The sequence below is a fragment of the Pseudomonas sp. MYb541 genome, from assembly GCF_037479595.1.
In the GTDB taxonomy this organism is placed as follows: Bacteria; Pseudomonadota; Gammaproteobacteria; order Pseudomonadales; family Pseudomonadaceae; genus Aquipseudomonas; species Aquipseudomonas canadensis.
Genome location: NZ_JBBGYS010000039.1, coordinates 1 through 57671, shown reverse-complemented (window position 1 = coordinate 57671; position 57671 = coordinate 1). Strand labels below are relative to the sequence as shown.

Genomic DNA, 57671 nt, shown 5'->3' with positions numbered 1-57671 from the left:
CATGGCCCCAGCCTGTGCCGAAATTGGCAGTACCCAACGCCAGTTCAGATACCTGCAGGCCGCTGCGGCGGCCAAAGACTTTATTGCGCATACAAAGACTCCTGAGGCAGTGATTTTCTTACATGTTTAGAAACATGTATTTAATATGATCGCGATAATTTATTCGGTCAAGGGCCTTTTTACTGCTGACGTTTTCTGACAGGGGGCTCTGCTAAGCTGCGGCACTTTTCCTTTTTTGGCGGGGCTTCCCGTGTCGCGTACCACTCGTCTATTGACGTTGCTCCATGCCTTGCGGGGCAAGAAACGCCCGGTGACTGCTGCCGTGCTGGCAGCACAGTTGGAGGTATCCGAGCGCACGCTTTACCGCGATATCGCCGAACTGACTGCATTAGGTGCGCCGATTTTCGGCGAGGCCGGGGTTGGGTATGTGTTGCGCAGCGGGTTGTTTCTGCCGCCCTTGATGCTGAACGCCGAGGAAACCGAAGCCATTGTGCTTGGCTTGCGCTACGTGGATCAGCGCGGTGATGACGTGCTCAGTCGCGCCGCCGCCAACGCCCTGGCAAAAATCGCCGACGTGCTCGACCCAGCCGCTCAGGAAGCCCTGCGCAACCCTACGTTGCTGCCCGGTCCGCCGGGTTTCGGTTACCCGGAGAACCGTGTGCCGTTGAACGTGTTTCGCGAGGCCATTCGTAACCAGGCCAAGTTGCATATCGAGTACGCGGACGCCAGCCAGACCCAGAGCGAACGCCTGATCTGGCCCCTGGCCCTGGGGTTCCTGAATGAAGTGCGGGTGATCGTCGCTTGGTGTGAGCTGCGTGGCGCGTATCGCACCTTTCGTACCGACCGCGTGGCGAGTGCCGAAGCCCATGGCGAGCGTTATCCGGGGCGGCGCAGTGACTGGCTGCGCGGCTGGCGCAAGCTGATGGAGCAGAATGAATCCGGGCCATTCACTCCTGACAAAAACTGACACAACCCTGGCTTAGCATGGCGTCATAAATCACCAAGAAAGGAGCTGTGCCATGTCTATTCCTGAGTTGGCACCGGCCATCGTGGCCTATCTCGAAGCCGCCAATGCCCGTGACACTTCGGCTGTCGCCCACTGTTTTGCCGATGACGCCAATGTGTTCGACGAGGGGCAGCATCAAGTCGGTACCGCCGCCATCGCGCGCTGGATGGAAGACACCGCGCGCCGCTACCAGCCGCGGGTCGAAGTGCTCAAGGTGCAACACCGCACGGGTAAGGTGCTGGTCAGCAATGTGGTGTCCGGCAATTTTCCCGGAAGCCCCTTGGAGTTGCGCTACACCTTTCGCTTGAACGAGCAGGGCAAGATTTCACGGCTGGATATTTCCCTGTAGGTCATACTGGCGAGCATGACTTTCGACTCGCCCCTCGCTGCCTACCAACACGCCATCGCTCAACAAGGCTTCGTGGCCGACGACGCCCAGCGCCGCGCGGTGGAAGCCTTGCAAGCCTGCCATGAAGCCTTGCACCAAGGTTGTGCGCCCAGCATGGGCGTCTATTTGTGGGGGCCGGTGGGTCGTGGCAAAACCTGGCTGATGGATCAGTTCTATCAAAGCCTGCAAGTGCCTGCGCGCCGCCAGCATTTTCATCACTTCATGGGCTGGGTGCATCAACGCCTGTTTCAACTGACCGGCACGCAGGATCCTTTGCAGGCGCTTGCTCGGGAATTGAGCCGTGACGTGCGGGTGCTGTGCTTTGACGAGCTATTCGTCAATGACATTGGTGACGCAATCATCCTGGGGCGTTTGTTTCAGGTGATGTTCGAGGAAGACGTGGTGATGGTCTGCACCTCCAACCAACCGCCAGACCAGCTGTATGCCGAGGGTTTCAACCGCGAGCGGTTCCTACCGGGGATTGCGGCGATACAACAGCATATGCAAGTGATTGCGGTGGATGGGGGAGAGGACCACCGTTTGCATCCGGGTATCGGTATCCAACGCTATTGGGTCAATCAGCCCTCCGCGTTGGCCGGTGTGTTCAAGCAATTGGCCGAAGGCCAGCCGGTCCGCAGTGGGCCTGTCGCAGTGGGGCATCGCTCCATTGTCGCGGTGCAATCCAGTGATACCGTGCTGTGGTGTCGTTATGCGGATCTGTGCGAGCAACCCTTGGCAGCCATGGATTTCATGCTGATCTGCGATCGCTTCAAGGCGATCCTGCTGGGCGAAGTGCCTAACCTCAGCGCACAAAAGCGCCCCGGCCGGATTGCCCGGGGCACCGAAGACGGCGCACAGCGCGTGGCGGCGGGTGATCGCGAATTGCCCCAATTGTCGGTGCACGATGACAGCGTGCGGCGGTTTATCGCGCTGGTGGACGAGTGCTACGACCGTAAGGTGCCGCTGTTCATCGAGGCGCAGGTCCCGCTCGAATGCCTCTATACCGAGGGTTACCTGGAGTTCCCCTTCCGTCGTACTTTGAGCCGCCTGCAAGAAATGCAATTGCAGCGTTTTTCCTGAGGCGTGTGCGACGAACCCCCTGGAATGGGCCGTTCCGCCTTTTTTAGCGGCATGATTTCAGCGTTTTCAAACGCCTATTGGTAGTTAATCTCCTTCAGTTGGCGGTGCTTCCACGCTTACAATCATGCCCTTAGAGGGAACCGAATCCCTTGTTGCCGTTATCGAGGAAGGAAATGGACACCCCTGACATCCTGGTGCTGCAAGCCAGCTACACCAATGCCGTGCATGCCGAAGCCATTGCGCTGTTACTCAATCATTACGCCAAGGATCCCATGGGGGGCGGGCACAGCCTGGACCCGGATTTGCTGGCGCAGTTGCCAGCAGAATTGGCCAAGCGTGCGCATGCGTTCAGCGTATTGGCGTTTGTGAACGGAGAGCCGGCCGGGCTGGTGAATTGTTTTGAAGGATTTTCCACATTTGCCTGCCGTCCGCTGGTCAACGTCCACGACGTGGTGGTGAAGGATACGTTTCGGGGGCTGGGGCTCAGCCAGAAAATGTTGCAGAAAGTCGAGGAGATTGCCCGTCAGCGCGGCTGCTGCAAAATCACCCTGGAGGTGCTGGAAGGCAATGCGGTGGCTCAGTCGGCCTATCGCAAGTTCGGTTTTGATGATTCGATATTTGATCCAGCCCACGGACGCATGTTGTTCTGGAGCAAATCGCTTTAATAAACAACAGGCAAAAAAAGGGCGCCATTAATTAAATGGCGCCAAGTTCACCTTAGCCATAGGAGCAGGATGGTAAAGGGCAGTGCGGTTAAATCAGTTGAATCAAGTGTTCGGTTGTTGCTCGGCGGTGGATTGACCGGCCGCCTCTTTCTTCACGTTCTTCCCGTCAGCCTGCGCGGTTTGTTCAGCCGTGCCGTGAGTCTTTTGCTGCATGAACGTGAAGTTGTTGTAGAACTCCTTCGAACGCTCGGAACCGCCTTCGGCAAAGGCTGCGGCGGAGGTCAGGGTCATCAGGCTGGCAAGCACCAGAGTGGAGAGTTTCATGGCAATATTCCCATTAAGAGTGATCGGTATCCGTTCTGTCCTTGATCAGATTCATGGGGCGAGTTTGGCGTGAGTTTATTAAGTAGGAATTAACGCGAAAAAATCCCGAAGTTAACAATTTCGTTAACTTCGGGTTAAAAAGCCTTACAGCTTCCAGTCCAATGCCAGCGTGATCGAACGCGGGTCGCCCCAATACACGCCATTATAGAAACCGACGCGTTCGTAATATTTTTTATCAAATAGATTGTTGACGTTAAGTGATGCCGAAACATGTTCGTCGAACTGGTAGCGCGACATCAGGTTGACCACGGTGTAGGCCTGCTGGGTGATCTTGGTCGGAGTGGTGATGAGGTCACCGTCCTGATTACGGCCACCCGTTGGACGCCCGGCGAATGCGTAGAACTCGCTTTGCCAATTGACTGCGCCTCCCACCGTCAACCCACGCCACTCACCGGGCAAGCGATAGGCTGTCGACATCTTCAGCAGGTTCATCGGCTGGTCGGTGTTGTTTCGTTGCTTATCGCCGTTGAGCGAGTGGGTGTAGGTGTAGCCTGCGGTAAGGTTCCAGTCGGGCATCACTTCGCCTGACACCTCGACCTCAAAGCCCTGCACCTTGTTGCCTTTGCCACCGGATTTGTAGAACTGCTCGCGGGTGACCGGGTCGGGTGGGGCGGCATTGTCGAGTTCGGCGACGTTATCCTGGGTGCTCCAGAAGTACGCGGCGGCCAAGTTCAATCGCTCGTTCAGCAGGCTGCCCTTGAGGCCGATTTCATAGTTGCTGCCCACCACCGGTTCCAGGTATTTCTTGCTGGCGTCGCGTTCGTCCTGCGGGTTGAAAATATCGGTGTAGCTGGCGTACACCGTGTATTGCTGCGTCAGGTCGTAGAGTAGCCCGGCGTAGGGCGTCCACATGTCGTTGTGGGTCTGGCGGGTTTTGGGTTGGGGGATGCGCTGGTAATTGGCGTCGTAGTCAACAGGGGTACTTTCGATTTCCCAGCTGCCATACCGGCTGCCCAATATCGCGTGCAGCTTGTCGGTCAGGCTCAGTCGAGTGGCCAGGTACCCGGCTTTTTGTTGTTTGCTTGAGTGTGGACCCTTGAGCCCGGTGGTCCGGTCCGGGAACTTGACGATACCGCCCATGTGTTGCCAGTCAGGGATGGTTTCGTAGCCTTCGGGTGTGCTGTAACGCTGGTAGGGCGATGAATCCCTCTGCTCCGACTCCCCATACCCGACCATCAATTCATGCTCGCGGCCCAGCAGTGTGTAGGCCCCAGCGAGGTTGAAGTCCACGGCATCCATCTTTGATGTGCCGACCATCTGGTTGGTCCAGGCGGTCATGCCGCTGCCGTCCGGATTCGGGAAGCCCGCGCCGCCGTAATAGACCTTGCCGTCGGTGTCGCTCTGCCGGTGTGTATAGGCTGCTTTCAGGCGCCAGTTCTCGGACAGTTTGTGGTCAAGGGAGGCAAAGGTGGTCTTGTCCTTGAGCGGCCAGGAACTCCAGTCGGTGGCCATATTGGCGGAGCGCGACAAGCGAGCCTTGCCGCCATCGCTGTTCCAATAGGGCAGTGTGCCCCATGAGGTGCCCTGCACATGTTTGTTCTGATAATCGAAGCCCACGGCTACCACGGTATCGTCTGTCAGATCGGCCTCGAGAATGCCGTAGCCGACTTCCCTTTGCAGGGCGTAATTATCGCGAAAGGATTGGCTGTCGCGGTAAGCCATCACCGTGCGTCCGCGCAGGCGTCCGTCAAATGCCAGCGGGCCGCCCACATCCAGATAGCTGTAGTAGTTGTCATGGCTGGCACCGCTCACGCCGGCCTTGGCTTGCCACTGTGACGTCGGGCGCTTGCGGATCATGTTGACCGTGGCCGAGGGATCGCCCGCACCCGTGGTCAGGCCGGTCGCACCGCGTACTACTTCGATACGGTCGTAGATGATGGTGTCGGAGTCGGACTTCATGCGCCCAAAGGTATTGAGCATGCCATCCACCTGGAAATTGTTGATGGAGTAGCCGCGCGACGAGTAGCCGGCGCGGTCCGAATCCAGGTGTTGGACCGTCACCCCGGTGGTCTGGCGCAGAGCATCGGTGAGTGTATTGAGATTGAAATCATCCATCTGCTGGCGAGTGATCACCGAGATCGATTGCGGGGTGTCTTTGACCGACAGGTTCAGCCGGGTGGCGGTGCTCATGGAGCTGGTGGTGTAGGCCCCGGTGTGCTCGGTGGTGGCACCCAGGCCTTCGGCGGTGATGCTGGTGGCGCCGAGTTCGAGGGCTTTGTTTTCGGGGTCGGTTTCAGCCAGAAGATCCGGGCTTACGACCACGCTGAAGAGGCCGAGGGTGAACGTCATGGAACGGGTGAAGGGCGCGAACATCGCGGAAGACTCCTTGTCGTCTTTGCAGCCTTCTCAGTAAGAGAAGGCCTTGGCTCAAAGACGAAAGGAGGCGAGGAACTTTAGGGCTAAACGAGAATGATTGTTATCTTTCTGTTACAAGGGCTCTTGAAGTACCACTTCGGTGGTGTTCTTTTTCGGTTTGATCAGGCTGAAGTCGATCAGGCCTTTCTGTTGACGCTCGTAGGGGTTGCCGATCATCAAGGGGCGAGGCTTGAAGCTGTCGCTGACCAGGCTCTTGCTACGGTCCCACTCATCAAAACTCAGGCCCGCCAGGTCGGCCCAGGTGTGGATCAGTTGGGAGCTGCTGTACGGGCGCTGCAGGTCGCCGGCAAAACTCCAATCGTGGGTTTCGCGCCATTTGGGGGAGGCGTAGGCCATGAACGGGATGGTGTACATCGGCGCCGTCGGCTTGCCTTCGTTGCGTCCCAAGGTGCTGTGGCCGGCGGAGTCGAAGACGTCTTCGCCATGGTCCGACAGGTACAACAGGAAACCATTGGGGTCGGTCTTGGCGTAGTCCTTGATCAGGCTAGACACCACAAAGTCGTTGTACAGCACGGCATTGTCGTAGCTGTTGTAGGTCGGCAACTGCGCATCGCTGACGCCTTCAGGTACGCCTTGGCGATCAGTGAATTTGTCGAAGGTCGGCGGATAGCGGTACTGGTAGCTCATGTGAGTGCCCAAGAGGTGCACCACGATGAACTTGCGTTCGGTGGGGTCAGCCAGCGCCTTGGAGAAGGGGGCGAGTACGTCACCGTCGTACTGGCGTGCGTTCTGGTTGCGGTTGTTGTTCAGGTACACCTGCTCGTCGGCCTGTTCGGAAAAGGTCGTGAGCATGGTGTTGCGTTTGGTCATGGTCTGCTGGTTGGTGATCCAGTAGGTCTTGTAGCCGGCCTGCTTCATCACGCTGACAATCGACGGGGTCTTGAGGTACAGATCCGGATTTTCTTCGTCGGCGAAGGTCAGCACCTGTTGCAACGCTTCGATGGTGTAGGGGCGCGGAGTGATGACGTTGTCGAACACAGCCAGTTGGTCGCGCAGCTTGTCCAGTTCCGGCGTGGTGTTGCGCGGGTAGCCGTAGAGGCTCATACGCTGGCGGTTGGTGGATTCGCCGATCACCAAGACCAATGTAGATGGCTGGCCGGCCATGCTGTCCTTGAGGTTGTTCAGGGGCGGGATCTGGCTGGCACTGGTCAGCATGCCTTGCATGTTGTCCAGTTGTTCGGTGTAGCGGCGATAGGCAACAATCATCTGCCATGGCACAGCAGGCTCGATGCGGGTTTCGAAACGATCGATGGCCTGTTCCATGTTGTCGCTGGTGGCGATCTGCTTGACCAGCGGATAACCCACCACAGCCAGCACGATGGCCGCCGCAGCCAGCATCGACTGACCGCGAGGCAGATAGACCGGGCGCAAACGGGTCCAGAGGAATACAGCGAAGGCGGTGTGAGCGATGAACGCCAGCACGATCCACCAGGCAAAATACTGGGTGGCGTATTCACCGGCTTCCGAGATGTTCGACTCGAACATGATGAAGATGACGCTTTGGGAAAATTCCTGCTGGTAGATGAAGAAATAACCCAGGCTGGCCATGGAACACGCCCACAACACGACGCCGATCAGCGCGGCGAGCAGGCGTGTACGGCGCGGGAACAGCAACATGGGCGCCAGCCACAGGGCGCTCATGAAGAAGGCTTGGCGAAAGCCACTGAAACCGGAGGTCCCGGTCAGTTGGATCAGCAGTTGGGTAATACCCGAGAAGTACCAGAAGAACAGAAACAGCCAACCAAGACCGGCCCAATCAAAGCCTTTCGCAGACGTAGTGCTGCGTTTGAACATCGCCATCCAGCGCTCCAACCCGATAATTTTTCAGTTGACGCGCAGAGGTGCACGCAACAGAGGCCGCCCTTGCATGGGGCGGCCCTTCGGGCGGGAGTATCGGGAGGTGCATGTGAAAACTTTGTGAGATTTTCGTAGCCGTTATCTTACAAAGTGATGACCGGGCTTAGCAGAGGGCAGGCTGGGCGCTGGAAGGCTGGTCCAACTGAGCCTGGATGATATGCGAACGCAGGCGCAGGACTTCCTGCTGCAACTGTTCGCGTTCGTCTTTCAACTGGCGCAACTCGTCGCGTCGGATGGAGACGTAGAGGGTCTGTGGAGGACGGGTCATCTGTGCAGTGCTCATTGCTTACCTCGCAAATAGCCGGTGTGTCGCGGTGTGCCAGAACGCTTGAGTCGAGGTTCTCGGCAGCAGTCAGGGTAATTCTGAATTCTTTTTGCGAGCAATGGAACTTTTTTATTTTTGATGGTCGTGTGACTTTTTGTACCGTGATGCTCAATTGATGGCTACTTTTTTGTCATGAAACTACAGGGATCCGCTCTGGACTAACCCTCATTAGCCTCATTGCGCTATAAACTATGCACACATTTTTTTAGTAGTTAGGAGCATCAGCACATGCAACTGGGGATTATCGGACTAGGCCGCATGGGCGGGAATATTGCACGGCGCCTGATGCTCAATGGGCATACCACCGTTGTTTACGACCGTAACGAAGCCTTTGTAAAAGGCCTGAGCGAAGAGGGCGCCACCGGCGTTGCCGACCTCAAGGCCCTGGTGGCCGGGCTGCAAAAGCCGCGCACCGTGTGGGTGATGCTGCCAGCCGGCGCACCGACCGAAGACACCATCAATGAATTGAGCACGCTGCTGGAAGACGGTGACGCAATCATCGACGGCGGCAACACCAACTATAAGGACGACGTCCGCCGGGCCAAGGCCCTGGCGGAAAAAGGCCTGCACTATGTCGATGTCGGCACCTCCGGCGGTGTCTGGGGCTTGGAGCGTGGCTACTGCATGATGATCGGTGGCGACGCCGAGACCGTGCAGCGCCTCGACCCGATCTTCAAGAGCCTGGCCCCGGGCCTGGGCAACATCCCGCGTACCAAGGACCGTTCAGACAGCGCTGACCCGCGCGCCGAGCAGGGCTATATCCATGCCGGTCCTGCGGGTTCCGGGCACTTCGTCAAGATGATCCACAATGGCATCGAGTACGGGATGATGCAGGCGTTTGCCGAAGGTTTTGACATCCTCAAGACCAAGAACTCGGAGAACCTGCCGGAAGACCAGCGCTTCGACCTGAATGTGGCCGATATCGCAGAAGTCTGGCGCCGTGGCAGCGTGGTTTCGTCCTGGCTGCTCGACCTGACCGCGGATGCCCTGGCGACCGATCCGAAACTCGATGGTTACTCGGGTTCCGTGGCCGACAGTGGCGAAGGCCGCTGGACCATCGAAGCCGCCATGGAACAAGCCGTGCCGGTGCCAGTACTGTCTACCTCGCTGTTCGCACGCTTCCGCTCGCGCCAGCAAAGCACCTACGGCGACAAAATGCTCTCAGCCATGCGCTTCGGCTTCGGCGGCCACGTGGAGACTTCCAAAAAATGACCGCCAACGGCAAGAAACCCAAGGCCGAACCTGCTCCGCCCACCACACTGTTTCTGTTTGGTGCCCATGGTGATCTTGTCAAGCGCCTGCTCATGCCGGCGCTGTACAACCTCAGCCGGGATGGCCTTCTGGGCGATGGCCTGCGCATTGTCGGCGTTGATCACAACGCCATCAGTGATGCCGACTTCGCCAAGAAACTCGAAGACTTCATCCGCACCGAAGCGGCGAGCAAGGTCAAGGGCAATGGCGAAAACGCCCTGGACCCGCAGTTGTGGGCGCAATTGGCCAAAGGCATCAGCTACGTCGAGGGCGACTTCCTCGACGACAGCACCTATGCGGACATCGGCAAGAAAATCGCCGACAGTGGCACCGGCAACGCCGTGTTCTACCTGGCCACTGCGCCGCGCTTCTTCAGTGACGTAGTGCAGCGCCTGGGCAGTGCCGGCCTGCTGACGGAAACCGACGACAGCTTCCGTCGTGTGGTCATCGAGAAGCCCTTCGGCTCAGACCTGGCTACCGCCGAGGCGCTGAACGCCAGCCTGCTCAAGGTGATGAGCGAGAAGCAGATCTATCGCATCGACCATTACCTGGGCAAGGAAACGGTACAGAACATCCTGATCAGCCGTTTCTCCAACGTGCTGTTCGAAGCCTTCTGGAACAATCATTACATCGACCACGTGCAAATCACCGCCGCTGAAACCGTCGGCGTTGAAACCCGTGGCAACTTCTTCGAGAAGACCGGCACCCTGCGCGACATGGTGCCCAATCACCTGTTCCAGTTGCTGGCGATGGTGGCGATGGAGCCGCCCGCTGCCTTTGGCGCCGATGCCGTACGCGGTGAAAAGGCCAAGGTTATTGGTGCGGTGCGCCCCTGGTCCCTCGAAGATGCGCGGGCCAACTCGGTACGCGGGCAGTACACCGCCGGTGAAATCGGCGGCAAGCAACTGCCGGGTTATCGCGAAGAAGCCAACGTAGCGCCCGACAGCAGCACCGAAACCTTCGTCGCCCTCAAGGTGATGATCGACAACTGGCGCTGGGTCGGTGTGCCGTTCTACCTGCGCACCGGCAAGCGCATGAGTGTGCGTGACACCGAAATCGTCATCTGCTTCAAGCCTGCCCCTTACGCGCAATTTCGCGATACCGAAGTGGATGAGCTAAAGCCCACCTACCTGAAAATCCAGATCCAGCCTAATGAAGGCATGTGGTTTGACCTGTTGGCGAAAAAGCCTGGTCCGACCCTGGATATGGCCAATATCCAGTTGGGTTTTGCCTACAAGGACTTCTTCGAAATGCAGCCATCGACGGGGTATGAAACCCTGATCTACGACTGCATGACCGGCGACCAGACCTTGTTCCAGCGTGCGGACAACATCGAGAACGGCTGGCGTGCGGTGCAGCCATTCCTGGATGCATGGAAGGAAGACGACGGGATCCAGGCCTATAAGGCCGGTGAAGATGGTCCGGCTGCCGCCGACGCCTTGCTGGCCCGTGACGGCCGTACCTGGCATAGCCTCGGATGAGTGACGCGGCGATTCATCCCGTCCGTTTTATTCTCAGTGATGTGGACGGCACCTTGCTGCATCCGGATCACAGGCTTAGCCCACGCACCATCGATGCTGTTCGTGCATTGCGTGAGGCGGAGGTGTTTTTCAGCCTGGCCAGTGGGCGGCCGCCCAAGGCCATGCTGCATCTGATCGAGACATTTGGTATTGATGTCCCGGTGGCAGGCTTTAATGGCGGCACCTTGATCAACCCGGACGGCAGCATTCTGGTTGCCCATCATCTGCCGGCTGAAGCGGCGCTGGTCACGCTGGCGCTGTTTTCAGCAGAGCCGGATGTGGAAGTCTGGGTGTTTGCCGACGGTGACTGGCTGCGCCGCGACCCGCCAGGGCCGATGATGAAGCGCGAAGCCGATGGCTTGGGCTATGGGCCGATTGTGGTAGAGAGTTTCGAACCCTACCTGGACCGTGTGGACAAAATCGTCGCGGCCAGCAACAACACGCAATTGCTGGTGGAGCTGGAAGCGCAGCTGCAGCCCAAGGTGCAGGGGCTGGCTCAGGTATCGCGTTCGCAACCGGTTTACCTGGACGTGACGGCGATGCTGGCCAACAAGGGCGAGGCCTTGCAGACCTTGGCGGCGCACCTTGGCGTTCCGATGGAGCAGACGGCGGCTATCGGTGATGGCGGCAATGACCCGGCCATGTTTCATGTCGCCGGGTTGTCGATTGCCATGGGCCAGGCGGAAGAAACCGTCAAGCGCCAGGCCAGCGTGGTAACGGGCAGTAATGTCGATGACGGCGCGGCAGAAGCAATCGAGCGGTTTATTCTGGCCGCTCAATAAGCGTTACGCGGACTAACACTGAACTTGCGCTTATCTAAACCGATAAGCGCAAGTTACAGTGCCGGATTACTTCGGCATCGCCCAGGATTGCAACTGGTAGCCACTTTTATCGAGTTCGGCGCGGGCCTGCAACAGCAGGTCTTCCAGTTGTGCCGGGTCGGTATAGGCGCTCGAAGACAGTTGTTTGCTGCCGATACGGTTGTTGGTGCGGTCGATGACGCTCAGGCTGAGGGCGCCATTGCCGTCATGCCAGGCCACGCACTGAAAGGGCTGGAAGGCACGGTCTGCGATCAAAAGAGCTTCGTTGATGCGGAGCGGGGCGTTCATGTGGGGTTCTCTCTCATTGCCCATTCAAGTGAGTGCCGGCGGTTGGGCTGACCGTGCGGCGGGTTACTTGTACTGATGCACGATGGCGGGGTACGGGTCACATGTTAGAGCAACTATTTTCGATGTTTAGTGATTAATGTCATGTAAGCGGCTGTTTTGAAAGCTGAATGAAAGTTTCGGTGTCGCGTAACTTTTTTTGCGTAAACACGCACAAATGGCTTTTTGCCGAGATTTATAGCGAAACGGTACAAGGACGGCGTCAAGACCTTGCTAGTGTTAGCGCCAGACGTCACAAACCGTTGTTTCTAAATAACTTTAACAATTTTGACGCCAAGGAATAGTCATGGTCGTTACACCTGTGCAGCGCCGCTTGCTCGTGGTCGACCCCTGTGGCGACTGCCATGGGCTATTGCCTGGTTTGCGCACCGCCGGGTGGGAGGTGGACAGCTGTACGCTGGAGGCCGTGGGCGACCGATCCTGCGATGTCGGGCTGCTGCGCCTGCAGCCCTACCACCTGGAGCGTCCGGAAGCGGTCAAGGAACTGATCGGCCGCAGCGGCACTGAATGGATCGCCGTACTCAGCCAGGACGTGCTCCGCCTGCAGAACGTGGGTGACTTCGTCTGCGAATGGTTTTTCGATTTCCATACCTTGCCCTTCGATGTGGCCCGTGTGCAGGTCACCCTAGGCCGCGCGTTCGGCATGGCACGCCTGCGGGGCAAGGGCCATATGCCGGTGGATGAGCCCGAGCACGAGTTGCTGGGGGACAGTCGACCGATCCGCGAACTGCGCAAGTTATTGTCCAAGCTTGCACCCACTGAATCTCCGGTGTTGATCCGCGGCGACAGCGGTACCGGCAAAGAATTGGTGGCCAAGACCCTGCATCGTCAATCCCAGCGTCACGCCAAGCCGTTTGTGGCGATCAATTGCGGGGCGATTCCTGAACACTTGATCCAATCCGAATTGTTCGGGCATGAAAAGGGCGCATTTACCGGCGCCCATCAGCGTAAGGTCGGGCGTATCGAGGCCGCCAACGGTGGCACGTTGTTCCTCGATGAAATCGGCGATTTACCGATGGAATTGCAGGCCAATCTGCTGCGGTTTCTGCAGGAGAAACAAATTGAACGCGTCGGCGGCAGCCAACCGATTCCCGTGGATGTGCGGGTATTGGCGGCCACTCACGTCGACCTGGAGGCAGCGGTAGAGAAGGGCGCCTTTCGCGAAGATCTGTACTACCGCCTCAATGTCCTGCAAGTGGTCACGGCGCCGTTGCGTGATCGCCATGGCGACGTGGCGATGCTGGCCAATCACTTCTCACGTTTCTACAGCCAGGAGACCGGCCGCCGCCCGCGCAGCTTCAGCGACGATGCGCTGGTGGCAATGGGTGAACACGCCTGGCCGGGTAACGTCCGCGAGCTGGCCAACCGCGTCCGTCGCGGCCTGGTGCTGGCCGAAGGGCGCCAGATAGAAGCCGTTGATCTGGGATTGCACGGCCAACAGGCAATTTCGCCGCCGATGGCTACACTGGAAGACTATAAACACCGCGCCGAGCGCCAGGCGCTGTGCGACGTGCTCAACCGGCACAGCGACAACCTGAGTGTTGCCGCGCGTGTCCTAGGGGTTTCCCGGCCCACGTTCTACCGGTTGCTGCACAAACACCAGATCCGCTAGGGCGGGTAAACCGAAAAGCCCCGCAACGACCCTTATCGTTGCGGGGCTTTTCCTTTTGGCTGCCGGCGATGGGGCCCTCAAACACACCACTAGAAGTAGTACGGGAATTTCAGGCTAAACGTAAAGTCCGGCGCATCATCCGTCATCCCGATCGCCAGGTTCGGCACAATCGTCAGATTATCCGACGCCGCAATCGTCATGCCCACGTTGAAGTAACCGGCGTTGGCATCGCTGGACACCACTGACTGCCAGTCCCCGCCATTGGGCTTGAGCTTGCTTTTACGCTGGATCAGGTCGGAGACCGAAAACGACATACTCATCTTCTCGTTCAGCGCAAAGGCCACGCCGACACCCAGTTGGAAGCTGTCACCCAGGCTGACTTTGCCGCCGACTTTCTGGTTGACGTCACTGCTGATGTCGTCGAACGACTCTTCGAAGTTGTGGGTGTAGGAGAACGAGCCAAACAGCACGGCGGGGTCGAAGGTCTTGACCAGCGAGATCCCCGGCGTGATCGACCAGACTCCATTACCCGTCGGCAGGTTTTCAGGCACGTACAGGTTGTCGTTGGCGGTTGAGCGCACCAGCTTGATGCCGAACGGTTCTTTGCCCGTCGGCGCCTTGACGCGCACCGACACCACAGCATCCGGCAGGGTGGGGGTTTCGTCGAGGAACTTGTAGGCCACACCGAAGTTGACGTCGCCGATGGTCGGGTCGCGGCTCACCGACTCTTCCGAGGTGGCGTTGGCGTTGTTACCCGCACCGCCGGACTGGTAAGTCGATTCGCGGTACACCACCGGCACGTTCACGTCGAACTGCCAGCGGTTGTCGACGTTGTAGCGACCGGTCAGGTCAAGCGTCCAGTTATCCGCCTTGATTCGATCCAGGTTGATATTGCCGAGGAAGATCGAGTCCAGCGCCAGGAAGCCGTTGAGCGTGAGCTGGCGTGCATCGTAGCGCGCGTAGGTAATACCGGTTTCAAAGCTGAACTTGCCGTTGCCAAAGAAACCGCTGGCTTCGTTGTAGAGGTTGCTCACGCTCTGCGCCGGCGCCGAATCATCCTTCAGCGACTGGCCGTAAGAACTGCCGCCGCCGCCCGCACCACCGGATGCCGCTGCCGCGCCAGTACCGGCGACGGTGGCGCCGCTGGCTTTCTGGAAGTCCGCTGGGGATTTGGCCAGGCGTTTCGGTGGTGGGGCCGCCGGTTGATCTTCCACCTGACGCACCCGTTGCTCCAATACGGCCAAGGCTTTTTGCTGCACTTCGTACCGCTGCTTGAGTTCCAGAAGCTCCTGTTTGAGAGTCTCGATATCGGCGTCCGGCGCAGCATACAGAACGGATGCGGGCAAGAGCGTACTTAAACAGACCACCGCACGTAGTGATAACGATCGATGCATGAAATAAGCCGTCCTTTTCTAATGCGTAAGTGTCGAGGGTCAGCGTAGTTCAATAACCGAGAGTGCGTAGGCCTTTGAGTTGATCCAGATTGCAATTCAATGCCGGGTTGTTCAGCCCGTTATTCATCACCACATTGAGTTGCGTCATGTTGCTGACGAAGTTTCTGTCACCCGTCAATACGGTGCCTTGCAGCACCTGGCCGCCGCCAATCTGCTGGAGGCTATTGCCTTGGTTGTGGTTGCCCTGGATCGCCATCTGCAAGCCGCCATTGTTGGCCGACACACTCACCCGGCCTGCGGCGCTGTCACCGGTGACGGTGCCGCCGGCAACCAGCACTTTTCCGGATTGCACAGCGTTGGAGGGCGCGAAGCCGTTCTCGGTGACGTTAATGCCGACATTGTTGTAGGCGGTGTTGCCGTCGCCGGCAGCGCGCACGCTTTGGGTCACGCCTGTGCCGGTGCCCAGGCCGGCGCCTCCGCTGACGTTACCGGTGCCAGTGTTCGGAGGGGTGCCCGTACCTGCCGAACCGGTGGTCTGCACGTAAAATTGAGGGGTGATGGTGGAGGAGTCGACTTGCATGCTGGCCTTGCCGGTAATGGTGTCACCCACGGCATTGGTCCAGGTGCTGCTCATGACAATACCAAAGCTGATAATCCGCCCCGGCATCACATAACGACCGCGCAGCTCGGCCATTTCCGAGTCCTTGAGTTCGATCGGCTTGAATGCCGATGAAGCATAAGCGGGCATTGAGGCTGCCAGACACAAGACCGTCAGCCAACGGGAAGTGTTCATCTTTTGCTCCTGGAGCGTCCTGCCCCTTATTGCGCTTCTTAGAAGAAGTCGCTCTGGATGAAACCGAAGTCCATCAGCTCGGCATCGCCTACGGGCCTGAACTCATTCAACTGGTTCTTGGCGGTCAGCGGCATGGGTGGGTCGAGCAGGGCGTTGGCCTTGTCGTAACCTTCACCCAGCACGGCGAAGACGATGCCATTCCAACCTTTGATGAAGTCGTCATGTGAGTAGCGCTTGTGGCCCAGTACCGGGTCGCCGATATAGACCCAATCTTTGTCCGCGCGCTGAAGTACCACGAAATGCTTGTAGCCACGAATCTCCAGCAACACCACCACAGGGATCTTCACGGTAGCCAGCGTGTCTGGCCCGATCTTGTAGCCCCGGGCACGCATGCCGATGCTTTCGAGGTAGCGCTTCATGTCCAGCATGGAGAAGCCCTGGGTACGTACCAGGTCCTGGTCTGCATTGACCAGCATGCCTTTGATGACGTGGTCTTCGTCGACATCCAGCCAGTAACCCTGGCGCAGAATGGTGGCGAGTGCCGCAGCACCGCAGCTGAAATCGGTTTTCTGTTCCACCAGGTTGGCGAACCGGCGTTCACGGATACTCTCGACCTTCTTGAAGATGACTGCACCGCCAGGCATGGCGGAGATCGCCATGGTGCCTGCCCAGGTCGGGCCGGTGAGCAGCATCAAGAGGGTGAGGGTCGCGAGGCGCATGATCGTCTGACCTGATGGACACTGAAATAAAAAGGGCCTTGTTGCCAAGGCCCCGTTGGATCAGAAGCGCACGCCGCTGCTGCAGACGCTGCAACCTTGGCCTACCGAGAGGCTGTTGCTGGCTTGGTTGCCTGCACCAGATTGCAGGTTCACACCGATGTTGCCGGAGTTGTTGTTGATCGAGTTGTCAGCACTGGCGTTGTTCGAAACGTATTGAGGTTTGCCGCCATGATGGCCGTACCCGGTGGCAGCGGTGTTGAGGTAGTTGTTGGCGAGCGAGTTTTGCTCGGTGTTGGCAGCCGCTGCGATGTTTTTGCCATCAGCGGTGGTGATTGCCAAGTTGTTTTTGCCTTGGTTGCCTTGACCGGCCTGGCCGTTATAACCCACGTTGCCGGAGTTACGATTAACGGAGTTATCCAGGGAGGCGTTGTTTTGCGTGCCTTTGTTGACGAAGTTGTTCAGACCGCTGTTTTGATTCACATCGACTACGGCAAACACGGTCAAGAAGTCGCCTTTAGCGCTGGAGATGGCGCCAGAGTTGTCCGCCTGGTTACCACTGCCGGATTGAATGTTTACGCCGACGTTACCGCTGTTGCTGTTGACCGAGTTATCAGATGAGCTGTTATTTTCGGTTTTGGTATCGTCGAATTTGTTGCCGGCGCTGTTCTGCACATCTGTCACCACGGAGGCAACCACACCGGTTGGTTGAGGCGCAGGGTGCCAGCCACCTGCTTGAGCAGCAGCAGCCATGAGGGCGGCGAGAGCGAAAACCATTGGTTTCAGGGCCATTTGAGGTTTCATGGTGTTTCTCCTTGCTTCTAATTAGTTGGTTAAGTGTTGGTACGGTCTAACTAGTGCTACCAAGCGTTTACTTGATAGTGATGCCCAGGGTGTTAGCCACTCGGTTCCCCACCCCGGCACTCTGGTTCACCTGAATCACTCCTCGGCTGCCGGTGAAGGCCTGGTCGCTTGTCACGACCTGGCGGCTGCCAGTGGTGGGGGTGAGCCCTGAGTCGGTTGCCAGCGTCGTCGTGTTCTGTTGCAACAGGACGCTGTCGTCGATGCTCTGCGGGCCAGGGTTGACGCTGATCCGCACGGCATTGACTAATTGGTTGTTGGCCCCGGCGGACTGGTTGATGCCCAACATGCCGTTGCCATTGCTGAAAGAAGTGCCCTCGATCGCCGCCTTGGCGTTCAGGGAAGGGTCGACCTTGCCGTCCATCCTTTGGATATTGCTGGTGGTGGCCTGGCCGCCGAGCGCGACGGCTCGGTTGTTGGCGGTTTGCTGCTGATTGCCCGCGGCCTGGTTGACCATCAGGTTGCCGCGGTAGTCTTTACCGCTGTTGTTGATCACTGCGGTGTTGTCCGCCATTACCGCGGTGCTGCCCAGCAGGGCCAGCAGGAGCAGGGAACGGTTCATTATTTGCCCCCCATCATGCTGCCGATGTTGTTGAGGGGCGCCAGGCCACGCTGGATCGAGTCGCTGATCTGACCGCCCATGCTGCCGCTGCCACCCGAGCGGCTGGCGGCTGCGCCAGCACCCAGGGTGGACATACTGTTTTGTGTGGCACTCAAGCCGGTGAGGTTGCCGTTGGGCTGCATGGCCCGAGTGATGCCCAAGCCGCTATTGATGTTTCCGAAGTCACGGTCACTCAACTCGCCCGACAGGGCGCCAATGATTTCTCGGCTGGGATTGGCATTGGCGGTCTGGGGATAAGGGTCGGGGCCAAAGGAGGCTCGGCCATACATGTGGCCTTGTACGTCTCGGCCTGTCACGATTACGCCGTCACCCGCCAGGGCTGGAACACTGAGGCTGGCGCTGAGTACACAGCTGATTAGCAGTACCTGCATCGAACCTTGAGTGAGTGTGATCACGGCGGCATTCCTTATTCTTCGCGCTGACCCTAAACAGCGCTGTAAGGGATAGAGCAGAAGCCGTGCCGCTTTTTATTTTGTGTTGTTATTCAAGGTGTTGAAGATATTGCTGGGCAAAGTTATGGCAGCCCTGTTTCAGGCATGAAACAGCACCCCCCGCCATTCGCACCTCTCCAGCCACTGCGCAAACGCTTCACTCGGTTGTATCAGCGCTGTAACACCACCGATGACGAAACGATGAATCCGCTACGCATGGGCGCTTCAGGGCAGGGGGGTGTTAAAAAAACGGACACTTCAGGCGTGGCGAAGCCCACAGCTGTGGGCAGAGGCTCAGCCTTTCGGCGTTTTACGCGGGATGGCGTTGAGTACGGGGTTGCCGTCCTGGTTCTGGGTCAGGTAGACCGGCAAAACCTTGGGCAGGGAGGGCACGAGGTTGTTGACCTCGTTGATGTTGTAGATGCCGCCGATGCGAATCGTGCCGGTGTTGGCGTCGGCCAGCATCACCGGTTTGCTCAGGTAGCGGTTGATCAGCGGCAACGCGTCGGCCAGGGCCAGGTTGTCGAGGATCAGCTTGCCCTGGCGCCAGGCCAGCGCGGTGTCGTTCGGGGTGATCGCCCTTACGCGCGGCGTCGCATCGCCTTGTTGGTAGTTGGCCTGCATGCCGGGGGTGAGCGGCACGCTGCCATGCACCTTGTCGCTGGATATCTGCACCGAGCCTTCGAGCAGCATCACGCGCACCTGGTCTTCATACTTCCACACGTTGAACTGAGTGCCTGTCACCCGCACCTGGCCTTCGCCAGCGTGCACGATAAAGGGGTGGGCGCTGTCATGGCTGACTTTGAAGAACGCTTCACCTTTTTTCAGCGTGATACGGCGCTGGTCCTTGTAGTTGCTGTAGACCAGCTCGGTGCCCAGGTTCAGCTCCACCTGGCTGCCATCACCCAAGGTGATCTGGCGCAGACCATTGGCGGCATCGTAGCGTTCATAAGAACTGGGCAGCCAGCCGGCTTCCCAACCGGTAAAGGCTGCCAAGGGTAGGACGGCCAGGCAGATCGCCGCCGCCACGGCGTAGGTACGTAAGCGGCTGCGGGGTTTGAACGGCACCACGACCGGCGTGGGTTCGTTGCGGGGGAGGTGGTCGGCAACGTCCCAGATCTCCAGCATCGCCGCGTATTCAAACGCATGCAGCGGGTGGGAATCGTGCCATTGTGCAAAAGCCTGACGTTCACCCGTGGTGCAATCACCCGCGTGCAGGCGCATGCACCAATGCGCGGCAGCGTCGGTGATGGCGTCGTATTCGGCTTCTGAAAGGGACTTTTCGGTCATTGACTCATCCTGATTTCCCACATTCTAACCTCCGCACGCGGGCGGCGAGAACAGCCGTCATGGCGATTGCACATCAATTGGAACTTATTCTCGTTTGAGAGCGCCTAAAAAATTCAGGACATTCCCACCATGGAGAACGAAAATGCTGAAGAAAACCTTAGTCGCGTTGTGTGCAACCACCGCTCTGCTCAGTGCTGGCGCCGCCCTGGCTGATAAACCGGGGGCGGGCTGGATTACCATTGAAAAGGCCATCGAAGTCGCCAAGACCAAGGCGGGCTACGTGGAGGTCTACGCTGCCGAAGCCGACGACAATGGCTATTGGGAAGTCAAAGGGCGCAAGTCCGATGGCACGGTCTATGAAGCGCGCATTGATGGCGCATCGGGCAATATCCTGCGCGATCAGAAAGACTGACGCTGCCTGCCGGGAGCCCTCTAGGGCTCCTGGATCCAATGGGTTGACTTATCAAGGGTCGAGCTCACGCCCCATTTCACAAATAAGCTGGGTAACGGAGTCGGCGTTGCGCAGGATTGTATCAATGCGTTTGTCGGCTGATGCGGTATTCAGAAATGCTATACGGGCGTCATTGATACTTGTGGTGGCTGTGGCTTCCATGATGGCCTTGGCGGCCAGGTCATGCGAGTTGGTAGAGTCCATACTCACCCAATTACCGGAACCACCGGAACCACCGGAACCACCGGAATCACTGGAACTACCGGAGCTACCGGAGCTAGGGAACCATCGCGAGAACAGCTGACCAAACGGTGTGCGCAGTGACAGAACGTTGTCCTGATAGTCCTTCAACAAAGCGTATTCGTCCCTCCCTCTTTTAGTGCTGGTATCGATCAGGTCCAGGAACGGCCGGCGGACATCGGTGTAGCAGATATCTTCGGTACGCGAGTAGAGGTGGGAGAACTCGTGGATCAAGGCGGACGCTCGCGCATGGCCTGCAATGTTGAATGGTGCGGTCAACAGATTTGCGTACTCGTGTTGCAGCATTCGTTGATCAAAGAACAGATCGGTAAAAAAAACCCGTTCCTTTTTGTCGCCAACGACGACGAATGCGACCACCTCTTGCGACGTCTGTCTTCTCGCGCCAACCACGAAACGTGACATTTCCCATCCGTCAAGGTCGGGGTCTTGCAACGCTTTGCACAGAGGGGTGATGGCGTCGTACACTTTTTTTCGGATGCCAATGTCAATATGTCCGACATCAAACACTCTCTTCAGGATTCCCTCTAGGCGTGTGCCTTTAGTCCGTTTTTGGAGTTGGGCCATGTTATGCATTGCACGAAATGCATAAGTTCTTGCGATATCCAGTGCCTCGATAATTTGCCAGGCCTTGGTCGGGTAGAGCCGGCGAATCTCTTTCATGCCACTGGCTTCGATATTCATGCTCAACCCGGCGTTAAAGCGGCTCACAAAATCGTTACCCAGCCGCGTGATGACTTGGCCGTATCGCAGTGGGTGATGATCCGGATCAAGCACCAGTTGGTGCTGAGGGGTACTGGATAGCAGCGGGCCTTCGCTGCTGGCGGGCAGGTCGGTTATCCGCAGTTGTGGGGTTTTCTTGATCGTGTAGACCTTGCCCTCCACGGCACCATAGAGCGTCTTGCCGTCTGCGGTCGCGTAGAGGCCCGATCCCGCTTGCTTTTGCAAGTCTTGCAACGCCACCTGACTGGTCTCGAAGTCTTGCAGACGTGTGCGCCTGGGGTCGGTCACGTCGATGTCCTTGACGGTAGGTGCAACGGCGGTGTTGGCGGTGCCAGGGGCGCTCGCGTTAACTTCCTCGTAGGCTGGGGGAGGTGCCTTGGGCACTGGCTCGCGCATCAGTTGCCCCATCTCCGCCATCCTCGCAATACCGAAAATGAACGAACGCAATGCATCCCGCCAATGATGCTGTTGCAGGGCCTCGGCAGAGTCTTTGAACAGTCTATAGCTCTGCCAGATCAGAACCGGTATCTGCAGTTTCCCCGGCAAGAATTGCGCGGCGATCTGCACCCCGCTGCTCAAGAGACTTTTGATCGTGTTCCAGCGGCTCTGTTCTTCGGGGTTTTGCTGAGCTTTAAGCATTTGCCCCATCACCACCTGGTTGTCCTGATAAAACTGCTTGAAGGCGTGGCCTTTGATCGGTTGATTGGCCAAGGTGATTTCGGAGGTGGTACCTGCGGTGCTGGCCAGTAGATTTTTATACTTCGCCTTGTCAGCGGCCGGTAGATGGGCAGTGATCCAGTCTTGCAGTTTGCCAGGTACATTCAGATGGCTGAGAAACTGCGCAAGGTTTTCAAATTCTATGAAGCACTGGCCTGGGTAGTAAGGCGCGTAGAGAATCAACGGCTCAGTGGCGCCTGCGCTGATCACGTAAAGCCCCAGTGCCTTGACGATGCTCGCGCCTGGTGTGGCGATCATCTCAAGGGGACGAATGGTCGCATTGGCACCTGCGATCGTGGCCCGTGCGATGGCGTCTGGCATGTCGACGACCTGCCGAATCAGGTTGTAGCCAGTCTCCGATAGCCGCTCTTGCAGTTTTAGCGCATGGGCGTGTTGCAACAGCTGCCACGGTAATTGCCGGATAAAACGCAGCTCACGCTCCACTGCGCCTGGTTGGTCGGGTGCCAGTTTCTCTTTCAGGTAGTCGTGAGCGACCTGGGCGATGTCCAATTTGAGCAGGAGTTGCCGGACCGTCGATTCGGTCAGTTGCGTTGCGCTTGACTCCACGGTAAAGGAGTTCGCCTGCTCGCTGATGTGAGCCAGGGCGTAGTCGGTAAGGTTCTGTCGTTGACCGTCCAAGGCGAGACGTGGCGTGATAAAGACGTCTTCCGGGTCAACGGAATAGTCCACTAGCATATCGTTCAGTTTGTCGTGAACCTGCTGGTGTAGCGATAAAAACTCATACAGATAGTCTTTTTCATCCTGGGTATTGAGCCGATATTGCTCCAGTAGCTCAGCATGGTGCTGCTGTTCAGCAGGGCTTGCCATGCCCAGCCAGGCCGGTAGCGAGCGTTGTGCGACAAAATAATGGGCGAGCTGTGCAGCCCCTCCAAGGACAGGGGTAGGCGGCACCGCCATAAGCTTCAATAGTGCTTTGCCGGTGGGTTTCTGTGCCAGCCAATGGGCCCGTTGGGCGATGTAGTGGTCGATCCAGGACTGCTGGCGATTTTCGCTGATCGGTTCGGTGATCAGCCAGAATGCCCCCAGGGAGTAGTTGGCATGCAGCTGGCGTAGACGCGGATCAAGATTTTCCAACAGTGCCAAGCATGCGGTGGGGTCTTTCAGGCGCTCCTCAAGTTGCTGTTCTGCCACGGCTGGAGACACGAAGGTTTCCAGGCCCCAGGCCGGCGTCCAGAGAATCGCGTGGCCCGAATGGTGGTGATCCAGCCCGCCGCGCTCGGTGATCATCAAGCAATTGGCCAGTCTGTGGCGCAGTGTTTCTTCATCGCGTTGGACGGTGATGTGATAGATATCCGGGATAAACCCTTCCAGGTCCTCCCGCCGACGACGGTCAGGGTTGAAGGGGTCAAACACGGCTTGAATGATGGCGTCGTCCCTGGCATTCAGTGTCTTGTTGAGACGTCGCAGATAGGCCTGATTGCGCATCGCGTTGGACATCATGGTCCCCATCTGCGGCAGCAGGTCCTGGAGGTGTTTGCGGGGGATGTCGCAGATATCATGCTCTTTGTAATGAGCCAACACTTGATTGACGATCCGATTGAGCGTTTTGACGTCCACGTGAGACAGTTCTTGCCCATAGGCGGTGTGGTCTGGCTTGTAAACGCCGTAATGCCGGGTTTCAGGCACCGGGCCAACCCCTTCGGCCAGACGCTCGACGAAGTGATCCTCCAGGCTTTGGCTTTCCAGTGGTGCCACGATAGGGTAGGGGGCCGCCTCTTCGGTGTAGCGGTTGATGAACACCCGTGCCGGGTCGAGTGCCTGTCGTTCGTGGCTTGCCAAGGCATCGGCCAGCGGGGTCATGATGGACGGCAATGGTTTGATCAGATTCTCCAGCGCGTGTGGGATATCAATTAGCTGTTTATGCAGCTGCTCCGCTCGTTTAGCGGCGACCGAAATGGGCCGGAGAGGGTCAGCCAACACTGAGTGGGTGGTCCAGCGGTGTGCAGTGTCCAGCGTCAAGAGCTTGTCATCGACCATGAAGCGCACGTCCGTGGCGTGATCCAGCAGTGCCGACAGGTTGATGTCGCCCCGTTCACGTCGGAACTGTCCGAGAACGTAGATCAGGTTTTGCTGCTGTTTGTCGATGATGCCCTCCATCAGGTGTTCAAATACGTTTCCGTCAATCAGGTTGCCGCTGACTGATGGTTCGGTAAAACCGATAAATAACAGGCGCTCCTCCAGGGACAGGAAGTTGTAGGCATCGTCTTCGTAGGCGGGCGCCTTGACCATTGCCTTTAAGAACTGAATCAGGCCGTCGTGATCGGCCAATACCTGCAACCCCTTGGGCGGCGAGTAAAACCAGGTATGCGCGTTGGCGATCATCACCGAACTGCTCAGCTCGACGAAATGAGAGGCGTGCTCCCAGAACCGCACCGTCTCAAAGCGTAATCCGGCACTGTCCTGGGAGAGTGGCCCGCCGTTTGGTCGATAGAGCGCGGCCAGTTGATCGGCTTGTTCAGGCGTAATGATTTCACTCTGGCGCTTGAGCAATAGATCAACTCGGGCCTTGTGCTCCATGGTGTGCGCCAGGAGTTCGCGACGTGAGGTACCGTTTGGCGATTCTGTGTTCCAAAACGTCTCAAGGGCATTTTGCAAGAACGACGATAATTGTTCTGATGCCTGTTTCAGGCCGTCTTCCCAGCGGGTTGCGTCGTTGGAGGTGGTGATGGACTGGGGATGAAAGAACTCGCGGGTTTGCCCCACCGGCCAGGTTTGCTGACGGTAAATCATCAAGAGCGCCGCGCTGATCGACAGCGAACTGACCCATTGCCGGGGTTCCCCTTCCGTGGGCGGCAATTTGAAGAAATTGACTCGGGCCCGATTGGGGTCAAGCTTGGGGAAGAGTGAGTGAAACACGGATGTGAGCAGCGCCTGGAGCATCGTGTCGAGGCTGGGCAATTTCACCAGCTCGGCGAGCGCGGCTTGCAGGTTGAGCGTTTGCTGGTGATCGATCGCGGCTTTCTGTTCGTCAAATACATCGCCCTCAATATCCACAGGCGTCAGCAGCAGGGTGCGTGGCAGCCTTAATCCTGAACGTGTGCCCAGAGCAATGAACTGCAAGAGTTCATCGGCCTTGGCCGGCGTGTTGAAGCGTTCAGTCAGCTCACTGAGTAATAGCGCTCGACTTTCAAACTTTTCCAGCCCGCCATACGGCGTGTATAGAAAGGCGTTGGTGTAGGTGCCTGTTGAACTCATTATGAAACTGCCCACCAGTTCCAACTCCGCGGGGCTGTTTGTATTCAGCCAAAGCGTCTGGGCGATCATGGGGGGAACCTGCTTGCGTCGCTCCTCATCGCTGCTCAAAGGCAAACTGCGCAGAAACTTCCTATCGTTGGCGCTGATTCCGAAGTGTCGTTCGCGATCGCGCTCCTTCCAGGCTGAACGCAGCACCTCAGGAAAAAAATAGGGTGGTTGTACCTGACTCATTGGGTGGACCCTCAAAGGCGTTGAGGCGGTGCGCATAGCCCGCCCTAGAAGTCGTGAGCCTAGAGTCGTCGGCCCAGGGGGCGGCATTAGATATGTCTGACACGCCGGGCCGCTTGTCGTGGTCGACAGTCACGCGCGAAACACTGTTTAATCGTCACTGCCGATTGTTCGTACGCAGTGCCCCTTCCAATAATTAAACGGGAGCTACCGATGTCTGCATCGCCTTTGGATCACGACGTTTCAACCACGCACCTGAGCTACGAGACATTGACGCTACTGTTGCAGCGCATCCTTCTGCGGCACGGCGCGTCTGAATCGGTGGCTCAGGTACTGGCCGAGAACTGCGCCAGCGCCGAGCGTGACGGGGCCCATAGTCACGGGGTGTTTCGCGTGCCTGGCTATGTGTCGACGTTGAACAGTGGTTGGGTCAACGGCAAGGCAGTGCCCATCGTTGAAGACGTTGCCAGTGGCTTTGTTCGGGTGGATGCGGCGAATGGTTTTGCCCAACCGGCGCTGGCTGCAGCCCGCTCACTGCTGGTCGACAAGGCCCGCAGTGCCGGCATTGCGCTGCTGGCGATTCATAACTCCCATCACTTCGCCGCGTTGTGGCCGGACGTCGAGCCCTTCGCCGAAGAAGGCCTGGTGGCGTTGAGCGTGGTCAATAGCATGACCTGTGTGGTGCCCCATGGCGCCGACCGGCCGTTGTTCGGCACCAACCCGATTGCGTTCGCTGCACCACGGGCGGACGGCCCTCCCATTGTGTTTGACCTCGCCACCAGCGCCATCGCCCACGGCGACGTGCAGATTGCCGCACGCAAAGGCGAGCGCCTGCCACCGGGCATGGGCGTCGACAGCCTGGGTCAGCCGACCCAGGACCCCAAGGCCATTCTTGAAGGCGGGGCGCTATTGCCGTTTGGCGGGCACAAGGGCTCGGCGCTGTCGATGATGGTCGAGTTGCTGGCGGCGGCGTTGACGGGCGGTAACTTTTCGTTCGAGTTCAATTGGTCGGAGCATCCGGGGGCACGTACGCCCTGGACCGGCCAGTTGGTGATTGTGATCGACCCGAGCAAAACCGCCGGGCAAAGCTTCGCCGAGCGCAGCCAGGAACTGGTGCGGCAGATGCATGCAGCGGGGTTGCGGCGGTTGCCGGGGGATCGACGTCATCGCACGCGCGCGAAGTCCCAGCAGACAGGTATTGAAATGGACACGAAAGAACTTAGGCAGTTGCAGGCACTGGCGGAAGGTTAAACGGAGCTGCGCCTGTTGCGCAGCCCCGATTGTTTCAGTTGCGACGGCCGAGCAGCAGGCCTACGACCAGGCCGAAACCGGCAGAAATCGCCACGGTCTGCCATGGGTGGCCACCGATGTAGGTTTCGGTGGCATCGACCACAGGCTTGCTGCGCTCGCGCACATTGGACACCGAGTCCAACGCTTGCTTGAGTTTGATGGCGACCTGCTCGCGCAGGGTTTCACCTTCCTCGCCGATCAGGGAGGCGCTGCTTTTGAGCAGCTTGTCCGATTCTTCGATCAGCGCGGTGAGTTCGCTGAAGGCTTGGTCCTTGATTTGGTCTTCGACGGCTTGGGCAGCAGTTTTGCGGGCCATTGTGTGACTCCTTGCGAGTGAATGTGGCAGTGAACAATGGAGTATCGGGCGTTGGCAAAAGTTGCAGTTTTTTTGCCGGCCGGCCGTTTCGAGCAAAATCCGGATCAGGAAAATTCGACCTACAGTGTAAGATGTCGCCTATTTGTGCAGCAGGTAAATCAACATGAGCTTCAATCTGGCCAACAAGACCCTCGCCGAACGTGCCGAGCTGGAAGATGAAAAGTCCCGCCTCTATGACCTGTGGCAAACCAACCTGGGCAAGGCCAAGGGCGAAGCGGCCCGCTTGTTCGGTGAGCGCGCCAAGCGCAAGGGCAAGTGGGCCGAGTGGGTGCGCGCCGAACTTGACGGCATGTCGCCGCCGGAGTTTTCCAACATGGTACGCAGTGAGGTCAACAAGTTGATGGCGGCGGCTAAGTAAAGCTCGCCACAATCGCTTCACGCACTTTCAGCAGCAGCGGATCGAGCTGCGCTTGAGTGCGCCAGCCCAACTCCACCGGGTAGCGTGGCAGGGCCAGTGGGCAGGCCAGTACCCGCAACCCGGTCATCGCGCCGATGGCCTCGGCGGCATGGCCTGGAATGGTCGCCACCGCCTGGCTGCCCTTGAGCAGAAAAGGCAGCGCCGCGAAGTGGCTGGTGGACGCACACACTTGTCGGCTCAGCCCTTGCGCGGCCAAACCCTCATCGGTGATCCCTATGAATCCGCCTGACGACACCAGTACGTGCTCGCGAGTGATGAACTCGTCCAGGCTGATGCTGGCCTGATCCGAATCCACCAGGCAGCGGTAATCGCCTTCTCCCAATACTTGGCGACTTAACCGGCCCTGGGCAAAGCCACCGGCTGTGATCGCAAGATCCAAGGTGCGGTCGAGCAGGGCGCCTGCGACGATCTGGCTATGGGTCTGGCGGAAAATCACCCGTAGTTTCGGTGCGCGCCGGGCGATCTCATCCATCAGCCTGCGGCCGTAGGCAATCTCGAAATCATCCGACAGCCCCAGCACTACGGAGCGCCCCTGATACTGCTGATTGTCCGGGTCGACCATGGCCAGGCTCTGCCGACAGCGATCCAGTGCTTCACTGATCAGCGGTTTCAACTGGTTGGCCCTCAGGGTCGGCGCCAGGCCACGCCCGGTGCGCACGAACAATTGATCGCCATACACCTCGCGCAAGCGCCGCAACCCCGCGCTGATGGCCGACTGCGTCACGCCCAGGCGCAAGGCCGCGCGGCTGGCGCTGGACTCGTCATGCAGGGCTTCAAAGGTTTTCAGCAGGTTGAGATCGACCTGGGCGATATTGATTTGGCTCATATCATTCAGCACTGAGGTGGGCTTTATTCATGATCGAGGCTGGCGGGAGAATGGGCAACCCCCATTACCTGGAGTGAACACGATGCCTGTTTCTACTGTGGCGGCCCTGCAAATCGGTTCCCTGCCTGATGGCAAGGGCGAAACCCTGGCGCAGATCCTCAGTTATGAAGACGAGATCCTGCGCAGCGGTGCGCAACTGGTGGTAATGCCCGAGGCGTTGCTGGGTGGCTATCCCAAAGGTGAGGCGTTTGGTACGCAGTTGGGGTATCGCCTGCCGGAGGGGCGCGAAGCCTTCGCGCGCTACTTTGCCAATGCTATCGATGTGCCGGGCCCTGAAACGCAGGCGCTGGCCGGACTGTCGGCGCGCACGGGCGCTAGCCTTGTTCTCGGTGTGATCGAGCGCAGCGGTAGCACGCTGTATTGCACCGTGCTGTATTTCGAGCCGGCGGGTGGGCTGGTGGCCAAGCATCGCAAGCTTATGCCCACTGGTACAGAACGGCTGATCTGGGGCAAGGGCGACGGCTCGACCCTGCCGGTGATCGATACGGCAGTGGGGCGTGTGGGCGGCGCGGTGTGCTGGGAAAACATGATGCCGTTGCTGCGTACGGCGATGTATGCCAAGGGCGTTGAGGTCTGGTGTGCGCCGACGGTAGATGAACGCGAGATGTGGCAGGTGAGCATGCGCCATGTGGCCCATGAAGGGCGCTGCTTTGTGGTGAGCGCGTGCCAGGTACAGGCGTCGCCGGCAGCGCTGGGGATTGAGGTCGCCAATTGGCCTGCCGAACGCCCGTTGATTGCGGGGGGCAGCGTGATTGTCGGGCCCATGGGCGACATTCTGGCGGGACCGTTGCTGGGAGAAGCCGGGCTGTTGACGGCGCAAATCAATACCGATGAATTGGTGCGCGCGCGCTATGACTACGACGTGGTGGGCCACTACGCCCGGCCGGATGTATTCGAACTGGTGGTGGATGAGCGCGCCAAGCCAGGCGTGCGCTACATCACCGACTAAAACACGATAGCCCCTGTAGGAGCCGGCTTGCCGGCGATAGCGTCCGTTCCAATGCAGTCGGTTGCATGGCGTTTACCAGGTGGCCGTATTCGGCAGGTCCAGTGTGCCACGGTCAACAAAGCGCATCGTGCCAAACAGCCCACCCGCCAGTTTGCCCCGCAGCACATAAGGCAGGTTGTTCAAACTCTGCGTTTGGCTCAGGCCCAGGGTTTGGCGCAACACCGAAAACGCCGAAACACTTACCGGCACCATGAGCACGGTCTCGGAAAAGCGTGGGATGGAGCCGCGTTGATCACTCACCCCTGACGCCAGCGGCCGGCCATTGACCTCAAGGTCCAGGGCCACGCCGTTGTAGTCGATCGCGGTTTCATTGGGGTTCTGCACCCGCAGCTTCACGGCGAAGCGCACTTCCAGGTCCTGGCTCTGCAGGGGCTCGATGCCCACCACGTTGATGTTCACCGGGTCACGGTTGGGGAACAGCGCGCAGGCGCTCAGGGTCAGCAGCAACAGCGATAGAACCATGAGCTTGCGCATATAAAAGTGCTCCTATTTCGTGACGTCCGGGTCCTGCATCACTTTGAGGGTCGAGGACTCTGGATCAAATTCATCTTCTTCCAGCTCTATGAACTCTTCCGGCAGGAAAATGTTCAGCAGGATTGCACAGAAAGCCCCCACGGTGATCGGCGACTCGAAGATGTTGTGCAGCGCCTTGGGCAGGTCGCGCAATACTTCCGGCACGGCGGCCACGCCCAGGCCCATGCCCAGGGAAATCGCCACGATCAGCACATTGCGGCGGTGCAGCCCGGCTTCGGCGAGGATCTTGATGCCCGCCACGGCCACGGTGCCGAACATGATCAGGGTCGCGCCGCCCAGTACCGGCTTGGGCATCAGTTGCAACACCGCGCCGATCATCGGGAACAGCCCCAGCAGCACCAGCAGACCGGCGATGAAGTACGCCACATAGCGGCTGGCCACGCCGGTCAACTGAATCACCCCGTTGTTTTGGGCGAAAGTCACCATCGGCAGGCTGTTGAAGGTGGCTGCCATCGCCGAGTTGAGGCCGTCGGCCAACAGGCCCGACTTGATGCGCTTGATGTACAGCGGGCCCTTGACCGGCTGCTGGGAAATCATGGAATTGGCGGTCAGGTCACCGGCCGCTTCCAGGGGCGAAATCAGGAAGATCACCGCCACCGGGATAAACGCCACCCAGTCGAACGAGAAACCGTATTTGAACGGCACCGGCACGCTGATCAAGGGCACCTGGGGCAATGCGGCCATGTCCACGCGCCCCATCAGCCAGGCCACGACAAAGCCCAGGGTCAGGCCGATCACGATGGAGCCCAGGCGCAGGAACGGGTTGTTGAAGCGGTTGAGCACCACGATGGTCAGCAGTACCAGCGCCGCCAGGCCCATGTTGCTGGCGGCACCGAGGTCGCTGGCGCCGAAACCGCCGGCCATGTCGGTAACCGCCACTTTGATCAGCGACAAACCCATCAAGGTAATGATGGTGCCAGTGACCACCGGGGTGATCAGTTTGCGCAGCTTGCCGATGAACTGGCTCAGCACCACCTCGATAAACGCGGCGAAAAAGCAAATGCCAAAGATCGTCGAGAGAATCTCATCGGTGCCGCCGCCCCGCGCCTTGACCATGAAGCCCGCGCTGAGAATTACGCTGATAAAGGAAAAGCTGGTGCCCTGAAGGCACAACAGCCCGGAACCGATCGGGCCAAACTTGCGCGCCTGCACAAAGGTGCCGAGCCCCGACACGAACAGCGCCATGCTCACCAGGTACGGCACTTCGCTTTCCAGGCCCAGCACGCCACCGACGATCAGCGTGGGGGTGATGATCCCGACGAAACTCGCCAGCACGTGCTGCAACGCGGCAAAAATCGCCGCAGTGAAGTGCGGGCGGTCTTCCAGGCCGTAGATCAGGTCGGATTTATAGCGCGGGCGGGGGGCTTGAGCGTCAGACAAAATACGGGCTCGGGTCAGAAAATGGAGGCGCAGGATGCCAGAAAGCGCCGGTCGTCAGAAGTGTAAAAAAATATTTATGAATGACCTGCGGGAAACCCCATGCCCTGCCGATATCGAGGATAGGCCCACATACCAACGACAACAGTGGTGACCACAGGTCGGAACGGCGCGTTGACGCCGACTGATCGTTTCGCGGCAGGGACGCTCGCAAACACTCCTTCTGAGAGCACTCCCTATGTCCCTGCGCCAGTTGAACATTGCCCCTCGAGCGTTCCTCGGTTTTGCATTCATTGCGTTGTTAGTGGTTTTACTGGGGGTGTTTGCGGTCAACCGCATGGCACAGATTCGCCAATCCTCAGTGGAAATGACCGCGACCCAACTGCCCAGCGTGACCTCGCTGGGCATCATCACCGAGAATGTGCTACGCCTGCGCATCCTGTCGTTCCGCGTGCTGGTCAACCGCGAGCCGGCCAGCCTGCAAGAGGCTGAAACCCGCATGGGCGTGCTCGCCGACAAGGTCAAGACGGCCCAAGCCAGCTACGCAGCTCTACCTGCCGGCCCGGAAGAAGCCGCGCTGTACAAAACCTTCGTGGTCACGCTGGACAACTACTTCAAGGCACAGGCCGACATGCTCGCGCTGTCCAGGCAGGGCAAAGTGGATGAGATGCGCGCACTGATCAACAGCCGCATCAAGGACGGCACCGACCAGATGGGCGAGCAACTGAACAAGCTCATCGCCATCAACGCGGCCGATGCCAAGACCGCTGACGCTGAAGCCGGGCAGAGTTACGACGGCGCCATCACCGGCGTCATTGCAGTTTCCGTGGCTGCGGCATTGCTCACCGTGCTGCTGGCGTGGCTGTTGACCCGCAGCATTGTCACGCCGCTGCGCAAAGCCGTGGAGGTTGCCGAAACCATCGCCGGTGGCAACCTGAGTAAAGCCATCGAAGATGACGGCAAGGACGAACCGGCGCGCTTGCTCGGCGCCTTGGCGGCCATGCAGGCCAACCTGCGCCAGACCATCCAGCAGATCGCCGGCTCGGCCACTCAGCTTGCCTCGGCAGCGGAAGAGTTGAGCGCGGTCACTGAAGAAGCCTCCAAAGGCTTGCAGCAACAGAACAACGAAATCGATCAGGCGGCCACGGCTGTCAACGAGATGACGGCGGCGGTGGAAGAAGTGGCGCGCAACGCGGTGTCCACCTCCGAAGCGTCCAGCCAGTCCAACCAGGCTGCCCGTGAAGGGCGCGACCGTGTGGTGGAAACCGTCGGCGCGATCCAGACCATGACCCAAGACGTACAAAACACCGCTGCGATGATTGAAGGCCTGGCCACCCAAGGCCGCGACATCGGTAAAGTGCTGGACGTGATCCGCGCGATTGCCGAGCAGACCAACCTGCTGGCGCTGAACGCCGCCATTGAAGCGGCCCGTGCCGGTGAAGCCGGGCGTGGCTTTGCCGTGGTGGCAGACGAAGTGCGTGCGCTGGCCCATCGCACCGCGCAGTCGACCCAGGAAATCGAGAAAATGGTCGCCGGCATCCAGAACGGCACCGGTGAAGCCGTGCAATCGATGCAGCAAAGCAACCAGCGCACCCAGGACACCCTGGAAATGGCCCGCGCCGCCGGTGTGGCCCTGGAGCAGATCACCCAATCCATCAGCCTGATCAACGAACGCAACCTGGTGATCGCCAGCGCGTCGGAAGAGCAGGCTCAGGTGTCCCGCGAAGTGGACCGCAACCTGGTGAACATCCGTGACCTGGCGACCCAGTCGGCGGCCGGTGCCAACCAGACCAGTGCGGCCAGCCACGAACTGTCGCGCCTGGCGGTGGATTTGAATGGGATGGTGGCGCGTTTTGTGATCTGAATGCGTCAGGAACCTGCTTTTTGTGGTGAGCGGGCTTGCCCCGCGCGAGGCAAGCTCGCTCACCACAGTAAAATCAGTTTTTCCACACTGCTGCATTCACCAGGTTTTTTGGTCGCTTACCGGCCAACGCCTGCAACAGATTATCCACCGCACATTTGGCCATGGCCTCCCGCGTTTCATGGGTGGCCGAGCCGATATGCGGTGTCGCCACCACATTGTTCAAGCGCAACAACGGCGAGCTGTGATCCAGCGGCTCCTTTTCAAACACATCCAACCCCGCCGCCCGAATGGTGCGCTGCTGCAACGCTTCCACCAGCGCCGCCTCATCCACCACCTTGCCCCGCGAAATATTGATGAAGATCGTCTCCGGACCCATCAGCGCGAACTGTTCTGCGCCAATCAACTTTTCGGTTTCGGCGGTAAGTGGCAAGGTCAGGCAAACAAAGTCGGCCTGTTGCAGCAAGTCATTCAAGCTGCGGTACTGCGCGCCGAAACGTGCCTCCACCGCCGGCTTGGGCGAATGGCTGTGGTAGATCACCGGCATACCAAAACCAAAATGCCCACGCTGGGCCAAGGCTTCACCGATGCGGCCCATGCCGATGATGCCCAGGGTCTTGCCATGCACATCGCTGCCGAAATGCGCCGGGCCGATGTTTTTGTTCCATTGACCGGCGCGCACCATGTCGGCCAGCTCGACCACACGCCGGGCGGTGGCGAGGATCAGCGCAAAACCGGTGTCGGCGGTGGTTTCGGTGAGCACGTCGGGGGTGTTGCTGAGCAGGATGCCGCGCCCAGTCAGGTAGTCGATGTCGTAGTTGTCGACGCCGACCGAAACGCTGGCCACGGCCTCCAGCTGCGGCGCCAGATCAAGCAGCTTGGCATCCAGACGCAGGCTGGCGCCCAGCAGACCGTGGGCGCCGGGCAGGGCGTCGCGCAGCTTGGCCAGGCCGGTGTCATCCAGCGCTTCGATCAGCGTCACCTCGGCCTGTTCATGCAGGCGGGCCATCAGTGGCGCGGAGAGTTTCTTGTACAACACGACAGACTTTTTCATGCGGTCTTTACCTTCAATTCCAGATTGGGCGCCGGCGTGCGGTCACTCGCGCCGGGCTTGAGAAAAATCGTCAGTACCACCGACAGCAATAACGCGCCGCTCATCAGCAGGTACGAAGCGCCGGGCGAACCGGTGCTGCTATTGAGATAGCCCACCAGGTACGAGCCGCCGAATGAACCCAGGGCCCCCATGCTGTTGATCAACGCCATGGCGCCCCCGGCGACATTGGCCGGCAGGATCTCCGGGACAATCGCGAAAAACGGGCCGTACGGCGCGTACATGCAGGCCCCGGCAATCACCAGCAAGGTGTAGGACCACCAGAAGTGTTCGGCGCCGAGCACGTAGGACGCGTAGAAAGCAATCGAGGCAATCAGCAGCGGCGGCCATACGAAACGCTTGCGCTTTTGCAGCTTGTCCGAGCCCCACGACACCACCAGCATGCCAATTACCGCCGCCAAATAAGGCAGCGCCGACAACCAGCCGGCCTCGACCATGTCCATCTGCAAACCTTGCTTGAGGATCGACGGCAGCCACAGCACAAAGCCGTACACGCCAATGCTCCAGCAGAAAAATTGCAGGGCCAGGATGATCACTTTGGGCGAACGGAACGCCTCAGCGTAGTTCTTCACCGCCTTGATCCCGACTTGCTCGGCGGCCAGCGCGGTTTCCAGGTCCTGTTTCTCAGAGTCGCTCAGCCACTTGGCATCCTTTGGACGCTCATCGGCCAGCTTCCACCAGATAAACGCCCACAGCACGGCCGGCAGGCCTTCGATGATAAACATCCAGCGCCAGCTGAAATGCTGCACCAGATAGCCCGACACCACCGACATCCACAGCATGGTCACCGGGTTGCCGAGGATCAGGAAGGTATTGGCGCGCGAGCGTTCTGCACGGGTAAACCAGTGGCACAGGTACACCAGCATCGCCGGCATCACGGCGGCTTCGACCACGCCGAGCATGAAGCGAATCACGATCAGCATGTAGGCGTTGGACACCACGCCGGTCAGGGTGGCCAGGCCGCCCCACAGGATCAGGCTGACGAAGATCAGCTTCTTGACGCTGCGTTTCTGCGCGTAGATCGCCCCCGGCACCTGGAAGAAAAAGTAGCCAAGGAAAAACAGCGCGCCCAGCAATGACGACATGCCGGGCGTGATCATCAGGTCCTCGGCCATCCCGGAGGCGGCGGCAAAGCCATAGTTGGCGCGGTCCAGGTAGGCCAGGCTGTAGGTGATAAAAACGATGGGCATGATGTACCACCAACGGCGGGTGGCGAGTTTCACGGTTTCCATGGGGTTGCTCCTGAGCTTGTTGTAGTTGTGGCAACAGGTAGTGGGTTAGGCAACGGATCGGATCGGTAACTCTGAACGGGCGGGCAGGCCTTCCATATCGCCACGGCTTTGCACGGCGCGACTGCCGATCCAGTTGCCGCGCTGTACCGCCTCGGGAAAGCTGAGGTTTTCCAGCAGGGCGCTGATCATGCCCACGGCAAAACCGTCGCCGGCACCGACCGTATCCACGACTTTTTCCACCCGCACGGCGGCGACAAAGCCCTGGTCCATCTGGGTGCGGTAGTAGGCGCCATCCGGGCCGAGCTTGATCGCCACGGCTTCGGCGCCCTGGTCGAGGTAGAACGCGGCGATGTCGGCCGGGTCATCGAAACCGGTGAGCAGGCGGCCTTCGCCCAGGCCCGGCAAGACCCAGTCGGCCAGTCCCGCGAGCGTGTTGATTTCACGGATCATCGTTTGTTGGCTGGCCCACAACGACGGGCGCAGGTTGGGGTCGAACGACACGCTGCGCCCGGCCTTGCGCATCTGCGTCATCAGCTCGACGGACAACTCGCGCGTCGCCTCGGACAATGCGGGCGGAATGCCGGTGGCATGCAGATGGCGAGCTTGCAGCAGGGCAGGGCTGATGGCGGCGATAGATAACTGACTGGCCGCCGAACCCTTGCGGAAGTACTCCACCTGGGGATCATCGCCCGCTTCTTCACGAGACTTGAATTGAAAACCGGTGGGGTGTGCCGGATCGACCGCCACATGCCGGCAATCCAGGCCCTCCTGGGTCAAGGTGTCGACCACAAAGCGCCCGAGCGAATCATTGCCCACTCGGCTCAGCCAGGCGACGTTGAAACCCAGGCGCGACAGGCCGATGGCGACATTGCTGTCGGCACCCGCAATCCGTTTATGGAACTGAGCCACCTGGGCCAAATCGCCGGTCTGTTCGGCGACAAACATCGCCATGGTTTCACCAAACGAGAGGATATCGATCTCAGACATGCGCATGCTCCGAACGAGGTTGGCCCAGCAGGGTGAGGGTGGCGACCTGCTGCGCAGTGACCGCGACCAGGTCATCGCCTTGCAGCGGGAATTCCACGGCCCGGCTAATACCTGGAGTCATGTGCTTGAGCAGTTGTTCCCACAGATGCAGGTCGGTGGCGCCAGGCGGCAGGGCGACCAGCTTGCCGTCGGCACGCCGCGCCACCGCCTTGCAGTGCAGGTAATCCACATGGCGGCCCAGCAGGCGCGCGGCGGTGAGGGCGGATTGGTCTTGCCACTGCCAGTTGCCGATGTCGAAGGTCATCTTAACCGGCAGGCCCAGGCGTTCCACTTCGGTGAAAAAGCGCTGCATGGGTTCGATGCGGCCACCGTGCAGGGTCTGGTCGTTCTCTACCAACAGGCGGACCGGGTGGCGGTTGAGCAGGGCGTGCAGGCTTTCCAGGTCGTTGGTGTCGGTGAAGTAGCCGAGGGAGACTTTCAGCCAGCGTGAGCCAAACGCTTGCGCCCGATCCAGGGTGGCCGCGAGTTCGGCATTCGCTTGGGCGCGGCCGGCGACCCACAGTTCCAAAGGCGATGAGAACACCGACTTCAAATCCTGTTGCGCTGCTGCCTGGGCCAGTTCGGTGGGCTGTTCGTCCGTTAAAAGCTCTTCGCGCCATTCGATGCACTGGGCGCCGGCGGCGGCGAGGACCTCGACGAAACTAAGCTGGCCCTGCTGACGTACCAGCTCGGCGCCGTAGCTGGAAAGGCTGATGGAGACGGAGTATTTATGCATTGTTGTTTACCTCTGAAACCGGTTTCATTTTTATACGTAAACCAACATCTGTAGGAGCCGGCTTGCCGGCGATAGCGTCCTTGAAATGGACGCTTGCCTCAAGAGCCCCATCGCCGGCAAGCCGGCTCCTACAAGGGGGTTGTGGAGCCTCGGATGATCAGTTGGGGCAGGAAGTCCAGGGTGCGTGTCGGCTCGGTATCGCCGCGCAAGCGCTTGAGCAGGCAGTCAAATGCGCTGGCGCCGATGGCTTCGGTGGGCTGGGCGAGGGCGGTGATACCCGTGCCTACCAGCGGATACCACTCCAGGTCATCCAGGGCGATCAGGCCGATGTCATCAAACAGGTTGCAACCGAGGGTTTTCAGTGCGCGGGTGCAGGCCAACGCCGCGACACCGTTGGCGCAGAACAGCGCCTTGGGGCCAGGTTTTGCGAGAAAGGTTTTCAGGTGTTTTTGCAGCGTTTCATCCAACTCCAACACAGCGCCGGTCAATGCCGGGCGGCTAGCGATTTCAGCCTTGAAACTGTTCAGGCGCTCCAGGCGCGAACTGGTGCCATCGGTGGCTTCACTCACCATCAGCACATCGCGATAACCCTGTTGCTCCAGGTGCTCCACCGCCATACGCACCGCCGCCGGGTTGTCCAGGCCGACCAGGTCGCTGTGCAGCGGTTCGACCTTGCGGTCCACCAGCACCAGGGGCATTTCCCGCTGCAGTTCCAGCAACTGGTCGAGGTGATGGCCGAGGGTGTTCACGATCAACCCTTCGATGTTGTACGAGCGCAGCGCCGCCAGGTGCTGGCGTTCTTGCTCGTCGTCACGATCGGTGTTGCACACCACCAGGCTGTAGCCGTGTTGACGGCAAGCGGTTTCGACACCGTGCATCACGGCAATGGAATAGGGGTTGCGGATATCGGCCACCAACATGCCGATCAGGCGCGTGCGCCCACGTTTGAGGCCACGGGCCATCTGGTTGGGGCGGTAGCCGAGTTGTTCGATGGCGTGTTCGATGCGCAGGGCGATGGCATCGGAGAGCAGGGCGCGGTCGTCGCCGATAAAGCGCGACACGCTGGCCTTGGACACGCCAGCGTGTTGGGCCACGTCGAGCATGGTCACGCGGCTGCGTTGGGCGGCGGAAAATGAAGTCACGGTGGAGCCTTTCTTATTGGAATTCGGATTGCACTGAAACCGGTTTCAGAAGACACCAGCCATTGCTTGCAGTCAAGAGGAAATTCGCAGGATGACACCGTGTTCAGGTTGATGAGTCCGACGGGTGGCAATTGCACCTGTTAGTTCTGACAGTATCCGGGCGGGCGTTTCGGGTGTTCAATCGGCTTCAAGTTAATGGCATTACCGCATTAAGCGTGTTGGATGTTGGGTCCATAGGAGGGCGGCATGAGCAAGCCAAAATCGATAAAATCAAAGCCCAAAAAATCACAGGCGGGTAAGGTTGCTGCTGGTTCTGAGGCCGTCCTGGCTTTTGATGGCCCCCGGGTGATTCGCGCGCAGCCAGATGGATTAGTGCCTGCGCAGTACTATTTCAACAATCTGGAGTGCGAAATCGTTACTCCATGGACCTTTCTGCCCGAAGCTGGCGAGACTCATTACGTCGTACCCATGTGGGATGACCACAGCGCCGCACCCGTCGAAGTGCTACCGGCCTTGCGACTGGATGGCCCACTCACCCCTGAGGACTTTCCTTATCCATTTGAAATTCCCCAGGCTTTCCTGCTGAGAAGTGCGATTGTCGATCTCCGTTTTCGAGTCTATCTCGACCCGCCACCCTCACAAAATTACGATACTTCTGAGCCCACACTGCTCCGAATAGACCGCGATGCGCCTGGGGTGGGAGGGCCGCTGCCACCGGCCATTTTTCCGGTTGATCCGATCACTGACGCTTACTTGGGCATGACGCCACTGGTGCCCATGGAAGTTCCCGGAGGTTATCTGGGACGTGAGATTGGTGATGAAATACTGATGTATTTTTCGGATATGAACACGTTACCGACCGGTGCTCCTGCTGTGGTTTCCCCGCCGCTGACCAGTGCTACTGGGCAAATATTCGTGAATGTCCCTAATACGGTTTTCCAGAACTTCCCGGGTGCTGCTTTTGTTTTTTGCTTCTACCGGCTGCGCGATCGCGCCGGTAATCTCAACCCAGAGTTTTCCCTGGTTGCGCAGGCCGCGCTGGAAGTGGGGCTGCCCGCCCCGACTTATATGCGGCCGCGCTTTCCGCAGGCTGACTCCGAACCGATAGTGAACCCGAACAGATATATGACGTGCGCCTGCACACCCAAAATCTGGTTCGGCGTCGAAATTCGCATTGACCCGAATACAGGCCCGGGCGCGGGTATCCAGCACGGGGACTTGGTCGTGATGCACTTTCAGGGATACGGCCAGGCCCTCGATGTGAATCCACTTCCTGACATCGTCGATACACAAAGTCACATTTGGGACGGGGTGGCAGACGCCTTGGGTTACTCCTTCTGGATTCTCGATGTAGAACGTTTGATCCGCCCGCTCAAGGACCGTGCCGGAGGGGAGGCGAATTACAGGGTGTACAGGGGGGGGCGATTGAATGGCCGGTCTGCCTCCCGGTTCGCACGGTTTGACCGCGTAGTGTCGTCGGCGCCACCCACTCGCTATTGCTGGATTGACGGCAATGCGCCTGAGCCCTGACCCCGGGGCCCACACGCACAGCCTCCTGTGTGTTTAGCGCTATCGGGGCACCGAGGCGGATTTCATTGCAAGCATTTAGTGTTTTGGCTATGCCGCATATGAAGCGGTAGAGAGAGGTATTGCCGGGAAATGAGTTCGTTGGCACTTGAGATCGGAGGTCGACCGCGGCCCGGCGGATGAGTGGTTTTTTGTAAGAAACCTATATTGGACGAACGTGGAGATCATCAAAAATGAGCAGCAATCCGAATGTGCCACTGACCCCCCGGGCAGCCCCAGCCGCTCCCACTATTGTGGGGGCACTGGATGATGCCACCGGGACGATTTTGGCCCGTAATGCGACGGCCGACCTCACCGTACGATGCAAAACTGGCGACATTTCAGATTTCGATGATTTTATCCAAGTCGAAATGGCGGACGATTCGCAACCGATAAAGGTCTGGGTTGCTGTGACACCGCCGATGCAAATGAGTACGGACCCTGCTTTCCCTATCCCTGATAGGTTCAATATCACCGTACGCGCGCCAGCAGGTGGTTTCCGGCATGGTTTCTATCTGCTACGTAGCGTTCAATACCTCAACATCGGTGGTGTACCGGCAGCGATGGGAGAACATTCGGACCCTGGTAATTTTACCGTTGACCTGCTTTCGCCCTATTCCGATGCCTCCTTTCGTGATCAGCCCGATGCAGTAGGATTGCCCCCAACGCTTCCCGTAGGTGCGGTGATCGACAACGCGTATTTGGTCATGCATGGCGGGGTGGAGTTCGTTATTCCTGATAACACCTTCGTGCCTGTCCCAGGCAGGTGGCAGGCCGGTGACTTCATTACCTTCTACTGGAGCCCGGTGATGTTCCCGCGCCCAGCGGACATCGTCAGCCCCCCCGGTGGGATTCCAATGCTGCCGATAGGCAATACGTTTTTCCTACCGGCAGCATTGATTGATTCAAGTGGGGAGTACTACGCGTTCTACACCCTCACAGACCGGGCGGGTAACGTCAGTCGTCCTTCGTTCGTCGAAAATCGGCGCGTTGCCTTGATCGCAGATCCGGAACGCGGAACCCCGCATTTACCGCTGGCACCTGTACCCGATCCTGGTGAAACAGACAACTTGATTGATATCAAGGATTACCTGCGTAACCCTGAAGTATGGGTCAGAACGTATAACAATCACGACCCCTTAAATGATCGGTTGGAAGTGGATATTGGTGGCCTGGGTTACAACGGTCTGGGAATGCCATTCACAACGTTCCCGCAGAGATTCAGTAATTTTCAGGCTCAATTCGTTGCCGCTTATACCCAGGCCATTGGGCCACAGCCGACGACCGTAGAGTATCGAATTGACCGCGGTGGTGTAAGTTTCCCTTCGTTCATTCACACGTTCATGCTCGATTTGTCAGTAGGCGGTCCCCCCAACCCTGGGGAGCCAGGTTCACCCAACCCCAACCTTAACCAGGCCCACGTATTCGGTGCTGGCTCGACCACTCCGGACGTATTGCTGCCTGCCCATGCTGGTCAACCGGTACGCGTGGACATCGCGCCGTGGACCGTTGCAGTGTTGCCGCATCCGGGGTTGTCGATCATCTTCCTCTGGGAGGATGAGCGGGTCGGACCGTTCCCTGTCAGCGCGACGGCCAATCCGATCTCGTTCTTTATTGACTGGGACGTAGTCGCCCGTCATGGCAACGACATGAAGACCATCAAGTATCTGGTCCTCGACCCGGCGACAACCAACGAAAACGAGTCGCCACCCACCACGGTCGATGTGCAGGACGCCGTCGTCGTGGAGTTGGCGAAAGCACAGTATATGGTTGCGACTGCGGGTCGTTGGTTCTGTTCGGACTTGGAGACTCGGACGCCCGGCACTCCGCCGGTGCTGTTTGGTAAGGTTCATGTGCCAGGCGATACACGCATGGCCCTCGGTGTGCAACTGACATTGACGTTGAGCCTTACCAATACCTTCGCCGGCCTGCCACCTGGGCCGTTCCCGTTGACGCTTACTCACCCGAGCTTGAGCCAATCGGATATCGACAACGGGATCACGTTTGAAATTGACTATCAGCCTTACCTGGCCCAAGCCCCGAGGGGGACGTGCGTGGCGACCTATGAAACGGTTCTGAGGAGTGGAGTGATCGGCCATGGTGAGCCATCGGATATACGTAGCACGCTGGCGAACACCCACTTCTTCTGCGACGGGACCAATATTCCCACACCTTGATCAAGCCTGAAAAGAATAGGGGAGCGCAGCTCCCCTTTTTTTGCTTTGCGCGAGTATTTCCCCTGCCCTGACCGCTGCCGGTTCACTTGCCTTAATAAGATTAATCCTACATAGATTGGGATGCTTTATCCGTACTCTCTGCGCCGCACAGGTAAGGCTCCATTCCTTGGGAACGAGCCAAACCGTTTTCATCGGCTCTACCCCCAGAGAGTGAACGACCATGCACGTACCAGCCCACTTCAAGCTCAAGCCCCTGAGCGCGATTATGAAAGTCCCGACCATGACCCTGCTTATGTTTGCAGCGGTTCATGGGGCTGCCCACGCCGATCATTTGATTGGCGAACAAAAGACCATTGACGCCAGTGAAACGTCCAAAGACTGGCAACTGGATCATAAGTCCGAACTGACCCTTAATGGCGCCGCTGCACAGAGTATCCTTGTCAATGATTCGGCGTTGATCGTGAACGCCGGCAGTCGAGTGAATGATATCCGCGCTACGCAAGGCTCGACTGTCAGCCTCACTGGTGCACATGTGGAGTCGAGCAACCCGTCGTTTGGCGCCGTACGCCTGGATGACAGCACCGCAACCATCACCGGCAGCACCCTGATCAGCCATACCAATTTTGGCTTGCAGGCGTTCCAGAGTGCCGGTTCGCTTAAGGGTGGGGTTGCTGAAGTGTTCAGCAGTGTCATCAAAGGCGCTACTGCCGGTGCGCTTGCGCAAGGTAACAGCGAGCTGCATTTCAACCAGAATACCTGGGTTGAAGGCACCGGTGCCGAGAGTGCCGGCGTTCGACTGGACAGCGGCGCACTCGTAACCGCCAGCCAAAGTACACTGATCGGTGGCAAGAACGGTGTACTCATGACGAACCTGTTGAACAGCGCTGAAACCGGCAAGCTGGTGCTGGATAACTCGCATGTCGAAGGTCGCACGGGTTCCGCGATTCTTGTAGAAGGCAGGCCGGGTCGTGTTCCGACGGTCGACATCGACGTACGCAATGGTTCGACCTTGACCGGTGGTAACGGCACGCTGTTGGAAGTGAACGGTGGCGCGACCGCCAATATGAATATCGATAACAGTCGTTTGAACGGCAATGTGATTGTCGAGGATGGCAGCACCGCGCATTTGAGCCTGCAGAACAATGCCGGCCTTACCGGCCAGTTGAAAAATGTCACCAGCCTGAACGTGGGCGATGCATCTTTTTGGGAGTTGACCGGCGACAGCCAGGTGGGCGCCTTGAACCTGGCTGGTGGCACGGTGAAGTTTGGTGCCACTGATGCGTTTTATCAGTTGGACCTGGACACCCTGGAAGGCAACGGCACCTTTGTCATGGGCACCGATTTTGCCCGTGGTATCACGGACTTTCTTAACGTCGAGGGTGAGGCCAAGGGCAATCACAGCCTGTTGCTCGCTGCCAGCGGTGCGGAGCCGGTCAACCCCGAAGACATTCGCATCGTGCACACCGGTGGCGGCGACGCCCATTTCTCCCTGGTGGGCGATGTGGTCGACGTAGGTGCCTACTCCTACAGCTTGAAAAAGGAAGGGACCGACTGGTTCCTTGACCCGAACAATCGCGTGATCAGCCCTGGCACGCGTTCGGTAATGGCGCTGTTCAATACTGCACCTACCGTGTGGTACGGCGAGGCAACTTCACTGCGTACCCGTATGGGTGAATTGCGCTTCGAACCGGGCCAGTCGGGTCTGTGGATACGCGGTTATGGCAACAAATACAAAGTGTCTGACAGCACGGGCGTAGGCTACGACCAGACCCAACAGGGCTTTACCCTGGGCGCCGACATGCCGCTGGCCGATAGCCAGTGGTTGGTGGGTGTGATGGCCGGTCACAGCACATCTGACCTGAACCTCAAACGCGGTACGTCCGGTAACGTGAAAAGCTACTACCTGGGCGCTTATGCCACCTGGCTGGACGAGGAGAGTGGCCTGTATTTTGATGCGGTCGCCAAGGTCAACCGGTTCCACAACGAGTCCAAGGTCGGTTTGAGCGACGGCACCACGTCGAAAGGCAAGTACAACAACACCGGTGGTGGTTTGTCGGCTGAGTTCGGTCGCAACATCAAGCTCGATGACGGCTTCTTTGTTGAGCCGTATGCCCAGGTGTCGACCGTGGTGATCCAGGGTGCCAATTACAACCTGGACAATGGCCTGCAAGCCAAGGGTGAGCGTACTCGCTCGATCATGGCCAAGGCCGGTGCAACAGTTGGGCGTGATATCCAACTCGACAGTGGCAGCGTGGTCCAGCCCTACCTGCGGGCGGCAATGGTGCACGAGTTTGCCAACAACAATAAGGTGTCGGTGAACAACAATGTATTCAACAACGACCTATCTGGCTCGCGTGCCGAGTTCGGTGCGGGGGTGGCGGTGAAGCTGTCGAAGAACCTGCAACTGCATGCTGACCTTGAACACAGCAGCGGCGGCAAAGTTGAACAGCCTTGGGGTGCCAACGTGGGTGTTCGTTACACCTGGTAAATCCCGATCAGGAAAAAGCCCGTATCGCTAGATACGGGCTTTTTTTGTTGTGCGCCCAGCATGGGCGCAATCTTGCAGGTGAAAGTCCTGCCGTAAGCTGACCACAGCGAACGAAGTGAAGCGCAACTGCATGAGGGCGACCGAGTGTGGGGAGGAAGCGTGAATCGAAACCGCGAGCCGATGAACAAGAACCGGATATAAGGCGATGTCGACCAGGGCGAGCGGGCAATGAACCGCGAAGCTCTTGTGGTCAAAGGGCGGCAGCGTAAATCCGGCGGTTGTGCGGGGAAGGATTGCGTCCTTACCTGGGGAGATCTCGCCTTGTGCCTGAAAGGGCGACGGTGTGTACCGGCCCAGTCCGGTACGGCACGTGGTAATCCCCAAACCTGACGGCGGTGAGCGCGAGTTAGGTATCCCGACGGTGCGAATGTGTATGTTCGCAGCAAGAAGGCAGGGCAACGGGTGATGGCGTTGATGAAGCGTCTGTATGGAAAACTGCACCTGAGTGTCAATGAGAGTAAAAGTGCGGTGGCAAGTGTGTTTGGTCGCAAGTTTTTGGGGTATGCGTTTTGGTCGTCAGCCAATGGCATCAAAAGAAAGGTTGCGAGTAAAGCGCTCGAGCAATTCAAGCAGCGCATCCGCAGACTGACCAGGCGTTCAGGCGGTCAAAGTTTGCAGCAAGTCGTTGACCGACTAAGGCCCTATATCCTTGGTTGGAAGGCATACTTTGGATTGTCGCAAACGCCGAAGGTTTGGCGAGAGCTATGTAGGCTAGGAGCAAGAGAAAGTATTGCGCGCAAGGTGGCCGCTAATAGCCGTTGCTGGTGGCGTAATAGCCGCTTGGAACTCAACCGAGTGCTTGATATAGCGTGGTTCGACAGGATGGGTTTAGCGCGTCTCTCCTGACCTCAATCTCTCGAACCGCCCGGTGCGGACCCGCATGCCGGGTGGTGTGGCAGGGGAGCGGCCTGTGGAAGGCCGCCCCCTATGCCGATTGCTGGTTCAGGTGTGAATGTCGAAGTTAATGATCAAGTCGTGTTCCTGTCCGTTCGGGTCGGTATCGGTGCGAGCAACGGCGGCGCCTTGTACCTTGATAAGCTGCGGGGAAATTTGTTGAATGGACAAGGTGCCGATAACGCCGCGAACAGCGTAGGATTCGGTCGCTGTCTTGACCGATAGCCAAATTCTGGTGGGGGTGAATTCACTCTCCGCCAAATTGAACGTCGTGCCCGCCGGCGTGTGATCCGCAAACTCAATGTCGATTGTCCGCACTGTATCGTGGCCCACGGTGTTGCGCCCGGTAATACGCAGAATGCGTTGGGAGGGGTCATTCACAACAGTGATGGTTTGGATGTCGATTTCCTGGCTATCCAGGAACACAGAGAAGGTTCCCACTGCCTCACGTGGCTGGGGGAACAATACGCTCTGTTGGTGGGGAGTCAGCGTTGCAGTTTGTGCTGGCATGATTGCGTCTCCATCTTTGATGAATAGGTCAAAACACTGAACGGCGCCTGGCTTTATCGACAACTGTCCTCGAATCAGCCAACGTACCTGGGTTTCAATTAGACGCGTTTTCTTGAATAAATCTACTGTCAGATATGACAGTTCAATAGGTCAGTTCTTTATTTCTTTTAGGCTTAAGCAAGTGCTCAGCACGAGGGGGTATCGCTTAGCCGAAGAGCCCTGCCGCAATATTGATCGAGAATCCCAGGATCGCTGTATTGAACAGAAACCCGATCAACGACTGCCCCAGCACCACCTTGCGCATGCTTCGCGTGGCCACACCCACATCCGAAGTCTGCACCGCCACGCCGATGGTGAACGAGAAATACAGGAAGTCCCAGTAGTTGGGCGTCGTCAGGCCCTCGGCAAAACGCAGCGCCGGCTCCTTGCCGTCCCAGGTGTAATAAAGGCGCGCGTAATGCACGCTGAAGATCACTCCGATCAGCAACCACGAACCGATGACTGTCAGCCCGGTGAAACCGTAGTGCAGCAGGCGTTCCGAGGTGGCCAGGTCTTTGCTGCCCACCAGTTCGAAGGTGATGGTCGCCAAACTGGCAATGGCGGCGATGCATACCGTGAACAGCACCAGGCCGGCGTTTTCGTCTTCGATTTCGGCGATGCGTTTGACGTCCGGGGCCTTGGCACGGATGGTCAGCCACAGCATCAGTACCAGGTAGGTCCAGACGCCGGCGTTCCAGCCGATGAGGATTTTGCTGATGAGGCTGTCGGCGGGGACCAGGATACCGACGGCAAGCCCTAGCACGGCGGCGGCGGAAAGGCGAGGGTGGGTGCGGGCGAGGAAAGACATGGAGGCTCACAGGCAGTTGTATGTGAGCACCATAACCCTTGTAGGAGCTGGCTTGCCAGCGATCGCATCGACTCGGTGTGTCTGAAAGACCGAGGTGTCTGCATCGCTGGCAAGCCAGCTCCTACAGGGGGGTGTTGGTCAGTCTGTTTTGTGGCGTTTACGCACCAACTTCATCACCACCACAAAGAACACCGGCACAAACACCACCGCCAGCGTTGCCGTGATCATGCCGCCAATCACCCCCGTGCCAATCGCTTGCTGGCTGGCGGAACTGGCGCCCGTGGCAATCGCCAACGGCACCACGCCGAGGATGAACGCCAAGGACGTCATGATGATCGGCCGCAGGCGCAACCGCGCGGCTTTCAAGGTGGCGGTGACCAGGTCTTCACCCTGGTCATACAGGTCCTTGGCGAACTCGATGATCAGGATCGCATTCTTCGCCGACAGGCCGATGATGGTGATCAGGCCGACCTTGAAGAACACATCGTTGGGCATGCCACGTAAGCCCACCGCGAGGACCGCGCCGAGTACACCGAGCGGCACCACCAGCAACACCGAGGTGGGGATCGACCAGCTTTCATACAGCGCCGCCAGGCACAGGAACACGATCAGCAGCGACAAGCCCAGCAGCAACGGCGCCTGGGAGCCGGACAGGCGTTCCTGTAACGACAAACCGGTCCATTCCTGGCCCAAACCTGCCGGCAACTGGCTGACCAGGCGCTGGATCTCCTCCATCGCCTCACCAGTGCTGTGTCCCGGTGCCGCTTCGCCGGAAATCGCGATGGCCGGGTAGCCGTTATAGCGCGTCAGCTGGGTCGGCCCCTGGGTCCATTTGGCTTCGACAAAGGACGACAGGGGCACCATCTTGCCGGCATTGTTACGCACGTTGATTTTCATCAAGTCCGCCACCTGGCTGCGTTGGTCGCCTTCGGCCTGCACCACCACCCGCTGCATGCGGCCCTGGTTGGGGAAGTCGTTGATATAGGCCGAACCGATGGCCGAGGACAGCACGTTACCCACGTCCGCAAAGGACACGCCCAGTGCGTTGGCCTGCTTGCGGTCCACTTCCAGCTGCACTTGCGGCGCTTCGGCCAGGGCGCTTTCGCGCACGTTGGCCAGGATCGGGCTTTTCTCGGCGGCGGCCAGCAATTCGGTACGCGCCGCCATCAGTGCGGCATGGCCGACGCCACCCCGGTCTTGCAGGCGGAACTCGAAGCCGCTGGACGTGCCCAGGCCGTCCACCGGCGGCGGCAGGATCGCGTAGGCAACCGCGTCCTTGAGCTCGCTGAAGGCCATGTTGGCGCGGTCGGCAATCGACGAGGCCGAATCATCGCTGCTGCGCTGCGACCAATCCTTGAGCGTGGTAAACGCCAGCGCGGCGTTCTGCCCGGAACCGGAGAAACTGAAACCCATGATCATGGTGGTGTCGCCCACCCCAGGTTCCTCGGCGTTGTGCGCTTCGATCTGCTCGGCCACGTGCACCGTGCGGTTCTTGCTCGCACCCGGTGGCAACTGGATGTCGGTGATGGTGTAGCCCTGGTCTTCCACCGGCAGGAACGAGGAGGGCAGGCGGCTGAACATCCAGCCCAGGCCCACCAGCAGCACCAGGTAGATCAACAGGTAACGCCCGCTGCGCTTGAGGGCATACGCCACCCAGCCTTCATAGCGGTCGGTGAGGCTTTCAAAGCGCTGGTTGAACCAGCCAAAGAAACCGCCCTTGGCATGGTGTTCGCCTTTGGCGATCGGCTTGAGCAAGGTGGCGCACAGGGCCGGGGTCAAGGTCAGGGCGAGGAACGCCGAGAACAGGATCGAGGTGGCCATCGACAATGAGAACTGCTGGTAGATAACCCCCACGGAGCCGGCCATGAACGCCATCGGCAGGAACACCGCCACCAGCACCAGGGTAATACCGATGATGGCCCCGGTGATCTGGCCCATGGCTTTTTTCGTCGCTTCCTTGGGCGACAGACCCTCGGTGGCCATGATGCGTTCGACGTTCTCCACCACCACAATGGCGTCGTCCACCAGGATGCCGATGGCCAGTACCATGCCGAACATGGTCAGTACGTTGATCGAGAAGCCCAGCAACAGCATGGTGGCAAAGGTGCCCATCAGGGCAATCGGCACCACCAGCGTCGGGATCAAGGTGTAGCGCACGTTCTGCAGGAACAGGAACATCACCGCAAACACCAGTGCCATCGCTTCGAGCAGGGTGTAGACCACCTTGGTGATCGAGACCTTGACGAACGGCGAGGTGTCATACGGGATCTTGTACTCCACGTTGGCCGGGAAGTAGCGCGACAGCTCGTCCATCTTTGCCCGCACCAGGGTGGCGGTGCTCAGCGCATTGGCGCCGGGCGACAATTGCACGCTGACGGCGGTGGACGGCTTGCCGTTCAGGCGGGTGGAGAACTGGTATTCCTGGCTGCCGACTTCCACCCGCGCCACATCGCCGATGCGCACGGTCGAGCCGTCGGGGTTGGCCTTGAGCACGATGTCGGCAAATTCGGCTGGCGTTGAAAGCTGGCCCTTGACCAGGATCGCCGCCGTGATTTCCTGGGTGTTGGTGCCCGGCAAATCGCCGATGCTGCCGGCCGAAACCTGGGCGTTCTGCGCGCTGATCGCGGCGTTCACGTCGGCCGGCGTCAGGTTGAAGCCGATCAATTTCTGCGGGTCGATCCAGATGCGCATGGCGCGCTCGGCACCATACAGCTGGGCCTTGCCCACACCGTCGAGGCGCTTGAGTTCGTTCATCACGTTGCGCGCCAGGTAATCACTCAGCGCCACGTCATCGAGCTTGCCGTCGTTGGAGGTGAGGGTCACCAGCAGCAGGAAACCGGCGGAGACTTTCTCCACCTGCAAGCCTTGCTGGGTCACCGCTTGCGGCAGGCGCGGCTCGACCGCTTTGAGGCGGTTCTGCACGTCCACCTGGGCCATTTCCGGGTTGGTGCCCGGCTGGAAGGTGGCGGTGATGGTGGCCGAACCGAGGCTGCTCTGGGACTCGAAATACAACAGGTGATCGGCGCCGTTGAGCTCCTGCTCGATCAGGCTCACCACGCTTTCATCCAGGGTCTGCGCCGACGCACCGGGATACACCGCATAGATCTCGACTTTCGGCGGCGCCACGTTGGGGTACTGCGCCACCGGCAGTTGCGGGATTGCCAGCAGACCGGCCAGCAGGATAAACAGGGCGACCACCCAGGCGAAGATCGGGCGGTCAATAAAGAACTGCGGCATGGCGGGTTATTCCTTTACGAGCGGGCTGTCGTCCACTTCAACTTTTTCACCGGGGCGCGCGTGTTGCAGGCCTTCGACGACGATACGGTCGCCGGGCTTGAGGCCACTGCTGACGATCCAGCGGTCATTGATCACCGCACCCAGCTCCACCGGCTGCTGGATCACGGTCTGCTCGGCGTCCAGCAGCAACACCATCGGGATACCGGCGCTGTCACGAGTGATGGCGCGTTGCGGCACGCTGAGGCCTTGTTTGTCGACGGCCTGTTCGAGGCGCACCCGCACAAAACTGCCGGGCAGCAAGTCGAGGTCAGGGTTGGGGAACTCGCTGCGCAGGATGATCTGCCCGGTGCCGGGGTCGACGCTGATCTCGGCGAACAGCAACTTGCCCGGCAGCGGGTAGAGGCTGCCGTCGTCCTCGATCAGTGTGGCCTTGGCCTGGTCCGGGCCGACCTGCTTCAAGCTGCCGGCACGGAAGGCGCGGCGCAGGTCGTTCAGCTCGCGGGTGGACTGGGTCAAGTCGGCGTGGATTGGGTCCAGTTGCTGGATAAGCGCCAGCGGCGTGGCCTCGTTCTGGCCGACCAGTGCGCCCTCGGTCACCAGCGCACGGCCGATACGCCCGGAAATCGGCGCCGTCACGGTGGCGTAGCCCAGGTTCAAACGGGCGCGTTCGACGGCGGCCTTGTTGGCGGCGACTTCGGCGTTGGTCTGGCGTACGGCGGCGCGGGCGTTATCGTAGTCCTGGCCGCTGATGGCATTGCCTTCCACCAATTGGCTGTAGCGCTGTTCCTGCAGGCGCGCCTTGAAGGCATCGGCCTCGGCCTTGCTCAGGTTGGCCTGGGCGCTGTCGAGGTCGGCCTTGAACGGCGCGGGGTCGATGCGAAACAGCACGTCGCCCTGTTTCACGTCATGGCCTTCCTTGAACACCCGTTGCATCACCACGCCTGCGACCCGTGCACGCACTTCGGCGATGCGCGGCGCGGCAATACGCCCGCTCAATTCGCTGGTAATGGCCAGGGGCTTTGCTTCAAGGGTTTCGACGCGCACTTTGGCCAGGGGCATTTGTGGCGCTTCGGCGGCGGAGTCGCCACATGCGCTCAGGGCCAAGGTGAGGGCCAGCAGGCAAAATGGCGCAAACAGATTCTTCGACATGCTCTTATCCCAATATTGACTGGCGCATCCTAAAGTCACCTGCGCCGTGGTGCTGTGAAGCTGTGTAGCTCGTCTGTGAAGAAATGTAAGGTGCGGCGCGCGGGGCGCCGGGGGCGTATATCCTTGCACAATCCTGCAACACACCAACAAACCGCATTATTTGGAAACACCATGCCCAACATCCTCCTGGTGGAAGACGACGCCGCACTCTCCGAGCTGATTGCCAGCTACCTGGAACGCAATGGCTACCACGTCAGCGTGCTCAGCCGTGGTGACCACGTCCGTGAACGCGCGCGCCTGAACCCGCCGGACCTGGTGATCCTCGACCTGATGCTGCCAGGCCTCGACGGCCTGCAAGTCTGCCGACTGCTACGCGCCGACTCGGCAGGGCTGCCGATCTTGATGCTCACCGCCCGCGATGACAGCCACGACCAGGTGCTGGGCCTGGAAATGGGCGCCGACGACTACGTGACCAAGCCCTGTGAGCCACGGGTATTGCTGGCGCGGGTGCGTACGTTGTTACGGCGCAGCAGTCTGTCCGAACCCCAGGTGGCCAATGACCAGATCATCATGGGCAACCTGTGCATCGACTTGTCGGAGCGCACGGTGACCTGGCGCGAGCAGCCGGTGGAGTTGTCCAGCGGCGAATATAACCTGTTGGTGGTGCTCGCCCGGCATGCCGGCGAAGTTCTCAGCCGTGACCAGATCCTGCAACGCCTGCGCGGTATCGAGTTCAATGGCACCGACCGCTCGGTGGACGTGGCCATCTCCAAGCTGCGCCGCAAGTTCGACGACAATGCCGGTGAAGCGCGCAAGATCAAGACGGTGTGGGGCAAGGGCTACCTCTTCAGCCGTTCCGAGTGGGAATGCTGAGCCATGTTCAGAGTACTGCTGCGGCTCTACCTGATCACCATCGTCACCTACAGTCTGGCGATCTACCTGATTCCCTCGCTGGTGATCCAGCTGTTCGAACACCGCTACATGAACTACAACATCGAGCAGACCCGCGGCCAGCAGAAGCTGATCGTCAAGCAATACCTGCGGGCGCCGGTAGAGCGCTGGTCACAGGTGACCGAGCAACTGGGGCGCGATTTTGCACCGCTGAAAGTGCAATTACTGCTGCGCCAGGACGCCAGTTACACCCCGGCGGAAGAACAACTGCTGGAGCAGGGCAAGTCGGTCGTGCGCTTGGGGGAGTGGGGCTGGATGACCGAAATCAGCTCGCCGGTCAACGAGCAGTTCGCAGTCAAGCTGACCATACCGCCCGACCCACTCGACATGAACGTGCTGTACTGGGCGATCAATGTGTTGATCGTGGCTGCGTTACTGGCCTGTCTGCTGATGTGGCTGCGCCCCCACTGGCGTGATCTGGAACGCCTGAAAAACACCGCAGCCCAATTAGGCAAGGGCAATCTGAGCGAACGCACACACATTCCCCCAAGCTCCAACATCGGCAGCCTGGCCACGGTGTTCGACACCATGGCCGACGACATCGAACACCTGCTCAATCAGCAACGCGACCTGCTCAATGCGGTCTCTCACGAACTGCGCACGCCGCTGACGCGCCTGGATTTCGGCCTGGCCCTGGCATTGTCCGAAGACTTGCCCGAAGCCAGTCGCGAACGTCTGCAAAGCCTGGTAGCGCATATCCGCGAACTGGATGAGCTGGTGCTGGAGTTGCTGTCCTACAGCCGCCTGCAGAACCCGGCGCAGTTGCCGGAGCGGGTCGAAGTGGTCCTCGATGAATTCATCGACAGCGTGCTCGGCAGCGTCGATGACGAATTGGAAAACCCCGAGATCGTCATCGACGTGGCGCTCGACTGCGCCGTGGAGCGCTTCAGCCTCGACCCACGCCTCACCGCCCGCGCGTTGCAGAACCTGTTGCGCAATGCCACGCGTTACTGCGACAAGCGTATCCAGGTCGGCGTGAAGGTGTGTGCCAAGGGCTGTGAAATCTGGGTGGACGACGACGGGATCGGCATCCCTGTGGACCAGCGCGAGCGCATCTTCGAGCCGTTCTACCGCCTGGACCGCAGCCGCGACCGCGCGACCGGCGGTTTCGGCCTGGGCCTGGCCATCAGCCGGCGCGCCCTGGAAGCCCAGGGCGGCAGCCTGACGGCGTTGGCTTCACCGCTGGGTGGTGCGCGGTTTCGCGTGTGGTTGCCCACCGTCGCCTGATCAGAGCACCTTCACCGCGCGGCCGATTGCCTGAATCGGCCCAGTGGGCTTACCGGTCGGCGAGCCACGCGGGTCTTCCAGGGTCAGTTCGAACAGCTGGTTTTGCGTGAGCGGCGGCAGCTTGTCCAGCGGCACCGACAGCGTCTGGCCCGGTTTGACCAGGCCGAGGGACACTGGCCCTTGCCAGCCGTCGCCCTTGGTCCAGAACTGCAGGGCCTTGTCGGACGGCACTTCCATCACGCCCAGCGGGATCAGCTGAATCTGCTGATCATTACTGGCCTGGATCACCCAGCCCGGTGCCTGGCTTTGCGGCGCGACCAGCACTACCACGAAGCTTGGGTCGGCAGTGGGCGGGCGGGTCAGTAGCAACCCGGCCAGCACCAGCGTGGTCAAAAGCCCCACACCGGCCAGGCCGCGCCACACGGCCAGCAGGTCCCACCAGTGCGTGCGGGCACTGGCGATGTTACGTTCGATACGCCGCCACAGCTCAGAGGAGGGCGGTACGGGTTCCGCCAAGGCGGTCAGCGGCAACAGGCGTTGCTCCCAGGCGTCCACCGCAGCGCGTAGGTCGGCATCGTGCTTGAGGCGTTGTTCGACGTCGGCGCGTTGTTCGCCGGGCAAGGTGCCCAGCACGTATTCGCTGGCCAGTTCGTCCAGTGGGTCGTTCATGCCATGCACTCCCGCAGCGCGGCGAGGCTACGTTTGATCCAGGCCTTGACGGTCCCCAACGGGGTGTCGAGTTTCTGGGCGATTTCACTGTGGGAATAACCGTCGACATAGGCATGCAGGATGCACGTGCGACGGGCCGGGTCGAGTTGCTCCAGGCAGGTGTGGACCTGTCCCGAGCGCGCGCTGAATTCAAAGGTTTCGGTTGCGGCGACTTGCTCGTGTTCGTCGCCCAAAGGCACTTCGCGGTAATGGTTACGCACCACGTTGAGCGCCAGGTGCCGGGTCACGCTGAACACCCAGCCACGGGCCGAGCCGCGACTGGGGTCAAAACTACCGGCGCCTCGCCAGATCTTGATAAACGCATCATGCACGATGTCTTCGGCCAGGGATTTGTCCCTGGCGATGCGCAGCGCCACGCCGAGCAGATGGCTGCTTTCCTGCTCATAGAGCTGGCGCAAGGCGCGTTGATCGCCACGGGCGCAAGCCTGCAGACAGGCTTCGTAATCAAACACGGATGGCTACCCCCCAATGATCGGCATGGGGGGCAGCGTAGACGACTTTACTCAGGTGGCCGCCCAGAAAATGTAATCCGCCTGGTACTTCACCACTTCCTGCTTGCCTTTGTTGGCTGCGGTGCACTCGCTGCTCGGCGCCACGCCGCCCTTGAGGGCCACGCGCTGGATGTAACTCACGCCGCTCATCGCGCCTTTGCCTTCGGCGGGGTTGGCCTTGACCAGTTGATACGGCAGGTTGCCCGCACCGGATGGCGCCACGGCCAACTGGGTGCCGGTGATTTTCGAACCGTCCTTGGCCTGCCAGGTGGCCGGCGGGCCGAAGTAAGTGCCGACTTGCTTGCCGCTGCGGTCATTCAACACGGCCTTGGGCCCGACGAAGGTCCACTCGGTCTGGCCGACGGCGTTGGCTTTGTCGCGGCATTCGTAGGTGATTTCGCCGACGCCGGTGGTTTCCATCGCCACCTTATGGCCGTCCGGCACCTTGATGCTGTCGGGCAAGCCGGTCTGGGCGAAAGCTGCGGGGGTGGCAGCGAGCAGGGCGGTGAGGCAGAACAGTGCTTTAGCGTTCATGGGTACTTCTCCATTTCAGTCAAACAGCGGGGGTTCTGAAAGGACTACCCAGGGCCTGCGCGATTGGATGCAGCGATTAGAAAATTAAGGTGAGAGGGCGCACACTGTGCCCCCGCTTTACCCGAGGAGAGATTGGCAATGACTGGTGTTCACACGTCTGCTCAACAGGGTTTTTCGACCCAGGCTGTCACCTACGCCCAAGGTCGGCCGGATTATCCAAGACAACTTACGGGCTGGCTCGCCGACACACTGCACCTCGACGCGCTGTCCAGTGTGATCGACCTGGGCGCCGGCACTGGCAAATTCACCCGCTTGCTCAGCACCCTGGCGCCGACCTTGATTGCCGTCGAGCCGGTGGCGGCGATGGGCGCGCAGTTGACCAAGCTGCTGCCCGATGTGCGCCTGGTCAATGGCACGGCTGAATCCATCCCGCTGCCGGCCGCCAGCGCTGACGCGGTGGTTTGTGCCCAGGCGTTCCACTGGTTCTCCACCGAGGCCGCGCTGGCGGAAATCCATCGCGTGCTCAAGCCCGGCGGCCGACTGGGCCTGGTGTGGAATGTGCGGGATGAGTCGGTGGATTGGGTCGCCGCCATCACTGACATCATTACTCCGTACGAGGGTGATACGCCGCGTTTTCATACGGGGCGTTGGCGTGAGGCCTTCACTGGCGAGTATTTTTCCGAGCCTGAAATGACCTGTTTTCCCTACAGTCATGTGGGCAGCCCTCAGGAGGTGATCATGGATCGCTTTCTCTCCGTGAGCTTTATTGCTGCGCTGCCGGAGGCGTCCAAGGCTGTGGTGACCGCGCAACTGCAGGCGCTGATCGACACGCATCCTTCACTGAAGGGGCGCGACACCGTGGCCTTTCCGTATCAAACCCAAGCGTATGTCTGTCATCGACTGAGCTAAAAGGCATAAAGTCAGATCATATTGATATAAGTCGTTATAAGAAAAATCGCTATCCTGCGGCCAGAAATTTATAAGGCCGCAGGTAGCTGGAATGGATGTGGGTAATTTTGGTTTTGTGGTGGCGGGCCTGATCGTTGGTTTTATCGTGGGCATGACCGGTGTGGGTGGTGGGTCGCTGATGACGCCGATCCTGTTGTGGTTCGGTATCAACCCGGCCACCGCCGTGGGCACTGACCTGTTGTATGCCGCCATCACCAAATCCGGTGGCGTGCTGGTGCATAGCAAGAACAAGAATATCGATTGGACCATTACTGGCTGGCTGACCCTGGGCAGCGTGCCTGCGGTGCTGTTGACCTTGTGGTTTCTGGCCAGTTTGCATACTGATCCCAGTGTGATGAATGCGGTGATCAAGCAGGCGCTTGGGGTGGTGTTGTTGCTGACTGCATTGGCGATTCTGTTCAAGAAGAGCCTGTTGGGGTTTGCCCAGCGCCATGCGGGTGACAGCTATCACATGAGCCCGCGCAATTTGAATGCGCTGACGGTGGTGACGGGGGCGATCCTCGGCACCATGGTGGCGCTGACGTCCATTGGCGCGGGTGCGCTGGGGACGGTGGCGTTGTTTATTTTGTATCCGTTTCTGGCGACGCGGCGGTTGGTGGGGACTGAGATTGCGCATGCTGTGCCGTTGACCCTGGTGGCGGGGTTGGGGCATGCCAGCATGGGGAATATGGACTGGCATTTGTTGGGGTTTTTGTTGATGGGGTCGTTGCCGGGGATCTATGTGGGTAGCCATATGACGGGCAAACTGCCTGATGGCGTGTTGCGGCCTTGCTTGGCGGTTATGTTGATGGCCATTGGTTATAAGTTGGCGTTTTGATTTGGGGGCATGTCCGTTATTTGGGGGCATATCCGTTGTTTGGGTGATGGCTGGTATTGGTTCCGCCCTTACGGCGGGTCACTTTCGAAAAGCGCGAAAGTAACCAAAGCGCTCTTGCCCCAACACTCGGCACCTCGCTTAGGCTCGGTGTGCCCGAACGAAGGCTTGAATCCGTGGGCCGCCGCGATGGGCCATCCTTGGCCCAGCGCGGCTAACCCGGCGTCCTGCCGGGTTACCCACGGATTCAAGCCTGCGTTCGGCCAGCGTGTTTGACGGGGCGCCTAAGATCAAAATCAAGATCAAGAGCGACTCGCTTCGCATCGTAGATACGCTTTTCGTTTTCTGTAGGAGCCGGCTTGCCGGCGAAAAACGTGAGACCGCCGCGTTCATTCTGGTTTCCCGCGTCATCGTTGAAGACCATCGCCGGCAAGCCGGCTCCTACAGGACCGCGCTTGCTTTTGCTCTACACCACTCAAGCCGGCTGTCAGGCCGCTGTGCTTTTGCTTTTGATTTTGATCTTAGGCGCCCCGTCAAACACGCTGGCCGGAATTCGGCAGGGATTTGGGGGGTAAACCGGCAGGGATGCCGGTTTAGCCGCCCCGCGCCATGGATGGCGCGTGGCGGCGGCCCCCCAAATCACTGTCGGATTACGGGCACACCGAGCCTAGGCGAGGTGCCGAGTGTTGGGGCAAGAGCG

At 59.4% G+C, this 57671-nt stretch carries 50 protein-coding genes and 1 pseudogene (1 of these 51 running past the window's edge); 21 read left to right on the top strand and 30 right to left on the bottom strand.

Annotated elements, in window-relative coordinates; translation table 11 throughout:
• Positions 1–91 carry the start of an aldo/keto reductase gene (locus tag WH299_RS22300; protein WP_123477091.1) on the bottom strand. Its footprint begins 956 nt before the window's first position, so 91 of the gene's 1047 nt are visible here — the first part of the coding sequence; it begins with the start codon at positions 89–91; its stop codon lies off the left edge, out of view.
• Between the two features lie 159 nt (positions 92–250).
• On the opposite strand from WH299_RS22300, the gene WH299_RS22295 reads away from it, so the two are divergent.
• The 4 genes from WH299_RS22295 (at position 251) to WH299_RS22280 (ending at position 3139) form a co-directional block, all read left to right on the top strand.
• Positions 251–967 (top strand): helix-turn-helix transcriptional regulator, encoded by a 717-nt coding sequence (locus tag WH299_RS22295; protein WP_339551317.1) that lies wholly within the window; start codon positions 251–253, stop codon positions 965–967.
• A 52-nt stretch (positions 968–1019) separates the two neighbouring features.
• A complete protein-coding gene (locus tag WH299_RS22290) occupies positions 1020–1355 on the top strand; it encodes a nuclear transport factor 2 family protein (RefSeq protein ID WP_016979423.1) in 336 nt (111 codons plus the stop codon).
• 15 nt (positions 1356–1370) lie between these two features.
• The gene (zapE, locus tag WH299_RS22285; protein ID WP_339551315.1) at positions 1371–2474 is read left to right on the top strand and encodes a cell division protein ZapE; all 1104 of its coding nucleotides are present in this window, start codon (positions 1371–1373) and stop codon (positions 2472–2474) included.
• 173 nt (positions 2475–2647) lie between these two features.
• Positions 2648–3139 carry a GNAT family N-acetyltransferase gene (locus WH299_RS22280; RefSeq protein ID WP_122726129.1) on the top strand — a complete coding sequence of 164 codons (492 nt, stop codon included), beginning with the start codon at positions 2648–2650 and terminating at the stop codon, positions 3137–3139.
• Between the two features lie 102 nt (positions 3140–3241).
• On the opposite strand, the gene WH299_RS22275 is transcribed toward WH299_RS22280, so the two are convergent.
• From WH299_RS22275 to WH299_RS22260, 4 genes are all read right to left on the bottom strand, one after another.
• Positions 3242–3463 carry a hypothetical protein gene (locus WH299_RS22275; protein WP_095015915.1) on the bottom strand — a complete coding sequence of 74 codons (222 nt, stop codon included), beginning with the start codon at positions 3461–3463 and terminating at the stop codon, positions 3242–3244.
• Positions 3464–3607: 144 nt separating this feature from the next.
• Positions 3608–5836: a TonB-dependent siderophore receptor gene (locus WH299_RS22270; RefSeq protein ID WP_339551313.1), complete on the bottom strand. Its 2229-nt coding sequence runs from the start codon at positions 5834–5836 to the stop codon at positions 3608–3610.
• A gap of 114 nt (positions 5837–5950) precedes the next feature.
• Positions 5951–7699, bottom strand: a complete 1749-nt coding sequence (locus tag WH299_RS22265) for a phosphoethanolamine transferase CptA (RefSeq protein WP_122726133.1) — start codon at positions 7697–7699, stop codon at positions 5951–5953.
• 160 nt (positions 7700–7859) lie between these two features.
• Positions 7860–8039, bottom strand: coding sequence for a DUF6026 family protein (locus WH299_RS22260; RefSeq protein WP_205032473.1), 180 nt, complete (start codon positions 8037–8039; stop codon positions 7860–7862).
• A gap of 270 nt (positions 8040–8309) precedes the next feature.
• Here WH299_RS22260 and gnd point away from each other — a divergent pair, with 270 nt between their 5' ends.
• The 3 genes from gnd to WH299_RS22245 are packed head-to-tail and all read left to right on the top strand — an operon-like array spanning position 8310 to position 11634.
• Positions 8310–9293 (top strand): phosphogluconate dehydrogenase (NAD(+)-dependent, decarboxylating), encoded by a 984-nt coding sequence (gene gnd / locus WH299_RS22255; RefSeq protein ID WP_021491799.1) that lies wholly within the window; start codon positions 8310–8312, stop codon positions 9291–9293.
• A complete protein-coding gene (gene zwf / locus WH299_RS22250; RefSeq protein WP_028615894.1) occupies positions 9290–10813 on the top strand; it encodes a glucose-6-phosphate dehydrogenase in 1524 nt (507 codons plus the stop codon). The genes gnd and zwf overlap by 4 nt, the downstream gene beginning before the upstream one ends.
• Positions 10810–11634: an HAD family hydrolase gene (locus WH299_RS22245; RefSeq protein WP_339551311.1), complete on the top strand. Its 825-nt coding sequence runs from the start codon at positions 10810–10812 to the stop codon at positions 11632–11634. The genes zwf and WH299_RS22245 overlap by 4 nt, the downstream gene beginning before the upstream one ends.
• 66 nt (positions 11635–11700) lie before the next feature.
• Here the strand turns inward: WH299_RS22245 and WH299_RS22240 are convergent, their stop codons facing one another.
• Positions 11701–11961, bottom strand: a complete 261-nt coding sequence (locus tag WH299_RS22240) for a hypothetical protein (protein WP_033897462.1) — start codon at positions 11959–11961, stop codon at positions 11701–11703.
• A 343-nt stretch (positions 11962–12304) separates the two neighbouring features.
• Between WH299_RS22240 and WH299_RS22235 the strand changes: the two genes are divergently transcribed.
• Complete coding sequence (locus WH299_RS22235; protein ID WP_339551310.1) at positions 12305–13630, top strand: sigma-54 dependent transcriptional regulator; 1326 nt, start codon at positions 12305–12307, stop codon at positions 13628–13630.
• An 89-nt stretch (positions 13631–13719) separates the two neighbouring features.
• Here WH299_RS22235 and WH299_RS22230 read toward each other — a convergent pair whose 3' ends face one another.
• From WH299_RS22230 to WH299_RS22200, 7 genes are all read right to left on the bottom strand, one after another.
• Positions 13720–15024, bottom strand: coding sequence for a hypothetical protein (locus WH299_RS22230; RefSeq protein WP_028615898.1), 1305 nt, complete (start codon positions 15022–15024; stop codon positions 13720–13722).
• 49 nt (positions 15025–15073) lie between these two features.
• On the bottom strand, positions 15074–15817 hold the full coding sequence (locus WH299_RS22225; protein ID WP_068937922.1) for a hypothetical protein: 744 nt from the start codon (positions 15815–15817) through the stop codon (positions 15074–15076).
• A gap of 38 nt (positions 15818–15855) precedes the next feature.
• Positions 15856–16536, bottom strand: a complete 681-nt coding sequence (locus WH299_RS22220; RefSeq protein ID WP_028615900.1) for a C39 family peptidase — start codon at positions 16534–16536, stop codon at positions 15856–15858.
• 60 nt (positions 16537–16596) lie between these two features.
• Positions 16597–17337 carry a hypothetical protein gene (locus WH299_RS22215; protein WP_122726145.1) on the bottom strand — a complete coding sequence of 247 codons (741 nt, stop codon included), beginning with the start codon at positions 17335–17337 and terminating at the stop codon, positions 16597–16599.
• A gap of 67 nt (positions 17338–17404) precedes the next feature.
• Complete coding sequence (locus tag WH299_RS22210) at positions 17405–17956, bottom strand: adhesin (protein WP_122726147.1); 552 nt, start codon at positions 17954–17956, stop codon at positions 17405–17407.
• A complete protein-coding gene (locus tag WH299_RS22205) occupies positions 17956–18411 on the bottom strand; it encodes a hypothetical protein (RefSeq protein WP_122726149.1) in 456 nt (151 codons plus the stop codon). Before WH299_RS22205 ends, WH299_RS22210 begins: the two co-directional genes overlap by 1 nt.
• Before the next feature lie 330 nt (positions 18412–18741).
• Positions 18742–19737, bottom strand: coding sequence for a FecR family protein (locus WH299_RS22200; protein WP_122726151.1), 996 nt, complete (start codon positions 19735–19737; stop codon positions 18742–18744).
• 142 nt (positions 19738–19879) lie between these two features.
• On the opposite strand from WH299_RS22200, the gene WH299_RS22195 reads away from it, so the two are divergent.
• The gene (locus WH299_RS22195; RefSeq protein ID WP_016979404.1) at positions 19880–20149 is read left to right on the top strand and encodes a PepSY domain-containing protein; all 270 of its coding nucleotides are present in this window, start codon (positions 19880–19882) and stop codon (positions 20147–20149) included.
• Positions 20150–20200: 51 nt separating this feature from the next.
• On the opposite strand, the gene WH299_RS22190 is transcribed toward WH299_RS22195, so the two are convergent.
• Positions 20201–25333, bottom strand: a complete 5133-nt coding sequence (locus WH299_RS22190; RefSeq protein ID WP_339551305.1) for a dermonecrotic toxin domain-containing protein — start codon at positions 25331–25333, stop codon at positions 20201–20203.
• Between the two features lie 210 nt (positions 25334–25543).
• On the opposite strand from WH299_RS22190, the gene WH299_RS22185 reads away from it, so the two are divergent.
• On the top strand, positions 25544–26581 hold the full coding sequence (locus WH299_RS22185; protein ID WP_122726153.1) for an Ldh family oxidoreductase: 1038 nt from the start codon (positions 25544–25546) through the stop codon (positions 26579–26581).
• A 34-nt stretch (positions 26582–26615) separates the two neighbouring features.
• Here WH299_RS22185 and WH299_RS22180 read toward each other — a convergent pair whose 3' ends face one another.
• The gene (locus WH299_RS22180) at positions 26616–26936 is read right to left on the bottom strand and encodes a DUF883 family protein (protein WP_064452711.1); all 321 of its coding nucleotides are present in this window, start codon (positions 26934–26936) and stop codon (positions 26616–26618) included.
• A gap of 163 nt (positions 26937–27099) precedes the next feature.
• Here WH299_RS22180 and WH299_RS22175 point away from each other — a divergent pair, with 163 nt between their 5' ends.
• Complete coding sequence (locus WH299_RS22175; RefSeq protein WP_003190904.1) at positions 27100–27354, top strand: hypothetical protein; 255 nt, start codon at positions 27100–27102, stop codon at positions 27352–27354.
• On the opposite strand, the gene WH299_RS22170 is transcribed toward WH299_RS22175, so the two are convergent.
• Positions 27347–28240 carry a LysR family transcriptional regulator gene (locus WH299_RS22170; RefSeq protein ID WP_339551303.1) on the bottom strand — a complete coding sequence of 298 codons (894 nt, stop codon included), beginning with the start codon at positions 28238–28240 and terminating at the stop codon, positions 27347–27349. The genes WH299_RS22175 and WH299_RS22170 overlap by 8 nt on opposite strands.
• Before the next feature lie 82 nt (positions 28241–28322).
• On the opposite strand from WH299_RS22170, the gene WH299_RS22165 reads away from it, so the two are divergent.
• A complete protein-coding gene (locus WH299_RS22165) occupies positions 28323–29249 on the top strand; it encodes a carbon-nitrogen hydrolase family protein (RefSeq protein WP_122726157.1) in 927 nt (308 codons plus the stop codon).
• A 72-nt stretch (positions 29250–29321) separates the two neighbouring features.
• On the opposite strand, the gene WH299_RS22160 is transcribed toward WH299_RS22165, so the two are convergent.
• Both WH299_RS22160 and WH299_RS22155 read right to left on the bottom strand, forming a co-directional pair.
• Entirely contained in the window at positions 29322–29783 is a 462-nt protein-coding gene (locus WH299_RS22160; RefSeq protein ID WP_016979398.1) for an LEA type 2 family protein, read from the bottom strand.
• A 12-nt stretch (positions 29784–29795) separates the two neighbouring features.
• The gene (locus WH299_RS22155; RefSeq protein WP_028615910.1) at positions 29796–31223 is read right to left on the bottom strand and encodes a nucleobase:cation symporter-2 family protein; all 1428 of its coding nucleotides are present in this window, start codon (positions 31221–31223) and stop codon (positions 29796–29798) included.
• A gap of 235 nt (positions 31224–31458) precedes the next feature.
• Between WH299_RS22155 and WH299_RS22150 the strand changes: the two genes are divergently transcribed.
• A complete protein-coding gene (locus WH299_RS22150; protein WP_122726159.1) occupies positions 31459–33084 on the top strand; it encodes a methyl-accepting chemotaxis protein in 1626 nt (541 codons plus the stop codon).
• Between the two features lie 73 nt (positions 33085–33157).
• Here the strand turns inward: WH299_RS22150 and WH299_RS22145 are convergent, their stop codons facing one another.
• From WH299_RS22145 to WH299_RS22125, 5 genes are all read right to left on the bottom strand, one after another.
• The gene (locus WH299_RS22145; RefSeq protein WP_126571543.1) at positions 33158–34135 is read right to left on the bottom strand and encodes a 2-hydroxyacid dehydrogenase; all 978 of its coding nucleotides are present in this window, start codon (positions 34133–34135) and stop codon (positions 33158–33160) included.
• Positions 34132–35424 carry an MFS transporter gene (locus WH299_RS22140; protein WP_122726163.1) on the bottom strand — a complete coding sequence of 431 codons (1293 nt, stop codon included), beginning with the start codon at positions 35422–35424 and terminating at the stop codon, positions 34132–34134. Before WH299_RS22140 ends, WH299_RS22145 begins: the two co-directional genes overlap by 4 nt.
• A 45-nt stretch (positions 35425–35469) precedes the next feature.
• The gene (locus tag WH299_RS22135; RefSeq protein ID WP_122726165.1) at positions 35470–36411 is read right to left on the bottom strand and encodes a sugar kinase; all 942 of its coding nucleotides are present in this window, start codon (positions 36409–36411) and stop codon (positions 35470–35472) included.
• Positions 36404–37186 (bottom strand): sugar phosphate isomerase/epimerase family protein, encoded by a 783-nt coding sequence (locus WH299_RS22130; protein WP_339551300.1) that lies wholly within the window; start codon positions 37184–37186, stop codon positions 36404–36406. The genes WH299_RS22135 and WH299_RS22130 overlap by 8 nt, the downstream gene beginning before the upstream one ends.
• Positions 37187–37314: 128 nt before the next feature.
• Complete coding sequence (locus WH299_RS22125; protein WP_339551298.1) at positions 37315–38328, bottom strand: LacI family DNA-binding transcriptional regulator; 1014 nt, start codon at positions 38326–38328, stop codon at positions 37315–37317.
• Positions 38329–38574: 246 nt separating this feature from the next.
• Between WH299_RS22125 and WH299_RS22120 the strand changes: the two genes are divergently transcribed.
• From WH299_RS22120 to WH299_RS22105, 4 genes and pseudogenes are all read left to right on the top strand, one after another.
• Entirely contained in the window at positions 38575–39858 is a 1284-nt protein-coding gene (locus WH299_RS22120) for a hypothetical protein (protein ID WP_339551296.1), read from the top strand.
• 230 nt (positions 39859–40088) lie between these two features.
• Positions 40089–42071, top strand: a complete 1983-nt coding sequence (locus tag WH299_RS22115) for a hypothetical protein (RefSeq protein WP_339551294.1) — start codon at positions 40089–40091, stop codon at positions 42069–42071.
• 220 nt (positions 42072–42291) lie between these two features.
• Positions 42292–44559, top strand: a complete 2268-nt coding sequence (locus WH299_RS22110; protein WP_122726175.1) for an autotransporter outer membrane beta-barrel domain-containing protein — start codon at positions 42292–42294, stop codon at positions 44557–44559.
• A 405-nt stretch (positions 44560–44964) separates the two neighbouring features.
• Positions 44965–45465, top strand: a pseudogene (locus tag WH299_RS22105) (group II intron maturase-specific domain-containing protein); the annotation flags it as partial.
• 96 nt (positions 45466–45561) lie between these two features.
• Here WH299_RS22105 and WH299_RS22100 read toward each other — a convergent pair.
• The 4 genes from WH299_RS22100 to WH299_RS22085 all read right to left on the bottom strand — a co-directional run bounded on the left by WH299_RS22100 (position 45562) and on the right by WH299_RS22085 (position 51256).
• Positions 45562–46023 (bottom strand): hypothetical protein, encoded by a 462-nt coding sequence (locus WH299_RS22100; RefSeq protein WP_339551293.1) that lies wholly within the window; start codon positions 46021–46023, stop codon positions 45562–45564.
• A 205-nt stretch (positions 46024–46228) separates the two neighbouring features.
• Positions 46229–46870, bottom strand: a complete 642-nt coding sequence (locus tag WH299_RS22095) for a DUF1345 domain-containing protein (RefSeq protein WP_122726179.1) — start codon at positions 46868–46870, stop codon at positions 46229–46231.
• Positions 46871–47008: 138 nt separating this feature from the next.
• Positions 47009–50107 (bottom strand): efflux RND transporter permease subunit, encoded by a 3099-nt coding sequence (locus tag WH299_RS22090; RefSeq protein WP_122726181.1) that lies wholly within the window; start codon positions 50105–50107, stop codon positions 47009–47011.
• Positions 50108–50113: 6 nt separating this feature from the next.
• On the bottom strand, positions 50114–51256 hold the full coding sequence (locus WH299_RS22085) for an efflux RND transporter periplasmic adaptor subunit (protein ID WP_339551290.1): 1143 nt from the start codon (positions 51254–51256) through the stop codon (positions 50114–50116).
• Positions 51257–51427: 171 nt separating this feature from the next.
• On the opposite strand from WH299_RS22085, the gene WH299_RS22080 reads away from it, so the two are divergent.
• Entirely contained in the window at positions 51428–52129 is a 702-nt protein-coding gene (locus tag WH299_RS22080) for a response regulator transcription factor (RefSeq protein ID WP_010210801.1), read from the top strand.
• A 3-nt stretch (positions 52130–52132) separates the two neighbouring features.
• Entirely contained in the window at positions 52133–53434 is a 1302-nt protein-coding gene (locus WH299_RS22075; protein WP_028615923.1) for an ATP-binding protein, read from the top strand.
• On the opposite strand, the gene WH299_RS22070 is transcribed toward WH299_RS22075, so the two are convergent.
• From WH299_RS22070 to WH299_RS22060, 3 genes are read right to left on the bottom strand one after another with little or no spacing between them, the layout of a single operon-like run.
• Complete coding sequence (locus WH299_RS22070; protein ID WP_339551289.1) at positions 53435–54103, bottom strand: anti-sigma factor; 669 nt, start codon at positions 54101–54103, stop codon at positions 53435–53437.
• Positions 54100–54615, bottom strand: coding sequence for a sigma-70 family RNA polymerase sigma factor (locus tag WH299_RS22065; protein ID WP_122726188.1), 516 nt, complete (start codon positions 54613–54615; stop codon positions 54100–54102). The genes WH299_RS22070 and WH299_RS22065 overlap by 4 nt, the downstream gene beginning before the upstream one ends.
• Before the next feature lie 51 nt (positions 54616–54666).
• Positions 54667–55188, bottom strand: coding sequence for a DUF3455 domain-containing protein (locus WH299_RS22060; protein ID WP_122726190.1), 522 nt, complete (start codon positions 55186–55188; stop codon positions 54667–54669).
• A gap of 138 nt (positions 55189–55326) precedes the next feature.
• Between WH299_RS22060 and WH299_RS22055 the strand changes: the two genes are divergently transcribed.
• Both WH299_RS22055 and WH299_RS22050 read left to right on the top strand, forming a co-directional pair.
• A complete protein-coding gene (locus WH299_RS22055) occupies positions 55327–56097 on the top strand; it encodes a class I SAM-dependent methyltransferase (protein ID WP_122726192.1) in 771 nt (256 codons plus the stop codon).
• A 91-nt stretch (positions 56098–56188) separates the two neighbouring features.
• Positions 56189–56974, top strand: a complete 786-nt coding sequence (locus WH299_RS22050; RefSeq protein WP_016979380.1) for a sulfite exporter TauE/SafE family protein — start codon at positions 56189–56191, stop codon at positions 56972–56974.
• The last annotated feature ends 697 nt before the right edge of the window (positions 56975–57671 follow it).

Excerpts from the sequence above, each read along its gene's own strand:
- WH299_RS22235 (WP_339551310.1), top strand. The coding sequence starts at position 12,305 with ATGGTCGTTACACCTGTGCAGCGCCGCTTGCTCGTGGTCGACCCCTGT.
- WH299_RS22135 (WP_122726165.1), bottom strand. The coding sequence starts at position 36,411 with ATGTCTGAGATCGATATCCTCTCGTTTGGTGAAACCATGGCGATGTTT.
- WH299_RS22195 (WP_016979404.1), top strand. The coding sequence starts at position 19,880 with ATGCTGAAGAAAACCTTAGTCGCGTTGTGTGCAACCACCGCTCTGCTC.
- WH299_RS22130 (WP_339551300.1), bottom strand. The coding sequence starts at position 37,186 with ATGCATAAATACTCCGTCTCCATCAGCCTTTCCAGCTACGGCGCCGAG.
- WH299_RS22210 (WP_122726147.1), bottom strand. The coding sequence starts at position 17,956 with ATGAACCGTTCCCTGCTCCTGCTGGCCCTGCTGGGCAGCACCGCGGTA.
- WH299_RS22085 (WP_339551290.1), bottom strand. The coding sequence starts at position 51,256 with ATGTCGAAGAATCTGTTTGCGCCATTTTGCCTGCTGGCCCTCACCTTG.
- WH299_RS22225 (WP_068937922.1), bottom strand. The coding sequence starts at position 15,817 with ATGAACACTTCCCGTTGGCTGACGGTCTTGTGTCTGGCAGCCTCAATG.
- WH299_RS22240 (WP_033897462.1), bottom strand. The coding sequence starts at position 11,961 with ATGAACGCCCCGCTCCGCATCAACGAAGCTCTTTTGATCGCAGACCGT.
- WH299_RS22175 (WP_003190904.1), top strand. The coding sequence starts at position 27,100 with ATGAGCTTCAATCTGGCCAACAAGACCCTCGCCGAACGTGCCGAGCTG.
- WH299_RS22245 (WP_339551311.1), top strand. The coding sequence starts at position 10,810 with ATGAGTGACGCGGCGATTCATCCCGTCCGTTTTATTCTCAGTGATGTG.
- WH299_RS22280 (WP_122726129.1), top strand. The coding sequence starts at position 2,648 with ATGGACACCCCTGACATCCTGGTGCTGCAAGCCAGCTACACCAATGCC.
- WH299_RS22115 (WP_339551294.1), top strand. The coding sequence starts at position 40,089 with ATGAGCAGCAATCCGAATGTGCCACTGACCCCCCGGGCAGCCCCAGCC.
- WH299_RS22145 (WP_126571543.1), bottom strand. The coding sequence starts at position 34,135 with ATGAAAAAGTCTGTCGTGTTGTACAAGAAACTCTCCGCGCCACTGATG.
- WH299_RS22050 (WP_016979380.1), top strand. The coding sequence starts at position 56,189 with ATGGATGTGGGTAATTTTGGTTTTGTGGTGGCGGGCCTGATCGTTGGT.
- WH299_RS22180 (WP_064452711.1), bottom strand. The coding sequence starts at position 26,936 with ATGGCCCGCAAAACTGCTGCCCAAGCCGTCGAAGACCAAATCAAGGAC.
- WH299_RS22075 (WP_028615923.1), top strand. The coding sequence starts at position 52,133 with ATGTTCAGAGTACTGCTGCGGCTCTACCTGATCACCATCGTCACCTAC.
- WH299_RS22150 (WP_122726159.1), top strand. The coding sequence starts at position 31,459 with ATGTCCCTGCGCCAGTTGAACATTGCCCCTCGAGCGTTCCTCGGTTTT.
- WH299_RS22110 (WP_122726175.1), top strand. The coding sequence starts at position 42,292 with ATGCACGTACCAGCCCACTTCAAGCTCAAGCCCCTGAGCGCGATTATG.
- WH299_RS22055 (WP_122726192.1), top strand. The coding sequence starts at position 55,327 with ATGACTGGTGTTCACACGTCTGCTCAACAGGGTTTTTCGACCCAGGCT.
- WH299_RS22165 (WP_122726157.1), top strand. The coding sequence starts at position 28,323 with ATGCCTGTTTCTACTGTGGCGGCCCTGCAAATCGGTTCCCTGCCTGAT.
- WH299_RS22265 (WP_122726133.1), bottom strand. The coding sequence starts at position 7,699 with ATGGCGATGTTCAAACGCAGCACTACGTCTGCGAAAGGCTTTGATTGG.
- WH299_RS22070 (WP_339551289.1), bottom strand. The coding sequence starts at position 54,103 with ATGAACGACCCACTGGACGAACTGGCCAGCGAATACGTGCTGGGCACC.
- gnd (WP_021491799.1), top strand. The coding sequence starts at position 8,310 with ATGCAACTGGGGATTATCGGACTAGGCCGCATGGGCGGGAATATTGCA.
- WH299_RS22140 (WP_122726163.1), bottom strand. The coding sequence starts at position 35,424 with ATGGAAACCGTGAAACTCGCCACCCGCCGTTGGTGGTACATCATGCCC.
- WH299_RS22095 (WP_122726179.1), bottom strand. The coding sequence starts at position 46,870 with ATGTCTTTCCTCGCCCGCACCCACCCTCGCCTTTCCGCCGCCGCCGTG.
- WH299_RS22190 (WP_339551305.1), bottom strand. The coding sequence starts at position 25,333 with ATGAGTCAGGTACAACCACCCTATTTTTTTCCTGAGGTGCTGCGTTCA.
- WH299_RS22090 (WP_122726181.1), bottom strand. The coding sequence starts at position 50,107 with ATGCCGCAGTTCTTTATTGACCGCCCGATCTTCGCCTGGGTGGTCGCC.
- WH299_RS22160 (WP_016979398.1), bottom strand. The coding sequence starts at position 29,783 with ATGCGCAAGCTCATGGTTCTATCGCTGTTGCTGCTGACCCTGAGCGCC.
- WH299_RS22220 (WP_028615900.1), bottom strand. The coding sequence starts at position 16,536 with ATGCGCCTCGCGACCCTCACCCTCTTGATGCTGCTCACCGGCCCGACC.
- WH299_RS22270 (WP_339551313.1), bottom strand. The coding sequence starts at position 5,836 with ATGTTCGCGCCCTTCACCCGTTCCATGACGTTCACCCTCGGCCTCTTC.
- WH299_RS22215 (WP_122726145.1), bottom strand. The coding sequence starts at position 17,337 with ATGAAACCTCAAATGGCCCTGAAACCAATGGTTTTCGCTCTCGCCGCC.
- zapE (WP_339551315.1), top strand. The coding sequence starts at position 1,371 with ATGACTTTCGACTCGCCCCTCGCTGCCTACCAACACGCCATCGCTCAA.
- WH299_RS22260 (WP_205032473.1), bottom strand. The coding sequence starts at position 8,039 with ATGAGCACTGCACAGATGACCCGTCCTCCACAGACCCTCTACGTCTCC.
- WH299_RS22170 (WP_339551303.1), bottom strand. The coding sequence starts at position 28,240 with ATGAGCCAAATCAATATCGCCCAGGTCGATCTCAACCTGCTGAAAACC.
- WH299_RS22185 (WP_122726153.1), top strand. The coding sequence starts at position 25,544 with ATGTCTGCATCGCCTTTGGATCACGACGTTTCAACCACGCACCTGAGC.
- WH299_RS22290 (WP_016979423.1), top strand. The coding sequence starts at position 1,020 with ATGTCTATTCCTGAGTTGGCACCGGCCATCGTGGCCTATCTCGAAGCC.
- zwf (WP_028615894.1), top strand. The coding sequence starts at position 9,290 with ATGACCGCCAACGGCAAGAAACCCAAGGCCGAACCTGCTCCGCCCACC.
- WH299_RS22080 (WP_010210801.1), top strand. The coding sequence starts at position 51,428 with ATGCCCAACATCCTCCTGGTGGAAGACGACGCCGCACTCTCCGAGCTG.
- WH299_RS22230 (WP_028615898.1), bottom strand. The coding sequence starts at position 15,024 with ATGCATCGATCGTTATCACTACGTGCGGTGGTCTGTTTAAGTACGCTC.
- WH299_RS22060 (WP_122726190.1), bottom strand. The coding sequence starts at position 55,188 with ATGAACGCTAAAGCACTGTTCTGCCTCACCGCCCTGCTCGCTGCCACC.
- WH299_RS22100 (WP_339551293.1), bottom strand. The coding sequence starts at position 46,023 with ATGCCAGCACAAACTGCAACGCTGACTCCCCACCAACAGAGCGTATTG.
- WH299_RS22275 (WP_095015915.1), bottom strand. The coding sequence starts at position 3,463 with ATGAAACTCTCCACTCTGGTGCTTGCCAGCCTGATGACCCTGACCTCC.
- WH299_RS22200 (WP_122726151.1), bottom strand. The coding sequence starts at position 19,737 with ATGACCGAAAAGTCCCTTTCAGAAGCCGAATACGACGCCATCACCGAC.
- WH299_RS22120 (WP_339551296.1), top strand. The coding sequence starts at position 38,575 with ATGAGCAAGCCAAAATCGATAAAATCAAAGCCCAAAAAATCACAGGCG.